This window comes from Rhodococcus sp. NPDC055112 (genome assembly GCF_053607505.1).
Window position 1 is genome coordinate 57,672 of the sequence record NZ_JBSGTR010000001.1, and the last position, 57,671, is coordinate 115,342.

The 57,671-nt window shown below is 66.9% G+C and carries 51 protein-coding genes, 1 pseudogene and 2 riboswitches (2 of these 54 cut by a window edge); of the genes and pseudogenes, 30 read left to right on the forward strand and 22 right to left on the reverse strand.

Translation table 11 applies throughout. The annotated features are described in order from the left end of the window. The 5 genes from ACWFRB_RS00250 to ACWFRB_RS00270 form a co-directional block, all read left to right on the forward strand. On the forward strand, window positions 1-731 hold the 3' portion of the coding sequence (locus tag ACWFRB_RS00250) for an ABC transporter substrate-binding protein (protein WP_452637961.1). 547 nt of this gene lie to the left of the window's left edge; only the last 731 of its 1,278 coding nucleotides appear in the window; its start codon lies off the left edge, out of view; its stop codon occupies window positions 729-731. A gap of 69 nt (window positions 732-800) precedes the next feature. After that, complete coding sequence (locus ACWFRB_RS00255; RefSeq protein ID WP_452637962.1) at window positions 801-1,886, forward strand: carbohydrate ABC transporter permease; 1,086 nt, start codon at window positions 801-803, stop codon at window positions 1,884-1,886. Window positions 1,887-2,005: 119 nt separating this feature from the next. Then, entirely contained in the window at window positions 2,006-2,806 is an 801-nt protein-coding gene (locus tag ACWFRB_RS00260) for a carbohydrate ABC transporter permease (protein ID WP_097210921.1), read from the forward strand. Window positions 2,807-2,816: 10 nt separating this feature from the next. Further along, entirely contained in the window at window positions 2,817-3,011 is a 195-nt protein-coding gene (locus ACWFRB_RS00265) for a hypothetical protein (RefSeq protein ID WP_452637963.1), read from the forward strand. An 86-nt stretch (window positions 3,012-3,097) separates the two neighbouring features. Next, entirely contained in the window at window positions 3,098-5,368 is a 2,271-nt protein-coding gene (locus ACWFRB_RS00270) for a transglycosylase domain-containing protein (RefSeq protein WP_452637964.1), read from the forward strand. Window positions 5,369-5,393: 25 nt separating this feature from the next. Here ACWFRB_RS00270 and ACWFRB_RS00275 read toward each other — a convergent pair whose 3' ends face one another. From ACWFRB_RS00275 to ACWFRB_RS00295, 5 genes are all read right to left on the reverse strand, one after another. Next, window positions 5,394-9,815: an nSTAND1 domain-containing NTPase gene (locus tag ACWFRB_RS00275; RefSeq protein WP_452637965.1), complete on the reverse strand. Its 4,422-nt coding sequence runs from the start codon at window positions 9,813-9,815 to the stop codon at window positions 5,394-5,396. Window positions 9,816-9,935: 120 nt separating this feature from the next. After that, window positions 9,936-11,030 (reverse strand): inositol-3-phosphate synthase, encoded by a 1,095-nt coding sequence (locus tag ACWFRB_RS00280; protein WP_077040003.1) that lies wholly within the window; start codon window positions 11,028-11,030, stop codon window positions 9,936-9,938. After that, window positions 11,023-11,583: a PadR family transcriptional regulator gene (locus tag ACWFRB_RS00285; RefSeq protein WP_027502104.1), complete on the reverse strand. Its 561-nt coding sequence runs from the start codon at window positions 11,581-11,583 to the stop codon at window positions 11,023-11,025. The genes ACWFRB_RS00280 and ACWFRB_RS00285 overlap by 8 nt, the downstream gene beginning before the upstream one ends. A gap of 128 nt (window positions 11,584-11,711) precedes the next feature. Further along, the gene (locus ACWFRB_RS00290; protein WP_452637966.1) at window positions 11,712-12,503 is read right to left on the reverse strand and encodes a DUF1707 SHOCT-like domain-containing protein; all 792 of its coding nucleotides are present in this window, start codon (window positions 12,501-12,503) and stop codon (window positions 11,712-11,714) included. A 24-nt stretch (window positions 12,504-12,527) separates the two neighbouring features. Next, window positions 12,528-13,400 (reverse strand): DUF1707 SHOCT-like domain-containing protein, encoded by an 873-nt coding sequence (locus ACWFRB_RS00295; RefSeq protein ID WP_452637967.1) that lies wholly within the window; start codon window positions 13,398-13,400, stop codon window positions 12,528-12,530. Window positions 13,401-13,601: 201 nt separating this feature from the next. On the opposite strand from ACWFRB_RS00295, the gene ACWFRB_RS00300 reads away from it, so the two are divergent. From ACWFRB_RS00300 to ACWFRB_RS00310, 3 genes are all read left to right on the forward strand, one after another. Then, window positions 13,602-14,030: a DUF5318 domain-containing protein gene (locus ACWFRB_RS00300; protein ID WP_452637968.1), complete on the forward strand. Its 429-nt coding sequence runs from the start codon at window positions 13,602-13,604 to the stop codon at window positions 14,028-14,030. A gap of 85 nt (window positions 14,031-14,115) precedes the next feature. Further along, window positions 14,116-16,716, forward strand: coding sequence for a transglycosylase domain-containing protein (locus tag ACWFRB_RS00305; protein ID WP_452638314.1), 2,601 nt, complete (start codon window positions 14,116-14,118; stop codon window positions 16,714-16,716). Between the two features lie 99 nt (window positions 16,717-16,815). Continuing rightward, window positions 16,816-18,381, forward strand: coding sequence for a glycosyltransferase family 87 protein (locus ACWFRB_RS00310; protein WP_452638315.1), 1,566 nt, complete (start codon window positions 16,816-16,818; stop codon window positions 18,379-18,381). Here ACWFRB_RS00310 and ACWFRB_RS00315 read toward each other — a convergent pair. Both ACWFRB_RS00315 and ACWFRB_RS00320 read right to left on the reverse strand, forming a co-directional pair. Continuing rightward, window positions 18,371-18,955 (reverse strand): GNAT family N-acetyltransferase, encoded by a 585-nt coding sequence (locus tag ACWFRB_RS00315; RefSeq protein ID WP_452637969.1) that lies wholly within the window; start codon window positions 18,953-18,955, stop codon window positions 18,371-18,373. The genes ACWFRB_RS00310 and ACWFRB_RS00315 overlap by 11 nt on opposite strands. Next, entirely contained in the window at window positions 18,952-20,334 is a 1,383-nt protein-coding gene (locus tag ACWFRB_RS00320; protein WP_452637970.1) for a hypothetical protein, read from the reverse strand. Before ACWFRB_RS00320 ends, ACWFRB_RS00315 begins: the two co-directional genes overlap by 4 nt. Window positions 20,335-20,532: 198 nt before the next feature. On the opposite strand from ACWFRB_RS00320, the gene rpsF reads away from it, so the two are divergent. The 7 genes from rpsF (at window position 20,533) to ACWFRB_RS00355 (ending at window position 26,383) form a co-directional block, all read left to right on the forward strand. Further along, window positions 20,533-20,820 carry a 30S ribosomal protein S6 gene (rpsF, locus tag ACWFRB_RS00325; protein WP_027502097.1) on the forward strand — a complete coding sequence of 96 codons (288 nt, stop codon included), beginning with the start codon at window positions 20,533-20,535 and terminating at the stop codon, window positions 20,818-20,820. 65 nt (window positions 20,821-20,885) lie between these two features. Continuing rightward, window positions 20,886-21,410 (forward strand): single-stranded DNA-binding protein, encoded by a 525-nt coding sequence (locus tag ACWFRB_RS00330; protein ID WP_452637972.1) that lies wholly within the window; start codon window positions 20,886-20,888, stop codon window positions 21,408-21,410. 64 nt (window positions 21,411-21,474) lie between these two features. After that, on the forward strand, window positions 21,475-21,717 hold the full coding sequence (gene rpsR, locus ACWFRB_RS00335) for a 30S ribosomal protein S18 (RefSeq protein WP_027502095.1): 243 nt from the start codon (window positions 21,475-21,477) through the stop codon (window positions 21,715-21,717). Window positions 21,718-21,730: 13 nt separating this feature from the next. After that, window positions 21,731-22,186 carry a 50S ribosomal protein L9 gene (gene rplI, locus ACWFRB_RS00340; RefSeq protein ID WP_452637974.1) on the forward strand — a complete coding sequence of 152 codons (456 nt, stop codon included), beginning with the start codon at window positions 21,731-21,733 and terminating at the stop codon, window positions 22,184-22,186. A gap of 540 nt (window positions 22,187-22,726) precedes the next feature. Then, window positions 22,727-24,115, forward strand: coding sequence for a replicative DNA helicase (gene dnaB / locus ACWFRB_RS00345; protein ID WP_452637976.1), 1,389 nt, complete (start codon window positions 22,727-22,729; stop codon window positions 24,113-24,115). A 693-nt stretch (window positions 24,116-24,808) separates the two neighbouring features. Next, window positions 24,809-25,138 (forward strand): hypothetical protein, encoded by a 330-nt coding sequence (locus ACWFRB_RS00350; protein ID WP_452637978.1) that lies wholly within the window; start codon window positions 24,809-24,811, stop codon window positions 25,136-25,138. A 507-nt stretch (window positions 25,139-25,645) separates the two neighbouring features. Further along, complete coding sequence (locus tag ACWFRB_RS00355) at window positions 25,646-26,383, forward strand: hypothetical protein (protein ID WP_452637980.1); 738 nt, start codon at window positions 25,646-25,648, stop codon at window positions 26,381-26,383. A gap of 65 nt (window positions 26,384-26,448) precedes the next feature. On the opposite strand, the gene npt is transcribed toward ACWFRB_RS00355, so the two are convergent. Together npt and ACWFRB_RS00365 are read right to left on the reverse strand one after the other, a co-directional pair. Continuing rightward, a complete protein-coding gene (npt, locus tag ACWFRB_RS00360; RefSeq protein WP_452637981.1) occupies window positions 26,449-27,114 on the reverse strand; it encodes a 4'-phosphopantetheinyl transferase Npt in 666 nt (221 codons plus the stop codon). Between the two features lie 255 nt (window positions 27,115-27,369). After that, complete coding sequence (locus ACWFRB_RS00365) at window positions 27,370-27,729, reverse strand: hypothetical protein (RefSeq protein WP_452637982.1); 360 nt, start codon at window positions 27,727-27,729, stop codon at window positions 27,370-27,372. A gap of 274 nt (window positions 27,730-28,003) precedes the next feature. Between ACWFRB_RS00365 and ACWFRB_RS00370 the strand changes: the two genes are divergently transcribed. Next, the gene (locus ACWFRB_RS00370; protein WP_452637984.1) at window positions 28,004-28,663 is read left to right on the forward strand and encodes an HAD family hydrolase; all 660 of its coding nucleotides are present in this window, start codon (window positions 28,004-28,006) and stop codon (window positions 28,661-28,663) included. Window positions 28,664-28,667: 4 nt separating this feature from the next. Here ACWFRB_RS00370 and lepB read toward each other — a convergent pair whose 3' ends face one another. Further along, window positions 28,668-29,456 carry a signal peptidase I gene (gene lepB / locus ACWFRB_RS00375; protein ID WP_452637986.1) on the reverse strand — a complete coding sequence of 263 codons (789 nt, stop codon included), beginning with the start codon at window positions 29,454-29,456 and terminating at the stop codon, window positions 28,668-28,670. A gap of 236 nt (window positions 29,457-29,692) precedes the next feature. On the opposite strand from lepB, the gene ACWFRB_RS00380 reads away from it, so the two are divergent. Then, window positions 29,693-30,076: a hypothetical protein gene (locus ACWFRB_RS00380; protein WP_452637988.1), complete on the forward strand. Its 384-nt coding sequence runs from the start codon at window positions 29,693-29,695 to the stop codon at window positions 30,074-30,076. A 674-nt stretch (window positions 30,077-30,750) separates the two neighbouring features. Here the strand turns inward: ACWFRB_RS00380 and ACWFRB_RS00385 are convergent. Further along, window positions 30,751-31,104 carry a hypothetical protein gene (locus ACWFRB_RS00385; protein WP_452637989.1) on the reverse strand — a complete coding sequence of 118 codons (354 nt, stop codon included), beginning with the start codon at window positions 31,102-31,104 and terminating at the stop codon, window positions 30,751-30,753. Between the two features lie 205 nt (window positions 31,105-31,309). Between ACWFRB_RS00385 and ACWFRB_RS00390 the strand changes: the two genes are divergently transcribed. Together ACWFRB_RS00390 and ACWFRB_RS00395 are read left to right on the forward strand one after the other, a co-directional pair. Then, complete coding sequence (locus ACWFRB_RS00390) at window positions 31,310-31,819, forward strand: hypothetical protein (RefSeq protein ID WP_452637991.1); 510 nt, start codon at window positions 31,310-31,312, stop codon at window positions 31,817-31,819. A gap of 704 nt (window positions 31,820-32,523) precedes the next feature. After that, window positions 32,524-34,002: a glyceraldehyde-3-phosphate dehydrogenase gene (locus ACWFRB_RS00395; protein ID WP_452637993.1), complete on the forward strand. Its 1,479-nt coding sequence runs from the start codon at window positions 32,524-32,526 to the stop codon at window positions 34,000-34,002. 345 nt (window positions 34,003-34,347) lie between these two features. Here the strand turns inward: ACWFRB_RS00395 and ACWFRB_RS00400 are convergent, their stop codons facing one another. Then, a complete protein-coding gene (locus ACWFRB_RS00400; protein ID WP_452637995.1) occupies window positions 34,348-35,076 on the reverse strand; it encodes an alpha/beta fold hydrolase in 729 nt (242 codons plus the stop codon). Window positions 35,077-35,176: 100 nt separating this feature from the next. On the opposite strand from ACWFRB_RS00400, the gene ACWFRB_RS00405 reads away from it, so the two are divergent. Further along, window positions 35,177-35,848: a helix-turn-helix transcriptional regulator gene (locus ACWFRB_RS00405; protein ID WP_452638317.1), complete on the forward strand. Its 672-nt coding sequence runs from the start codon at window positions 35,177-35,179 to the stop codon at window positions 35,846-35,848. 207 nt (window positions 35,849-36,055) lie between these two features. Here ACWFRB_RS00405 and ACWFRB_RS00410 read toward each other — a convergent pair whose 3' ends face one another. Continuing rightward, window positions 36,056-36,547, reverse strand: a complete 492-nt coding sequence (locus ACWFRB_RS00410) for a DUF6326 family protein (protein WP_452637997.1) — start codon at window positions 36,545-36,547, stop codon at window positions 36,056-36,058. A 162-nt stretch (window positions 36,548-36,709) separates the two neighbouring features. On the opposite strand from ACWFRB_RS00410, the gene ACWFRB_RS00415 reads away from it, so the two are divergent. Together ACWFRB_RS00415 and ACWFRB_RS00420 are read left to right on the forward strand one after the other, a co-directional pair. Then, on the forward strand, window positions 36,710-37,846 hold the full coding sequence (locus tag ACWFRB_RS00415; RefSeq protein ID WP_452637998.1) for a sensor histidine kinase: 1,137 nt from the start codon (window positions 36,710-36,712) through the stop codon (window positions 37,844-37,846). Continuing rightward, window positions 37,843-38,499 carry a response regulator gene (locus ACWFRB_RS00420; protein WP_452637999.1) on the forward strand — a complete coding sequence of 219 codons (657 nt, stop codon included), beginning with the start codon at window positions 37,843-37,845 and terminating at the stop codon, window positions 38,497-38,499. Before ACWFRB_RS00415 ends, ACWFRB_RS00420 begins: the two co-directional genes overlap by 4 nt. Here ACWFRB_RS00420 and ACWFRB_RS00425 read toward each other — a convergent pair. The 3 genes and pseudogenes from ACWFRB_RS00425 to ACWFRB_RS00435 form a co-directional block, all read right to left on the reverse strand. Continuing rightward, window positions 38,496-38,582 (reverse strand): annotated as a pseudogene (locus ACWFRB_RS00425) (integrase core domain-containing protein); the annotation flags it as partial. The gene ACWFRB_RS00420 and the pseudogene ACWFRB_RS00425 overlap by 4 nt on opposite strands. A 94-nt stretch (window positions 38,583-38,676) precedes the next feature. Next, a complete protein-coding gene (locus ACWFRB_RS00430; RefSeq protein WP_452638001.1) occupies window positions 38,677-39,084 on the reverse strand; it encodes a hypothetical protein in 408 nt (135 codons plus the stop codon). 100 nt (window positions 39,085-39,184) lie between these two features. Further along, window positions 39,185-39,493, reverse strand: coding sequence for a hypothetical protein (locus ACWFRB_RS00435; RefSeq protein WP_452638003.1), 309 nt, complete (start codon window positions 39,491-39,493; stop codon window positions 39,185-39,187). 100 nt (window positions 39,494-39,593) lie between these two features. Between ACWFRB_RS00435 and ACWFRB_RS00440 the strand changes: the two genes are divergently transcribed. Further along, a complete protein-coding gene (locus ACWFRB_RS00440) occupies window positions 39,594-39,875 on the forward strand; it encodes a hypothetical protein (protein ID WP_452638005.1) in 282 nt (93 codons plus the stop codon). A 338-nt stretch (window positions 39,876-40,213) separates the two neighbouring features. Here ACWFRB_RS00440 and ACWFRB_RS00445 read toward each other — a convergent pair whose 3' ends face one another. Then, entirely contained in the window at window positions 40,214-41,167 is a 954-nt protein-coding gene (locus ACWFRB_RS00445; RefSeq protein ID WP_452638007.1) for a DUF808 domain-containing protein, read from the reverse strand. 278 nt (window positions 41,168-41,445) lie between these two features. Between ACWFRB_RS00445 and ACWFRB_RS00450 the strand changes: the two genes are divergently transcribed. Further along, window positions 41,446-42,315: a hypothetical protein gene (locus ACWFRB_RS00450; protein ID WP_452638008.1), complete on the forward strand. Its 870-nt coding sequence runs from the start codon at window positions 41,446-41,448 to the stop codon at window positions 42,313-42,315. 395 nt (window positions 42,316-42,710) lie between these two features. Continuing rightward, entirely contained in the window at window positions 42,711-43,931 is a 1,221-nt protein-coding gene (locus ACWFRB_RS00455) for a hypothetical protein (protein ID WP_452638010.1), read from the forward strand. On the opposite strand, the gene helR is transcribed toward ACWFRB_RS00455, so the two are convergent. Then, on the reverse strand, window positions 43,866-46,145 hold the full coding sequence (gene helR, locus ACWFRB_RS00460; protein ID WP_452638012.1) for an RNA polymerase recycling motor ATPase HelR: 2,280 nt from the start codon (window positions 46,143-46,145) through the stop codon (window positions 43,866-43,868). The genes ACWFRB_RS00455 and helR overlap by 66 nt on opposite strands. A gap of 257 nt (window positions 46,146-46,402) precedes the next feature. Between helR and ACWFRB_RS00465 the strand changes: the two genes are divergently transcribed. Continuing rightward, complete coding sequence (locus tag ACWFRB_RS00465; protein WP_397512699.1) at window positions 46,403-46,537, forward strand: hypothetical protein; 135 nt, start codon at window positions 46,403-46,405, stop codon at window positions 46,535-46,537. Window positions 46,538-46,648: 111 nt separating this feature from the next. On the opposite strand, the gene ACWFRB_RS00470 is transcribed toward ACWFRB_RS00465, so the two are convergent. Then, a complete protein-coding gene (locus ACWFRB_RS00470) occupies window positions 46,649-47,302 on the reverse strand; it encodes a TIGR03086 family metal-binding protein (protein ID WP_452638014.1) in 654 nt (217 codons plus the stop codon). Window positions 47,303-47,390: 88 nt separating this feature from the next. Between ACWFRB_RS00470 and ACWFRB_RS00475 the strand changes: the two genes are divergently transcribed. Next, a complete protein-coding gene (locus tag ACWFRB_RS00475; protein ID WP_452638016.1) occupies window positions 47,391-48,359 on the forward strand; it encodes a helix-turn-helix transcriptional regulator in 969 nt (322 codons plus the stop codon). A gap of 10 nt (window positions 48,360-48,369) precedes the next feature. Here the strand turns inward: ACWFRB_RS00475 and ACWFRB_RS00480 are convergent, their stop codons facing one another. Next, complete coding sequence (locus ACWFRB_RS00480) at window positions 48,370-49,905, reverse strand: FAD-dependent monooxygenase (RefSeq protein ID WP_452638018.1); 1,536 nt, start codon at window positions 49,903-49,905, stop codon at window positions 48,370-48,372. Window positions 49,906-50,217: 312 nt separating this feature from the next. On the opposite strand from ACWFRB_RS00480, the gene ACWFRB_RS00485 reads away from it, so the two are divergent. Both ACWFRB_RS00485 and ACWFRB_RS00490 read left to right on the forward strand, forming a co-directional pair. After that, window positions 50,218-50,475 (forward strand): hypothetical protein, encoded by a 258-nt coding sequence (locus tag ACWFRB_RS00485; protein WP_452638020.1) that lies wholly within the window; start codon window positions 50,218-50,220, stop codon window positions 50,473-50,475. Between the two features lie 52 nt (window positions 50,476-50,527). Further along, window positions 50,528-51,148, forward strand: a complete 621-nt coding sequence (locus ACWFRB_RS00490) for a DUF4304 domain-containing protein (protein ID WP_452638021.1) — start codon at window positions 50,528-50,530, stop codon at window positions 51,146-51,148. Window positions 51,149-51,229: 81 nt separating this feature from the next. Here ACWFRB_RS00490 and ACWFRB_RS00495 read toward each other — a convergent pair whose 3' ends face one another. Both ACWFRB_RS00495 and ACWFRB_RS00500 read right to left on the reverse strand, forming a co-directional pair. Then, window positions 51,230-52,612 (reverse strand): MFS transporter, encoded by a 1,383-nt coding sequence (locus ACWFRB_RS00495; protein ID WP_452638022.1) that lies wholly within the window; start codon window positions 52,610-52,612, stop codon window positions 51,230-51,232. Between the two features lie 99 nt (window positions 52,613-52,711). Beyond that, a complete protein-coding gene (locus tag ACWFRB_RS00500; RefSeq protein ID WP_452638023.1) occupies window positions 52,712-53,596 on the reverse strand; it encodes a hypothetical protein in 885 nt (294 codons plus the stop codon). Between the two features lie 679 nt (window positions 53,597-54,275). Continuing rightward, window positions 54,276-54,449: riboswitch (M-box (ykoK) riboswitch) on the reverse strand. A 246-nt stretch (window positions 54,450-54,695) separates the two neighbouring features. Then, window positions 54,696-54,869: riboswitch (M-box (ykoK) riboswitch) on the forward strand. 430 nt (window positions 54,870-55,299) lie between these two features. Between ACWFRB_RS00500 and mgtA the strand changes: the two genes are divergently transcribed. After that, on the forward strand, window positions 55,300-57,671 hold the 5' portion of the coding sequence (gene mgtA, locus ACWFRB_RS00505) for a magnesium-translocating P-type ATPase (protein ID WP_452638024.1). 244 nt of this gene lie beyond the right edge of the window; the window shows 2,372 of its 2,616 coding nt (coding positions 1-2,372); it begins with the start codon at window positions 55,300-55,302; its stop codon lies beyond the right edge, outside the window.

The following is a 57,671-nucleotide window of genomic DNA, read 5'->3' on the forward strand; positions in this document are numbered from 1 at the left end:
GCGCCGCGGCCACCGCCAAGTCCGTGGACTGCCTGGTCACCCAGCTCAAGCAGTACGAGGGCCTGACCGTGAACACCACCCAGGCGATCAACTCCTGGGGCGGCTCGGTCGTCGGCCCCGACGGCCAGACCCCCGAGGTCGAGTCGCCCGAGGCCAAGGCCGGCCTGAAGTCGCTCGTCGACGCCTACGGGAAGGGCCAGATCGCCAAGCGCTCCACCGGCTTCACCGAGGAGGAGACCAACCTCGCGTTCGTCGGTGGCGAGTCCATGTACGCCTACAACTGGCCGTACATGTACTCGAACGCCGAGAAGGACAGCTCCAAGGTCAAGGGCAACGTCGCGGTCGCGCCGATCGTCGGCCCCGCAGGCCCCGGCGCGTCCACCCTTGGCGGCTACAACAACGGCATCAACGTGAACTCGAAGAGCAAGCAGACCGCTCGCGACTTCGTCGAGTTCGTGCAGAACCCGGAGAACCAGCAGTCCTTCGCGGACGCGTCGTTCCCGCCGGTGCTCGCGTCCGTGTACGACGACGCCGCGCTGATCGCCAAGTACCCGTACCTGCCCGCGCTCAAGGCCGCGCTGGAGAACGCCGTGCCGCGCCCGGTCACGCCGTTCTACAACGCCGTCACCAAGGCGATCCAGGACAACGCGTACGCCGCCATCACCGGTAAGAAGAGTGTCGACCAGGCGACCGCGGACATGTCCGCGGCCATCTCGGCCGCGTCCAAGTAAGTCAGTAAGGCCAGGACCCGGCTCGGGTCCTGGCAGTTCGAATCACGAAGAGAACCAGGTACACCAACGATGGCTGACTCTGCTGGGCCACGGCAGGCAGACGAGGCCCGCGCCGCGGCCGGAGTCCTCACCGACTCCGGCCGCGACGTCAGCGCCTCCGGGCGCGAGGTACCCGACAGCGGGTATCCGGGTCGCGACGACGTAGCACCCCCACCGCGCAAGCGAGACCTGCGGGCGGTGTGGCTGATCGCGCCGACGATGGTGATCCTGGCGATCGTCATCCTCTACCCGGTCCTGCGGGCCATCTGGCTCTCGTTCCAGGCCGACAAGGGCCTCGACCCGGTGACCGGCACGTTCACCAAGGGCGGCTTCGCCGGCTTCGATCACTACCTGATGTGGCTGACCCAGAACTGCGGTTCCGGGATGGGGTCCTGCCCGCCCGGCACCCTGGGCGCCGACTTCTGGCCGTCCGTCGGGATCACCTTCTTCTTCGCGGTCGTCACCGTCACGATCGAGGTCCTGCTGGGCCTGTGGATGGCGACGATCATGGGCCGCACCTTCTTCGGGCGTTCGCTGCTGCGGGCCGCGGTGCTGATCCCGTGGGCCATCCCGACGGCGGTCACCGCCAAGCTGTGGTTCTTCATCTTCGCGGAGAACGGCATCGCCAACAAGATCCTCGGGACCGACATCGCGTGGACGACGGATCCGTGGGCGTCCCGGTTCGCGGTGATCGTCGCCGACGTCTGGAAGACGACGCCGTTCATGGCGCTGCTCATCCTGGCCGGGCTGCAGATGATCCCGCAGGACGTCTACGAGGCCGCCAAGGTGGACGGAGCCAGCGCCTGGCAGCGGTTCACCCAGATCACGCTGCCGCTGGTCAAGCCCGCGCTGATGGTGGCGGTCCTGTTCCGTACCCTCGACGTGCTGCGCATGTACGACCTGCCCGCGATCCTCAACGGCGACAGCGGCGCCACCCCGACCACCACGATGTCGATCCTGGTGGTCGCGGACATCCGCAACGGCAACTTCAACAGCGCGTCCGCGCTGTCGACGCTGGTGTTCCTGATGATCTTCGCGGTGGCCTTCATCATGGTGAAGTTCCTCGGCGCCAACGCGGTGCGTACGCAGGACGAACAGCGCAAGGGAGACAAGTAGTGATGGCGGGACGGCACCGCAGCGACGAGCTGGCGAAGTCGCCCTTCGGTCGCAGCCATGAGCAGGCCGCGCCGACCGAGCGTCGTCGGCGCTCCCCGTGGCCGAGCGTGCGCACCTACATGGGCGCGGCCATCATCCTGATCTGGGGGCTTGCCCCGTTCTACTGGATGGTCATCACCGCGTTCCGGGACGTCGACCACACCTTCGACACCACCCCGTGGCCGACCTACGTCACGCTCGACAACTTCCGGGACGCGCTGGCCACCGACAAGGGCAACGACTTCCTCGGCGCCATCGTCAACAGCCTCATCATCGGCGCCGCGACCACCGCGGTGGCGATGATGCTCGGCATCTTCACCGCGTACGCGCTGGCGCGGATCGAGTTCCGCGGCAAGTACGTCGTGACCGGCATCATCCTGGCGGCGTCGATGTTCCCCGGCGTGGCGCTGGTGACGCCGCTGTTCCAGCTGTTCGGTGACATCGGCTGGATCGGCCACTACCAGGCGCTGATCGTCCCGAACATCTCGTTCGTGCTGCCGCTGACCATCTACACGCTGACCTCCTTCCTCGGCGACCTGCCGTGGGAGCTCGAGGAGGCGGCCCGGGTCGACGGCGCCTCGCGGGGACAGGCCTTCCGGAAGGTGATCCTGCCGCTGGCCGCGCCTGCCCTGTTCACCACCGCGATCCTCGCCTTCATCGCGACGTGGAACGAGTACATGCTGGCGAACATGCTCTCCACCCGCGCGACCGAGCCGGTGACGGTGGCGATCGCCCGGTTCGAGGGCCCGGACTCCTTCTCGCAGCCGTACACCGCGGTGATGGCGGCGGGCACGCTGGTGACGGTCCCGCTCGTGATCATGGTGCTGATCTTCCAGCGCCGGATCGTGTCGGGTCTGACCGCGGGCGGCGTCAAGTCGTGAGCCGTCGCTCGTGAAGAACCGGGCGCGGCGCCGACAGCAGGTCGAGATGCTGATCGGGATCCTCGGGTTCTTCACGGTCATGGCGTTCATCGCGGCGGTGGCCGGGATCGTGCGAGGCGAGGCCGGTATCACCGAATCGCTGGTGCTGGCGGGCTGTGCTGTGTTGCTGGGGTTGGCCGTCGCGGTGTGGCGAAGGGTGCGCTGATCCTCATCCTTCGCGGGTGAATCTGGTGACACGCCGACGGCGGGGCGGCGAACTTGTGGCGCGTCGTTGGCCACGCCTGTTTACGAATGTCAGGATGCAGGGAAGACTCGGTCTCCCAGACAGGAATCCTGCATGTGAGCTCGCCCACCAGCACTGCCCCGACGACGCCGCCGCCGCCCGAAGAGCCGGGTGGTGGCGACCCGCCGGGTGGTGAGCCCACTCCCCCGAAGCGGAGTAGGCGCGGCCTGTTCCTGTGGATCGCGGCCGGGCTCGTCACGCTGTTGCTGGTCGTGCCTGCCGCGGTGTTCGCGGTCGGCTACTGGCAGGCCGAGGTGCCGCGTCCCTCGGACATGCGCACCAACCAGGTGGCGACGATCTTCGCCACCGACGGTTCGACGATCACGAAAGTCGTGCCGCCGGAGGGCAACCGCACCGACGTCGAGCTGGCGCAGATCCCCGAGCACGTCCGGCAGGCGGTCCTGTCCGCCGAGGATCGGGACTTCTACACCAACCCCGGGTTCTCCCTTTCCGGCTTCGCCAGGGCCGCGCGCGACAACATCCTCGGCAAGGCCAGCGCGGGCGGCGGCTCGACGATCACCCAGCAGTACGTCAAGAACACCCTGGTCGGCGCGGACCGGAACGTCGTCCGCAAGATGCGTGAGCTGGTCATCTCCTCGAAGATGGCCAGGCAGTGGTCCAAGGACGACATCCTCGCCGCCTACCTGAACACCATCTACTTCGGTCGCGGCGCGTACGGCATCGCGGCCGCGTCGAAGGCCTACTTCAACAAGCCGGTCGAGGAGCTCACGGTCGAGGAGGGCGCCGTGCTCGCCTCTGTCATCCAGAGCCCATCCAGCCTCGACCCCGAGACCAACCGCGCCAGGCTCGAGTCCCGCTGGCGGTACGTGCTCGACGGCATGGTCAGCCAGGGCGAGCTGTCGAAGGAGGAGCGGTCCGCGGCGCTGTTCCCGGCGGTGGTGCCGTCGAGTCAGCTGGTGGATGCGAACGCGGCGCGCGGACCGGAGGGGCTGATCCGCGCACAGGTGCTCGCCGAGTTGGCCGCGGCCGGGATCAGCGAGCAGCAGCTGAACACCGAGGGGCTGCAGATCACCACGACCATCGACCCGAGGGCGCAGGACGCGGCGCTGGAGTCGGTGCGCGAGACGATGGCGGGCGAGCCCCAGGAGTTGCGCGCGGCGGTGGTGTCCATCGATCCGCGCAGCGGCGCGGTCCGCGCGTACTACGGCGGATCCGACGGGGCCGGTTTCGATTTCGCGCAGTCGCCGCTGCAGACCGGGTCCGCGTTCAAGGTGTTCGGGCTGGCCGCCCTGCTCAAGGAGGGCAAGGGCCTGCAGACGATGTTCAACAGCGCCCCGCTCACCGTCGGGCAGGTGGAGATCACGAACGTGGGCGGCGACGGCTGCGGGACCTGCACCATCGCGCAGGCGCTCAAGCAGTCGCTGAACACCAGCTTCTACCGGCTCACCCTGTCGATGGAGAACGGCTCGCAGAAGATCGCCGATGCCGCGCACGAGGCGGGCATCCCGAAGCAGATCCCCGGCGTCGAGGGCGAGAGCCTGACCCAGGACGGCGGACCGCCTGAGAACGGAATCGTGTTGGGGCAGTACCAGTCCCGTCCGATCGACATGGCGTCCGCGTACGCGACGCTGGCCGCGTCCGGAATCTACCATCAGCCCTACTTCGTGCAGCGGGTGGTGACGGCGGACGGCGCGGTGCTGCTGGATCGTCCTGCGCCGCAGGGAGAACGGCGGCTCGATGCCGCGGTAGCCGACAACGTCACCCAGGCGATGCTGCCGATCGCGGTCTACTCGAACGGGCACGCCCTGTACGGCGGCAGGCCGTCGGCCGCCAAGACCGGGACCGCGCAGTTCGGCGACACCGGAATGAACAAGGACGCGTGGATGGTCGGCTACACGCCGTCGCTGTCCACCGCGGTCTGGGTCGGCACCGAGCAGTCGCAGGCGATCGTGAACCAGTGGGGCGGATCGATTTACGGGTCGGGGCTGCCATCGGACATCTGGAAGGGCACGATGGACGGCGCGCTGGAGGGCACCGACTGGGAGACCTTCCCGTGGCCGCAACCCATCGGTGGCCAGTCGGGTGTGCCCGCGTATTCGGGGGGCGGCACCGGCGACGGTTCCCGCACCAACACGGGCGGCCCGGCACAGCAGGCACCATTGCCGCAGGCCCCGGTGGCCCCGCCTGTGCAGGAGGGTGCGCCCCCGGTCGAGGCCCCGGCCCCGCCGGTGTTCGTGCCGCCCGCCCCGCTCCCGCCGCCTCCCCCGCCGAGGAATGTGGAGATCCTGCCGGGCATCGTCATCCCGCTGCCGGGCTGACCGTGCCAGTAACCCGAACTTGGGGTCAGCCGGTTCCGTCCTCGGGGCCCGGAAGGTCGGGGCAGACCGTGACGTAGTCGATGTCAGGTGAGATCCATTCGTCCCACTCGACCTGGCTCATGTTGTGGGTGAGCTTGTCGCACAGGGTGTCCGGCAACTCTGCCGGATCGAGTGGGGGAACCGGCCACCGACGTACGGTGTGGTCGGTACCGCCCGAGACGATCGAGCGTCCGTCGGGGCTGAAGTCGACAGACAAGGCCTGGCCCGTGTGACCCCCCATCGACTCGCCGATGGATTCCCCGGTATCGGCGTTCCACAGCCGGACGCCGTAGGTTCCGGCGGAGACGAGGCGGCGGCTGTCCGGGCTGAACTCGACCGCGGCGTTCCAGCTCTGGGTCGTCGCTTCGCCCAGTAGTTCGCCGGTGCGAGCGTCCCAGCGGCGCAGAATGGTGTCGAACCCGTACGAGACGATCATGCGACCGTCGGGGCTGAACTCCGCGTACACCGAACCCTTGTGCCCGGTCATGGGTTCCCCGAGCGCTTCGCCGGTCTCTGCGTCCCATCTGCGGACGGTGCCGACATCGTCGCCGGAGGCGAGGGTCCGCCCGTCCGGGCTGAAATCCACCGATACCGGTGGAGCGTCGGGGTTCACCGTCATCGGTTCTCCGAGGGCATTTCCGGTTGCCGCATCCCAGCGACGCAGCGTGTTGTCGTAGCTCCCTGTGACGAACATGCGGTCGTCGGGGCTGAAGGCGATCAGATTCACCCTGCTCTTGTGTGTGCTCAGCTGCTCGCTGAGCTGCTGGCCGGTGCGGGCGTCCCAGCGGCGCACCGCGCCGTCCTCACCGCCGGTGACGATCCACCTGCCATTCCAGCTGACGTCCACGCTCGCGAGTCCCGGACTGGTGATCGGAGCGCCGAGGGGTTGCCCGGAAGCATCCCATCGACTGACGGTTCCGTCCCGACTGCCGATAACGAACAAGCCCCAATCACGGCTGTTGCCAAAGGCGATGGGGAAACCTTGTCCTGCCAAGAACCCGGCTGGCCTTCCCGTGTCAGCGCCCCACAGCCGCGCGCCATCCACGCTTGCCGAGGCAATACGGCTGCCGTCCTCGCTGAATCGAACGCTGTACACGCCCAGACTCTCACTGGAGTGCCCGGTCATCCCCACCGCTGTGGTTGCATCCCAGATCCGCATGGTCGTGTCCGCGCTGGCGGAGAGGATCCGACTGCCGTCGCTACTGAACGCGACGCTTGTCACGTTTCCCTTGTGGCCGACCAGGGGTGAGCCGGCGGGACGACCGGTCGCCACATCCCAGACACGGATGGTGCCAATCTGGTCTCCGGAGACGATCCGCTGACCGTCGGGGCTGAGGGCCACGCTGGTCACCGGGGCTTCGTGGCCGGCCATACGCGCGCCGATCGGCGCGCGGCGCTCCGTATCCCACACCTGCACGGTCCCGTCCGTGCTACCGGAGACGATTCGATCGCTGTCCGGGCTGAAGGCAAGGCTTTGGATCCGATCGCCCATACCCTCGCCGACCTGGTCGTATTCGGGGGTCGACAGATCCCACAGCCGAATGTTGTTGTCCATGTTGCCCGTCGCGACGTCGCGACTGCAGGTCGCCAGCCACCTTCCGTCGGGGCTGACTGCCAAACACAGGACCGTTCCACCGGCCAGGTTGCGGGCCGGCTCGCTGTCTGGTCGCCCCTTGTCGGCATCCCACCACTGGACGTCGCCGTCGTATGTGGCCGAGACGATTCGTCGGTCATCGATCATGAACGCCAGGTCAAGAACTGCGCTCGGGTCGCCGGTGTCGGGAGTGTTGAGGGGCTTCTGGGTATTCGTTTCCCAAAGCCGCACAACGCCGTCGCTTCCGCCCGCCGCGATGGTCCGGCCGTGGTGGCTGAACGCAACGCGGCTCAGGCCGCCGCGATCAGCCGTCATGGGCACACCCTCCGGTTGCCCCGTGCGGGCGTTCCACAGCCGTACCGTTCCGTCGCTGCCGCCGGACACGATGTGGTTGCCGTCCGGGCTGAAGGCCGCGCTTCCGACCAGATCCGGGGTGCCGATGATCTTGACCACATTGCGCAGGTCGTCCAGTGCGCCGAGCATGGCGTCGTCGTCGGCGGCGGCGGGAGAGATGTGCGGCGCGGTGAGCAACTGCTCGAGTCCGCGGTACTCGCCGCCAGGATGCGCACCGGCAAGCATCGACTGGCCTTCGTATTTCACGCGCGCCGCCAACACTTCGCGAGCGCGATCGCGCTCCCGGAAGTAGAAGACCACGGCGACCATCGCCACGACAAGCGTCACCGCCAGCACCGCCCGCAGCACCCACGCCCTCTTGCGCAGCGCCGCCGTGTGCGCCTGCGCCTGCTCCTTGGCCTCCGTCTCCGCCTCGGCGAGGGCCTCCGCCGCCTGCTGCTTGTCCTTGGCGGCCTGCAGTTCTGCCTCCCGGCGACGCTTCTCCTCCTCGGTCCGGGCGGTCTCCCCCTCCCGCGAGGCCAGCAGGAAACCCCGCGTCGGCTGCAGTCGATCGATGAAATCCGTTTTGGCCGAAAGGACCTCGGCGTCCTCCAGTCGCGTCCCCTGCAGGAGCCAGTCCTCGTCCCTGTCACGGCGCTCCCATTCGGTGGCTGCACCCTCGAGGCGATCCGCGGCCTTGAGGTCCTCGGCCTCGGACCGCAGCCACCCGGCCAGCTCGTCCCACTGGCGCAGCAGGCTCTCCAAGGCCACCTCGACCACCGTCTCGCCGCCGCGCTCGTCCTTGACCAGCAGGCGCTTGGCCACCAGTACGTCGATCAGTGGTCGGCTCTCGGCCGGGATGTCGGACCAGCGCGCGACGCGTCGCATCGGCTGGTCGCTGTCCGGGTTGATCGTCGCCAGCCAGGGGATGAAGGCCCGGCGCAGCCGTTCGAGCTGCCGCTGCCTTTCGCCGGGGTCGGCCGCGAGCGCCGAGTCGATCTCGGTCTGCACCACGCGCGACATCCCGCCCATGGCCGTGTACTCGTCCAGTGTCAGGTCGACGTCGCCGCCGTAGTCCCTGTACAGCCGCGAGAGGGTCAGCGACAGGAGCGGCAGCGTGTCCGCGCCCTGCCCGCATTCCTCCAGCAACCGGTCCACCAGCGCAGGCTCCACCCGAAGCTGGCGGCCGGTCTCGCCTGCGCGCCGGACGGGACCGACCACGACCTCCTTGAACTGGGTCGGCGGCATGGGCTTCAGTTCGCCGAACACCGCGCTCTTCAGGCCGGCCAGTTCCGGCGCCGTCTGCCACGCCTCGTAGAGGTCGGCGCGGATCGTCAGCACGACGAACATCGACACCCGGTCGCCGTTTGCGTCCCGCATCAGGCGCGCGAGCAGCGAAAGAAGTTGGCGGGCTTGCGCTCCCGCATCTACGCCGAACAGTTCCTCGGCTTGGTCAACCGGCAGGATCAACGCGGGGGCAGGCGCATCGGGGGGCAGGTCCAGGACGCGCGCTCGGGCGGCCTGCTGCGCTTCGAGCAGCCACTCACGGAGACGCTCGACGCCGTCGGGGCAGGCGGCCTTGATCTCCCCGAGTGTCGGCCGGGTGAGCCCCAGGCGCACGCGCATCGCGTGAATCGACTGGGCCAACCCGGAATCGCCGGTGAGCGCGTTGCGTTCGGGCCGAACGATGTCGAGCAGCAGGTAGTTCCGGTCGTCGCGCCGCAGCCGTGGCAGGAGTCCGGCCCGCAGGAACGAGGACTTGCCGACCCCGGACGGTCCGAGAATCACGAACAGCGACTCCACACCTGTGTTGCGTATGCCACGCAGGCGGTCGAGCCCGTCGAGGATCTGCGCGTCGCGCCCGAAATAGACGGCGGCGTCGACCTCCTCGAACGGTTCCCACCCCCGATAGGGCGCCCGGTTCGGGTCACCGGGTGGCGGCCACGGGAAGCGGTCGGCGCCGACTCCCGCCGCGCACAGCCCGGCGCGCAACCGTTCCAGGCCCTCGGTCAGGAACTCCACCGGCTCCGACCCGTCACCGAGCGATACCTCGGTCTTCGGTCCGTCGCCGAACAGGTCACAGCGCTGCCACTCCCGGGTGATCTCACCGCTCTCCATCGGCTCGAGCCGGACGACGAAGACCGGCTTGTTCAGGTCCTCCGCATGGCGGTACTCGAGCTTGCACTCGTGCGAGCTCTCCCAGGCCGGTGAGAGCAGGACGATGACCGCCTCGCACCGGTCCTTTGCCTTTCGGAGTGCGTCCTTCCACCGGATTCCCAGCGGGAGGCCGGTATCGACGTCGACGTCGAGGAAGATCTCGCGTGCCAGGCCGGGCTCCCGCTCCGCCAGCCATCGCTTGAGTGCGATCGCCTGGCGGCGGTCCCGGCTGGAGTATGTGATGAACACCCGCGACATGACCACTCCCATCGCAGGGTAGGCGGCGTCCAGGTTCAGAATGAACCGGCTCGCGGCCTCGGGCACGCGTAGTCGACTACCCGATTGCCGTAGCCCGGCGCAGCTGACTGTCGCCCGAAATGGCTGAAGGGCACGTCCGTTCGGATCAACCGAACAAACGTGCCCTTCGCCGCGTTTGGTGCGGGACTATGCCTCGATGATGAACGCCTCGAGCTCGGCGCGGGCCTTGTCGTCGGCCATCTGGACCGGCGGGCTCTTCATCAGGTACGCCGACGCCGGGTAGACCGGTCCGCCGATGCCGCGGTCGAGCGCGATCTTGGCGGCGCGGACGGCGTCGATGATGATGCCGGCCGAGTTCGGGGAGTCCCAGACCTCGAGCTTGTACTCCAGGTTCAGCGGGGCGTCGCCGAAGGCGCGGCCCTCGAGGCGGACGTACGCCCACTTACGGTCGTCGAGCCACTCCACGTAGTCCGAGGGGCCGATGTGGACGTTGCGGTCGTGCACCTTGCCTGCGAGTGCGCCGGTCAGGTTCGACGTCACGGCCTGGGTCTTGGAGACCTTCTTGGACTCCAGGCGCTCGCGCTCGAGCATGTTCTTGAAGTCCATGTTGCCGCCGACGTTGAGCTGGTACGTGCGGTCCAGCACGACACCGCGGTCCTCGAACAGCTTCGCCATCACGCGGTGGGTGATGGTGGCACCGACCTGGCTCTTGATGTCGTCGCCGACGATCGGGATGCCGGCGTCCTTGAACTTGGCGGCCCACTCCGGGTCGGAGGCGATGAACACGGGCAGGGCGTTGACGAACGCGGCGCCCGCGTCGATCGCGCACTGGGCGTAGAACTTGTCGGCATCCTCGGAGCCCACCGGGAGGTAGGACACGACGACGTCGACCTTGGCCGCCTTGAGCGCCGCGACAACGTCGACCGGCTCGAGATCGGAGACCTCGATGGTCTGGGCGTAGTACTTGCCGATGCCGTCGAGGGTCGGGCCCCGCTGCACGGTGACGTTGCTCGGCGGCACGTCGGCGATCTTGATGGTGTTGTTCTCGCTGGCGAGGATCGCCTCGGAGAGGTCGAAGCCGACCTTCTTGGCGTCCACGTCGAACGCGGCGACGAACTCGACGTCGCGGACGTGGTACTGACCGAACTTCACATGCATCAGGCCAGGCACGGTGGCCGTCTCGTCGGCGTCCTTGTAGTAGTGGACTCCCTGGACCAAGGACGAGGCACAGTTCCCCACGCCCACAATGGCCACGCGCACCGAGGTGCTGTTCTCACCCATGGTCGGGTTCTCCTTCTTTCTTGGGTACTGCTGTCGATGTTTGTTCGGCCACGATCAGCTCGTTGAGCCAGCGCACCTCGCGCTCGCTCGATTCGAGACCGAGCTGATGCAGCTGCCGGGTGTAGCGGTCGAGGGAACCGGTGGTCCGCCCGACGGCCTCACGGAGCCCCTCGCGGCGCTCCTCGACCTGACGTCGCCTGCCCTCGAGGATCCGCATCCGCGCCTCGGCGGGGGTGCGGCTGAAGAAGGCGAGGTGAACGCCGAAACCGTCGTCCGTGTAGTTCTGCGGACCGGTGTCGGCGACCAGTTCGGCGAACCGCTGCCTGCCGGCAGGGGTCAGCTCATATACGCGGCGGGCACGTCGCATGGAGGCGCCCGTCGGACCGGCGTCCTCGGCGATCAACCCGTCGGTCTGCATGCGGCGCAGTGTCGGGTAGAGCGAACCGTAGGAGAAGGCGCGGAACGCGCCCAACAGGCCGGTCAGCCGCTTGCGCAGCTCGTAGCCGTGCATGGGTGACTCGAGGAGCAGCCCGAGGATCGCGAGTTCGAGCATCACTGCACCTCCTGAGTCACCTATCGATTGATGCGACAGCAAACTATATCGCGCCGATATATAGGAGCCTACGACAAGGCACATTTGTGTGACAAGGTGTCACGCCTAGGTGTGGGCCGAGGGTCGGGCTATGCCGTCGCGGGGAAGATCGAGTAGACCTCCCCGTCGAACCCCGCGGTCAGGTGTCCCGACGTCCCCAATCGCCCGTCGGACAGGTACATCGACACCTCGGGGCCCTGGTCCCCGTTCTCGACGGACATGTGGATCGAATCCGGTGTGGCCACGCCAAGGGTCTGCGGGGCGCCGAGCAGCAGCCCGCCCACAGCCTGGATGTCCAGCCGGGCCAGATCGACCGGCACGGTCTTGGGATCCCGCCCGGTGCGGGAATCGGGCTCCTGGAGTCCGTCCCGGTAGTCGACGTCCTGGTACATGCCGGGTGCCCCGGGCTCGGCGCGCTGGATCAGTGCGTACTCGGGATAGATCGTCGCCTCGTCGACCACCGCGTCGCCATACCCGGCGCGCAGCTCGTCGATCATCTGGGCGAGTCCCGGCGCGGACAGCACGTTCTCGGGGCGGTCCGGAGCGTCTGCGTCGTTTCCGCCGCCGCCGATCGCGGAGAACACGACGGCGCCGAGCGCCACCACGGCAGCGACCGCGACGGCAGCGGCGACGCCCGGGATCCGGCGTCCGGAATCGGCAGGCTGGACGGGCAGCGACCCCTTCAGCTTGTCGGGGATCTGCAGGTCGGACACCAGCGCGTCGAGCTCGGAGAGGGTCCGGGCGGACATCGCAGCCTTGGTGCGGTCGCGGTGTTCGAAGTCGGAGAGCTGGCCGTCGTCGTGGGCGGAATCGAGGAGTCCGCACACGTCGACGCGGTCGGTGTCACGGGCGCGCATGCGCAGCGAGGATTTGCTCGGCACCAGCCGAGCATAGGAGTGCGCCGTCTATCCGTTGGGTGAGTCGGGATACATGCCGGCGATCTCCCCGTTGGGACGCAGGTACATGTGGCCGCTCGCGCCGGTCGCCTCGTTGTTCACGTGGACGGAGATCTGTGGGCCGTCGTCCTGGTCGACCTCGGTGCTGATGTGGCTGATCACCCCGCCCGGCACCCGCAGCGACTCCGCGGCGCCGCCGAGGTGGCCGGCCAGGGCGCGGAGGTCGATGCTCGCCAGGTCGAACGGCGGTTCGGCCCCGGAGTGGCTCGTCGCGGAGTCGGCCTCGAAGCCGCCGCGGAAGGAGTACGGCTGCTCCCGGCCGGGCTGGTCGGGGACCACCCGAGTCAGGCGGGCGTAGTCGCCGAAGAAGGTCGCCTCGTAGACGAGGGTGTCACCGAACTTGTCCCGATATCTGGTGATGAACTGCTCGATGCCGTTCGCGGTGCTGGTGTCGATCTGCGGGATGACCACCGGCGCGACGTCGGCGTACTTGTCGGGAGCAGGCGGCGCGGGTGGATTCGGCGCGAGCGGCGCGACCACCGGTGCGGCGGCTGCCGGCGCCGGGTCGGGGCCGTCCTTGTTCAGCGCGGTGAGTGTCACCGCGGCCACCACCGCGGCGACCGCGACGCCGACCAGCAGCACCAGGCGGCGCGGGGATGCCGGCCGGTCCGGCGCGGCGAGCGTATCGGTGAGGGCCTTCGGTAGTTGCAGGTCGGTGACCAGTGACTCCAGCTCGCCGAGGGTCCTTGCGGACATGGCCGCGGAGGTGCGCGACTTGTGCTCGTCGAAGTCGAGCTGTCCGTCGCCGTACCCGGCGTCGAGCAGCGTGCAGGTGTTCGAGCGGTCGATGTCACGCGCTCGGGTCGTGTTGCGGCTGGCCACGGTCGAAATGATAGGAGAAGCGGTGTGACGGGGTCCGGCAGCCGGGTAGTGGCGCGATCGACAGTGTCGATTCGCGATCCGGTGCGGGCGCGGCGCAGCCACTGGTCGGGTGGGGTGCGCCGCGGGTGTCGGCCCGGCGTGTCGCAGCTCGCGCCGCCGCCAACCCGACACCTCGCACGATTGCCCACGTACTCTGGTCACGTGCGATTGCAGCGGCAGGTGGTGGACTACGCGCTACAGCGGCGATCCCTGCTGGCCGAGGTCTACTCCGGCCGGACGGGTGTCGCCGAGGTGTGCGATGCCGGTCCCTACTTGCTGCGCGCGGCGAAGTTCCACGGCAGGGGCTCCGACGCGACCTGTCCGATCTGCAGGAAAGAACAGCTCACCCTCGTCTCGTGGGTGTTCGGCGACAGGCTGGGCCCGATCTCGGGTTCGGCGCGTACGTCGGAGGAGCTGGTTCGGCTGGCGACGACCCAGGAGGAGTTCTCCGTCCACGTCGTCGAGGTGTGCCGCACCTGCAGTTGGAACCACCTGGTGCAGTCGTATGTGCTCGGAGCGGTCCCCGCCCCGAAACGGGCGCGCCGCCCCTCGGGTGCGCGTGCGCCGAGTCGCCGCATTGCGAGTGAGTGAGCACCACCCCGCCGAACGATGTAACTGACACAGCCGTGTCTACGTGAGCACTGGAGATTCCTACGTGAGTTCCCCCTACGACAACATGCAGGGTGGTCGACCCGCCGGACAGCCGCGGCCGGGTGGCCCGCCACCGGGCGGCCGACCGCCGGGGTACTCACAGCCCAACGCTCAACCCGGATACCCGCAGGCCCGGCCCAACCAGGCGCCCGGGTACCCGCAGGGCATGCCGCCGCGCCCCAACCAGGCCCCCGGATACCCGCCGCCGAACCACGGTCAGCCCAACTACGCCGCTCGCGGCCAGGCGCCCCGTCCCGCGGCGCAGCGGCCCCCGGCACAACGACCCCCCGCACCCCGCACCGCGTCGGGTAGCGGCAACGGACCCGGCGGCCGTCCCCCGGCGGGCCCGCCGCCGAAGGCCAGGGGTGGCTCGTCCGGCGGTCAGCCGCCGAAGCCGCCGAAGAAGGGCGGCTCGAAGCGCTGGAAGATCATCCGCCGCACGGTGGCCGGCCTCGTCGCCATCGGACTCGTTGTGCCGCTGCTGACGTTCATGGTCGCCTACACGGGCGCCGACGTGCCCAAGCCCGGCGACATCAAGACGAACCAGGTCGCCACGATCTACAACAGCGACGGCACCTCCGTGATCAGCACGATCGTCCCGCCGGAGGGCAACCGCACCGACGTCACCATCGACCAGATCCCGCCGCACGTGCGCAACGCCGTGCTCTCGGCCGAGGATCGGGACTTCTACACCAACCCCGGGTTCTCCGTCTCCGGCTTCGCCCGGGCCGCGCGCGACAACGTCCTCGGCAGGGAAGACGCGGGCGGTGGCTCGACGATCACCCAGCAGTACGTGAAGAACGCGCTGGTCGGTGACGAGCGCGCCCTCACCCGCAAGATGCGTGAGCTGGTCATCTCCTCGAAGATGGCCAGGCAGTGGTCCAAGGACGACATCCTCGTCGCCTACCTGAACACCATCTACTTCGGTCGCGGCGCGTACGGCATCGCGGCCGCGTCAAAGGCCTACTTCAACAAGCCGGTCGGTGAGCTCACGGTGGAGGAGGGCGCCGTGCTCGCGGCGAGCATCCAGCTGCCGTCGCTGCTCGACCCCGAGACGAACCCGACCGGTGCCGCGACCCGGTGGGGCTACGTCCTCGACGGCATGGTCACCGCGAACACCCTCAGCGCGGCCGAGCGGGCGGGCGCCAAGTACCCGCACACGATCGCGCAGTCCGAGATCGACAATGGCGTCTCGGCGAAGGGTCCTGACGGCCTGATCCGTAGCCAGGTGATCAAGGAACTCGCCGCGAACGGCATCAACGAGCAGGTCCTCAACACCGAGGGACTGCAGATCACCACGACCATCGACCAGCAGGCCCAGCAGGCCGCCGTCGACGCGGTCAACAACAACATGGAGGGCGAGAAGCCCGAGCTGCGCACCGCGGTCGTCTCGGTCGACCCGAAGTCCGGCGGGGTGCGGGCCTACTACGGCGGCGCCGACGGCGCCGGCTTCGACTTCGCCCAGTCCGGCCTGCAGACCGGTTCGTCGTTCAAGGTGTTCGGTCTCGCGGCCGCGCTCGATCAGGGCATCCCGCTGTCGAAGATGTACGACAGTGGGCCGCTGACGATCGGCGGCACCACCATCACCAACGTCGAGGGCGAGTCCTGCGGCACCTGCACCATCGCCGAGGCGCTCAAGCGTTCGCTGAACACCAGCTTCTACCGACAGATGATGTCCATCGAGAACGGCCCGGAGAAGATCGCGGACATCGCCCACAAGGCCGGCATCCCCGAGGAGATCCCCACCATCAAGGGCACCACCCTGCAGGAGCCGAACGGTAAGTCCGAGTACGGAATCGTGTTGGGTCAGTATCAGTCCCGCGTGATCGACATGGCCTCCGCGTACGCGACCCTGGCCGCCTCCGGCGTCTACCGCGCGCCGCACTTCGTGCAGAAGGTCGTCACCGGCGACGGCACCGTGCTCCTCGATCGCGGGTCCGCGCCGGCAGGCGAGACCAGGCTCAAGCCCGCCGTCGCCGACAACGTCACCTCCGCCATGCAGCCGATCGCGGGTTACTCCCGCAATCACGGCCTGGCCGGCGGGCGTCCGTCCGCCGCGAAGACCGGCACCGCACAGCTCGGCGACACCGGCCAGAACAAGGACGCATGGATGGTCGGCTACACCCCGTCGCTGGCCACCGCCGTGTGGGTGGGCACCGAGCAGGGCCTGCCGCTGCAGAACAGCTACGGCGGACTGATGTACGGCTCGGGGCTCCCGTCCGACATCTGGAAGGCCACGATGGACGGCGCGCTGAAGGGCACCGACGTCGAGACCTTCCCGAAGCCCGAGGCGATCGCCGGTCAGGCGGGTGTGCCCGCGTACACCGCGCCGTATGTGCCGCCGAAGACCACGGCCGTCACGCCGAGCCCGACGCCTGCACCGGGGTTCACGCTGCCGCCAGTCATCATCACCCCGCGTCAGGTGGAGGTCCTGCCCGGCGTGACGATCCCGCTGCCGGGTCTGGCGCCGAAGCCGACCACACCGCCCGCGACGGTCGATCCGGGTCCGTCGCCGGGCCAGCCGACGGAGGAAGAGGTCGAGGCCGAGGAGGGGCTGAGCCCGGGAGCCAACGCGCAAGGAGCCGGGGGCAACCCGCAGGGAGCGCCGGTCCGGCCGAACCGATAGCCGATCGGTAACGTCACAGCGGTGGCCGAGCAACCTGACGACAGCACCGTGACGGTCGTTCCGCAGGCTCCACCACAGGAGCTCGCGGGCGGCGCGGTCATCGCCTCGCCCGGCCCGTTGGCGGACGACCGCCGGTCCGTGGCGGACCGGGACCTCCCCGGGCGCACCGATCCGACGGTGGCAGAGCTCAGCGGGGTCATCGGCGGACCGGTCGGGCGGCACGCGCTCGTCGGCCGGTCCCGGTTCCTCACCCCGCTGCGGGTGATCCTGCTGCTGGCGGTCGTCTTCCTCGCCCTCGGCTGGTCCACCAAGGCGGCGTGCCTCCAGCAGGCCCCGAACGGGCCCGACGGCGCGCTCGGCCTGGACTGGAGCGGCAGCCGCCAGTACACCGCGCTGTGCTATTCGGACACGGTGCCGCTGTACGGCGCGGAGCGGCTCGACGAGGGCGCCTTCCCGTACAAGAAGTCGTGGGAGGAGAAGGCAGGCGACGGGTCGACGCAGCAGCGGTACATGGAGTACCCGGTGCTCGCGGGGCTCTACCAATACGGCTCGATGAAGGTCGCCAAGGCCTGGGACGCGGTCTCCTGGCTGCCAGGGGCGCTGCAGGTGGTCCTCTACTTCAACGTGGTCGCGCTCGGGCTGTCGCTGGCGTGGCTGGTCACGGTCTGGGCGACGGTGCTGCTGGCAGGCAGGCGCGTCTGGGACGCCGCTCTGGTCGCGGTGTCCCCGTTGGTGGTCGTACACGCGTTCACCAACTTCGACCCGCTGGCGACGGCCTTCGCGGCGGGCGGCCTGCTCGGCTGGGCGCGCAAGCGGCCGGTGCTGGCCGGCGTGCTGCTCGGTCTCGGCGGCGCCACCAAGATGTACCCGCTGTTGCTGCTGGGTCCGCTGCTGGTGCTGTGCCTGCGGGCAGGCCGGATGCGGCCGTGGTGGAAGGCGGTGGCGGGCGCTGCCGCGGCCTGGCTGGTGGTGAATCTGCCCATCGCGCTGCTGTTCCCGGCCGGCTGGCGGGAGTTCTTCCGGCTCAACTCCGAGCGCGGCGCCGACCCGGACTCGATCTACAACGTGATCACCTCGTTCACCGGCTGGCGTGGTTTCGACGGTCCGCTGGCCACCGGTGAGACCCCGACGAATCTGAACACGGTGTCGTTCGTGCTGTTCGCCGCCGCCTGCGTCGGCATCGGGTACCTGGCGCTGACCGCCGCCCGCAGGCCCCGCGTCGCGCAGCTGTGCTTCCTGGTGATCGCGGCCTTCCTACTCACCAACAAGGTGTGGAGTCCGCAGTACTCGCTCTGGCTGGTACCGCTGGCGGTGCTCGCGCTGCCGCATCGTCGAATCCTGTTGGCGTGGATGACGATCGATGCCCTCGTCTGGGTGCCGCGGATGTACTACTACCTGGGCGTCGAGAACAAGGGTCTGCCGGAGCAGTGGTTCACGGCGACGGTGATCGTCCGGGATGTCGCGGTCGTCGCGCTGTGCGTGCTGGTGATCCGGCAGATCCGCCGCCCGGAGCTGGACCTGGTGCGCGAGGGCGGGGTGGACGACCCGGTCGGCGGTGTCCTCGACGGCGCCCCGGACCGGCCGCCGGGGTGGCTGCCGTCCTGGCTGCGCCCGCGGGAGCGGCGCGGCACGCAGGCGTGGTCCGCGGCGCCGGCTATTCGCTGATCCGCGCCTCGAGCTGGGCGCGGGCGAGCGGCCAGTCGTCGTCGATCATCGAGAAAAGCGCTGTGTTCCGCCAACTTCCGTCCTGGCGGCGGCGGTGTTTGCGGAGCAGCCCCTCGAACTCGGCGCCGAGCTTCGCGATCGCACCGCGCGAGTGCGCGTTGAGCTCGTCGGTGTGCCACTCGACCCGGACCGCGCCGAGGTCCTCGAAGGCCCGGCGCAACAGCAGCAGCTTGGCCTCCGGGTTGATCCGGCCGCCCTGGGCGGAGCGGGAGAGCCAGGTGTAGCCGATCGCGAGCGACTGGTGCATCGGGTCGATCTGGTAATACGAGGTGGTACCGACCACCACGCCGGTCGCGGTGTCGATCTGGACGTACGCCAGCCGCTGCGGGTCGTCGAGCGCATGGGAAATGTATTCGGTTGCGTCCGAGGCGCTCTCGATCAGGCGCCAGGTCCAGCGGAAGAGTGTCGGGTCGTCCGCTGCCCGGTACAGTTCCTCGGCATGCGCGAGGGTCAGCGGCTCGAGGCGGACGAACTCGCCGATGAGCGTGGGCTGTTCGAACCAGGGCCCGGTCACGACGCCGCCGTGAGGGCCGGATCCCGGCGACCGAGGCCGTGCCGTGGGCCCGCGTCGGCGCCCGCGGCCTCCCATCGCGGGCGGGCGCGGAGGAAGACGAAGAACAGCACCACCAGCAGCGCCGCGCGGCCCCAGACGCCGAACTGGACGACGAACTCCATCGCGGCTGCGTCCGAACCGGCCGCGAGCTCGTAGAAGTAGCGGAACACCCCGATCCCCATCGCCAGGTCGGCGAGCAGGTAGCCCCCGATCAGCGTCCACGGCACCCGCATGAGCACCAGGAAGGGGATCAGCCACAGCGTGTACTGCGGTGAATGCACCTTGTGCAACAGCATGAATCCGCACAGCATCGCCGCGCTCACCGCGATCCACGGGTAGCTGCCCTCGCGGCGATACCGGCCCCAGCCGAGCCAGAGCGCCAGCGCGAACGACGCGGCGATGAGCAGCGGTGAGGCCACGTCGACGAAGGACGCGTAGGGGCTGCCCGGACCCTCGACGCCGCCGAACAGCTCCCGCACCCCCCAGTACCAGATCGAGTTGGTGGTGATGTCGGCCTGGCGGTCGGACTGGAAGGTGAACGAGGCGAGCCAGCCGGGGTAGCCGGCGAGCGCGAACGGCAGGTTGATCGCGATCACCGTGCCCGCCGCCGCCGCGGCCACCATCAGCGCGCCCTTCGGGTCGAACCGGCCCCGCACCGAGGCGGGCAGCTCGGCGCCACCCGCGCCGCCGGTGAACACGAAGGCCATCAGCGGTAGCACGAAGGCGCCCGGGTAGATCTTCAGACACAGGCCGATCGCCAGCAGGATGGCGGCGCCGATCGCCCTGGTGCGCAGCGGGATCCGCTGGTAGTACACGACCACGAAAGTCGCCGCGGTTGCGGCCGCGACGACCGGCAGCTCCCAGTTGTGGAAGGCGTACAGGACCAGTGGCGGGGCGGCCGCCCACAGCAGCGCCGGCCAGCCCGCGAGCCGACCGAGCATCCACGCGGTGGCGAGCCCGAACGGCACCAGGATCAGCGCCGAGTTCAGCAGGAACTCGGCGTCGTTGTGTGCGCCGATCCCGCCGAGCCACATCAGCAGCCCGCTGAGCACGGGGTACTCGACGGTGCCGCCGGTGAGCAGTCCGTCCGGCGTGATGCCGCCCGTGAGGTAGGGGAAGACGTGGTTGTCGATGTCGCGGCCGAGCCAGAGGAACTGGATGTCGGAGTAGCAGAAGTTGCTGTCCTTGAGCCGGTCGAAGACAAGGCTGCGACCGTTCTCGGCGAACGGGGCGCCCGCGCACCTGGCCTTGTTCAGATAGCCGAGGGCGAGGGTGAGCCCGCACAGCAGCGTCACGGTGACCGCCACCGCCGGTGTCCCTGCCTGGGCGCGCGTCCGCATGTCTTCAGCCTAGGTGCTGCGCGGGCGGGCCGAGGCCCTTCCCTCCCCCGGCCGGACCCCGCGGTGGTCGCGGCGGCGGGCACGATTTCGCAGGTCAGGGGCCGCTCGTGTAACCTGCAAAGGTTGCTGACGCAACGACCCTCCTGTCACGGATAGTCCGTGGCCGTTTCACTAGTCCATAGGAGGTGATGAGGTCTTATGCGTCATTACGAATTGATGGTCATCCTTGACCCCAGCCTGGACGAGCGCACCGTCGCTCCGTCGCTGGATACGTTCCTCAATGTTGTTCGCCAGGACGGCGGCAGTGTCGACAAGGTCGATGTTTGGGGTAAGCGTCGTCTCGCCTACGAGATCGCCAAGCACAGCGAAGGCATCTACGCGGTGATCGACATCAACGCGACCCCTGCCACCGTGAACGAGCTGGATCGTCAGCTCGGCCTGAACGAGTCGGTGCTCCGCACCAAGGTTCTGCGCCACAACAAGTGATTTCTGTCTGCGCGTGGCCCTAGGCTCGGCGCAACAGGATTCCACACACTGCAGGAGGAACCCACATGGCAGGCGACACCGTGATCACCGTCATCGGAAACTTGACGGCTGATCCCGAGCTTCGATTCACCCCCGCGGGGGCCGCGGTTGCGAACTTCACCGTCGCATCGACGCCCCGCACCTTCGACCGTCAGTCCAATGAATGGAAAGACGGCGAGGCGCTCTTCATGCGCTGCAACATCTGGCGTGAGGCCGCAGAGAACGTTGCCGAGTCCCTGACTCGCGGTTCTCGGGTGATCGTGAGCGGACGGCTCAAGCAGCGGTCCTACGAGACTCGCGAGGGCGAGAAGCGCACTGTCATGGAACTCGAGGTCGACGAGATCGGCCCCTCGCTCAAGTACGCCACGGCCAAGGTCAACAAGGCCAACCGCGGTGGCGGCGGAGGCGGCGGAGGGTTCGGTTCCTCGGGCGGTTCGGGCGGCGGACGCCCGGCTGCCAACTCCGGCGGCGACGACCCGTGGGGCAGCGCCCCGCAGGCGTCCGGCTCGTTCGGTGGCTCCGGTGGTGGAAACGACGAACCCCCGTTCTGATCCCCGTTCTGGCGACAGCGCCGGGATCTGATGCGAACGAACATTGAAAGTACGGAGAAAGACAATGCCGAAGCCGCCGTTGCGCGACAAGGTGATGAAGAAGAAGGTCTGCTCCTTCTGTAAAGAGAAGAACACGCAGATCAACTACAAGGACACGACGCTGCTGCGTAAGTACGTCAGCGACCGCGGCAAGATCCGCGCGCGCCGTGTCACCGGCAACTGCGTCCAGCACCAGCGGGACGTGGCCGTTGCCGTGAAGAACTCGCGTGAGGTCGCACTGCTTCCTTACGTCTCGACGGCTCGCTAAGGAAAGGGAAGACATGAAGCTGATCCTCACTGCAGACGTGGACAACCTCGGTGTCCCCGGCGACACCGTCGAGGTCAAGGACGGTTACGGCCGTAACTACCTGCTGCCCCGCGGTCTCGCGATCGTCGCCACCCGTGGCGCCGAGAAGCAGGTCGAAGGCATCCGTCGTGCGCAGGAAGCCCGCGCCGTGCGCGGACTCGACCACGCCAAGGAGATCAAGGCCGCGATCGAGGGCCTCGAGAGCGTCTCGCTGACCGTCAAGACGGCCGGCGACTCGGGCAAGCTGTTCGGCTCGGTCACCGCAGCCGACGTTGCCGGCGCCATCAAGGCCGCCGGTGGCCCTGTCGTCGACAAGCGCAGCCTCGAGCTGCCGAAGGCGCACATCAAGGCGACCGGCAAGCACGCCGTGGTTGTGAACCTGCACCCCGACGTCGTTGCCAAGTTCCACCTGAACGTGGTCGCCGGCTAGTCCGACCCACGTTCGCCCTCGGGGCCCCGCGGACCATTGGTCTGTGGGGCCCCGAGTCGTTTGTGGATAACTTCCCTCCCGTTGTGACCGGTCCCCAAGACAAGCGTCCAGTTCGTGTGATCGATCACTGTGATGCAACTCATATTGCGAGGTCAGCGCGTTTCGGCAACACGCCCGGATGCCCAACCCATGGGACACGCCGAAAGTATTTTCATCCACAGGTGTGTGAATAAGAAAAGGTACGATCACCTGCGAAGATGGTTAGTGGTCACACAGTTATCCTCAGGTTGTCCCCAGGGCACTAACACTGGCCAACTGCGGATTCCACAATTCATCCACAGTTGTGTACACAGTCCGTGTTGAACGAGGCGCTCCGGATGCCTAACGTCGTGCGCGCGCGTCCTGCGGCGGCTGTGCCTGACCCCGATTCCTGGGGTCGGGATCAACCTGTCGGTCCGGGCGCGTATGTATTGCGTGTGGACGCACCGGACGGCGTGGCCGACCGGGCGTCGAGTTTTGCGGGGAGAGGACGGTTATCGCGTGGCGGTTGTCGACGATCGTGGTCACTCGGACTACTCGGAGCAGGCTGAGCCGCCCCGCGAGGATTTCGGGCGCCAGCCCCCGCAGGACATGGCGGCGGAGCAGTCGGTGCTCGGCGGCATGCTGCTGAGCAAGGACGCCATCGCGGACGTGCTCGAGCGGCTGCGGCCCGGCGACTTCTACCGGCCCGCCCACCAGAACGTCTACGACGCGATCCTGGACCTGTACGCCCGCGGCGAGCCCGCGGACCCGGTGACCGTGTCGGCGGAGCTGGAGCGTCGCGGCGACCTGCGCCGGGTGGGTGGGGCGCCGTACCTGGTGACGCTCACCCAGACGGTGCCGACCGCCGCGAACGCCGGCTACTACGCGGAGATCGTCGCCGAGAAGTCGATCCTGCGCCGCCTGGTCGAGGCAGGCACCCGGATCGTGCAGTACGGCTACGCCGGGTCCGAGGGCCAGGACGTGGCCGAGGTGGTCGACCGCGCGCAGGCCGAGGTCTACGACGTCACCGAGCGGCGCACCAACGACGACTTCGTGGCGCTCGAGGAGCTGCTGCAGCCCACCATGGACGAGATCGACTCGATCGCCAGCCGCGGCGGCCTCTCCCTCGGCGTGCCCACCGGGTTCACCGAGCTCGACGAGGTCACCAACGGCCTGCACCCCGGGCAGATGATCATCGTCGCGGCCCGTCCCGGTGTCGGTAAGTCGACGATCGGGATGGACTTCCTGCGGTCCTGCTCGATCAAACACGGCATGGCCAGCGTCATCTTCTCCCTCGAGATGGGAAAGACCGAGATCGTCATGCGCCTGCTGTCGGCGGAGGCGAAGATCAAGCTCGCCGACATGAAGTCCGGCAAGATGAACGACGAGGACTGGACCAAGCTGGCGCGCCGGATGAGCGAGATCAGCGAGGCGCCGCTGTTTATCGACGACTCCCCCAACCTGACCATGATGGAGATCCGGGCGAAGGCGCGCCGGCTCAAGCAGAAGCACGACATCAAGCTGATCGTGCTCGACTACCTCCAGCTGATGTCGTCCGGCAAGAAGGTCGAATCGCGTCAGCAGGAGGTCTCCGAGTTCTCTCGAAGCCTCAAGCTGCTGGCCAAGGAGCTCGAGGTCCCGGTGGTCGCGATCTGTCAGCTCAACCGTGGTCCCGAGCAGCGAACCGACAAGCGCCCCATGGTGTCCGACCTCCGCGAGTCCGGCTCGCTCGAGCAGGACGCCGACATGGTCATGCTGCTGCACCGGCCCGACGCCTTCGAGCGGGACGACCCGCGCGGCGGCGAGGCGGACATCATCCTCGGCAAGCACCGTGGTGGTCCGACCGCGACAATCACTGTGGCACACCAGCTTCACCTGTCGCGGTTCGTGGACATGGCGCGGGGCTAAGGCCCTTGCCGCGGACACCGAAACTTGAGACAAAAATCGGACATGTTGAGATGTTGAGACAAAAATCGGACATTTGACGGATTGTTGAGACGTGCGCAATGCGACAAGTCGTAGGCTCCGCTCGCCAACCCATGCGACCTCGCGCGGATCCGCATGCGTTGTAAACCCTGGCCGCAACTGGTGGAAGTTGTTCAACGCGCACCGGCGGGCCGCTCAACAGGTCGCAGCACGGCCCGCGGGTGTGGTCCGAGCTAACTGTCGTTGTGCATCCGGTGTGCCTGACGGAGGGCGTCGTCGAGCGAGCCCGCGATCGCGAGATCTGCCGATGGGACCGAGCAGAAATGGGTCCTGGATAGGGTGCCCTCGCAGGATCAGCGAGCAGGACGGGTAACCAGGACTGTTTGATGGCTGCGGGCCAGGGCAGGTGATCGACTCACTCACCGGAATCCTGCTCGGGTTTACTGTTCGTCAAACAGGACAGGCCAGGGGGTGCGCTGCGAACATGAGAAGTAGTCCCCGGCGGCACGGGTCGCCGGCCCGAACAACACCGGCACAATCGGCATCAGCACCTTCACGCTGCCAGCGCGGCCCAGCGCCAGACATCGCCGCTCGAGGCGACGACCGCTGACATCCAACCCAACCGCCAGCCCCACCACATCACCTGGCGACGATTCATGAAGCTATGGTTCGGCTATGGGTGGGATTCTCTACGAAGACATGACTGTGCGTCTTGACGACCGTGGCGTAACGATTCGGCACTTCTACTTTCCGTTCGTGAGCAGGTTTCTGCCCTACGAGAAGATCGAATCCGTGCACACCGCCGCACTTGCCGACATCGGAGGTCGGTGGAGGATCTGGGGCACAACTGATTTCAGTCACTGGTACAGCGTCGACCTACTGCGACCGAGGAAGCACACCGCGATCGTGTTGGAGATCTGGGGTTACGGGACGCCGGCCTTCACACCCAGAGACCCGGATACGGTTGCGTCGATCATCTCGGCAGCGCTCGCCAGAACACGGTAGCGACGTTCGCCGTTCTACTGCCGACTCCAACGGATGGGCGACCGGGGAGCGTCCGTCTCGGTGACCGATCGCCAGCCAGGACAGCTTCACTCCCAGGTGATGTCATCCCGACCTGTTTCTTCGCGGAGCCTGCGTAACAGATCCGCTCTAGCCTCTCGATGATATCGGGCGTGTGCATGGTCGTCCCAACCGTCGATTGGGTCGTACTGGTGGTCCCACGAGCGCTGCCATTCAATGAGGTCGCGAATCAGCTCTCTCGACAGTCTCAGCGGGTTGCGGTTCGGGCCGAGTCGAACGATGTGGCCCGGCGCGCGAGGGTCGGTTCCCCACACTGGAAAGGTCGCGCAGTACTCGACCATCAATCGGATGTTGGAAATCCTCGCCGACGACACGGTGCGAGCGTATCTAGTCCACGGCCGCACGCCCGATCTTCCGCCCTGTTTACAGGTGTCCTGTTTGACGGTCGTCAAACAGGACAGGTCTGGCGAGGGTGGTTGACTCGGAGACATGACCGGATGGAGACGCGTCAACTTCGCATACGTGGGGCCAGAACCGGAGGAGTGGACAGCGCATCTGAAATGGAGCGCGCGGGTCTTGCGGTTGGCCGGCGTGGAGGTCCCCGATAAAGAGTTGCTGGCAGACCTCGACCATGAGGATCGAGAACTGCTGACTCGGCGGCCGATCGGACGCCGAGTCCTACCGGACTTCCGACGCCATCCGGATCACCAGGAACCCGCCATCTTCTCGCCGGACCTGTTGATTCCGTTCAAAACCGAGAAGGGCATCGACCTTCGACTTGGCCGAGTCAATGTGTACGCCACGGGTGTCTCGTTCCAGTTGATCGCCCGTGTACCGGACCTACACCCCGACCAGGGCCTCCCTACCGGTTCCGGGTCGATGAACCTCGGTTCCAGAGTCAAGCCGGGCCAACCCCACCGAATTCGGCTGATCGTCACAGTCGGTCCGAAGAACGGCCAGTACGGCACCTACGGTGGTGCGATTCTCTCGAATTCCTCGAGCACACACGACTTTCCTGAGGACCGGGACGCGCCCTGGCTGGCGGGCGGGGGCGATCACTGTGGACGTGTCGGCAATGGAGAGATCGAGTTCGGCGCCACCTACTTCCTCAGCCCCGTACCAGGGAGAGGCAAGGTCATCTTCACCATCGCCTATCCGGAGTTCGGCATAGAGATAACCGACATTTGGCTTGATGCAGCCCAGTTCGCTCAGGAGCCGTCCCGCTGAGCGATCGTCAAACAGGACAGCACTGACAAGCGTTTGCGTACCGACCCATCCGCCCGAGCCCCGATTCAGGAGACCGAGATGGCGGTGACCACCAAGCCGTCTGAGATCAGCCATCGCCCATCGAACGCGTGCACCGGCGTCCCACCGTCCGTTTCACCGGGGACCAGGATCGTCGAGCGAAAAGTGCCGGATACCTCAGACCCATGCCCGGTTCGCTCGAACGTGATGTGCGCATCCTCAAATCCCAGCCAACGGCCGGTGAGAGGTTCCCATGCTTTGTAGGTGGCTTCCTTGGCGCAGAAGAGAAGTCGATCCCAGTGCACGTCCCCACGATCTGCGGTCGAGAGCCAATGGCGTTCAACCTCAAGGCTCACGGCGTCGAGTACACCGTCAGGAAGCGGACCATGGGGCTCGGCGTCGATACCGATGGATCGGACCTGCATCGAGTATGCGAGGACCGCGGCGCGATAGCCGTCGCAGTGCGTGAGACTGCCGACCACGCCCTTTGGCCACGCTGGCGCGCCCGAAGGGCCTCGCATGATCGGCGCGGGATCGAGCCCGAGCTTCCCCATCGCGAGGCGCGCACAATGACGTGCGGAGACGAATTCCCGTCTCCGCTTGTCGCTTGCGCGTGCTATCAGCGGCGCTTCCACCGGATGCGCCGACAAACCAGGTGGATCCTCGAACAGCTCTGCCGCGACCACCCCGTTCGGCAGAATCGCCTCAATCACTGTCCCCCCAAGAAAATGCTCACTGCCTTCATCATCCTGCGGAAGCGAAGTCAGATGACGTCGGATCGGTACCTCACGGGACCGGAGCATAGCCACCGAGCCAGAAACGTCCCACTAGGCGATCGCTGGACAGGACGGCTGACGGCATCCTGAGAGTGATAGTCGACCGTACTGGAGCCGGTGAGAGAATTCCGGCCGCGGTGCTCAGGGCGAACCGTGAAGTGCCGAACCGATTACGTTTGGGCACTTCACGTGTCAGGACGATCCCAGCGTCCCTGGGAGCAGGCCGGGCGGGGTGGGGACCGGATTGATGGTGTGCAAGTTCTGCGAGAACGGAACCCGCATCACCTGATGGGTCTGCCGCCACGGATCGAGTTGAAAGCAGTCGAGCGGAAGCGGGCCGGTTAAGGCCCCGGGGTAGGTGTAGCAGTAGATGTCGCTAGTGCCGAACGGGCTGAGCAGGTTCGAGTTGTTGTCCCAGGACCTGCTGGGCTCCCACGGCAGCTTGAACCACCTCGTGTTTAGCTCGTACCCGGGCGGCGGAACGTACGACTCCGCCGCACTCGCCTGTGGCGCCGCTACGCCCGCGCCGAGCGCTGCGAGTCCGACGGCCACTGCGCCAGCTCGGACGAGAAATGAGCGCTTCATTCAGATCTACCCCCTGTGAAAGAAACGGACAGTCTGCATATCCGCAGGGGCGGGCGCATCGTTACTGGCAGTGACTGTGAGGGGCGCTTGAACTCTCGGGTTCCCTTCTACCTGCTGTCCTGTTTGAGGATCGTCAAACAGGACGGTGATGAGGTCCGATTCCAGCGTGTCTTGCCCGAGCAGAGCCATCTACGGCGTCAGCCCGTCACGTGTGTCGAACACCTCGAGTTAGCCTCGTGTGGTGCCTCTCTTGTTGCTGGATCTGGACAACACACTGGTCAACAGGTCGGCAGCGTTCCGCCGCTGGAGTTCGAGCTTTGTTCGGACCATCGGGCAGCACGAACGCGAAGTCGAATGGCTGATGAGCGAGGACCAGGACGGATACGCACCACGAGATCGGTTGGCACAATCGATCATCCGGCGGTACGGGTTGCCGCGGACCGTTGAATCGATCGTCGAGACCCTGCTTATGGACCATGTGGCCGAGATTGCACCTGAACCCGGCGTTGTTGAGGCGCTGGGCCGCGCGATACGCACCGGTTGGACTCCCGTGGTGGTCACCAACGGAGTCACTAGACAACAGGAAGCGAAGCTTCGGACAACCGGCCTGAGCCGATATCTAGGTGGCTGTGTCATCTCCGAGGAAGTGGGAATCAAGAAGCCAGACCGGCGCATCTTTGAGCGAGCCGGGGAACTCGTGGGCATGCATCTCGGCGGGGGCTGGATGGTTGGCGACCATCCCGTGGCCGACATAGTTGGTGCGCATCAGGCTGGACTATCCACGGCGTGGGTCACACACGGGAGGCAGTGGCCGGTAGAAGGCTTCCAACCCACGCTATCGACGTCAACCTGCTCCGATGCAATAGGCGCGATCGTCGGAAGCCCTGTGCGCTCAACCTAACTTCTTACTGCTGAGGGTCGACCGCGCGGACGACGCCCCACCGCGGCGGTGGAAGGACAATGAGCCGCACCTTGCCGATGATGTTCGACACCGGGACGGCGCCGCCGTGGTCGTCGTCCATGTGGAATCTCGAGTCCTTCGAGTTGGCCCGGTTGTCGCCCATCACCCACACGCTGTCCTCCGGCACCACCACCGGGCCGAAGAACACCCCCTGGCACGGGATAGCATTGCCGGGCGACGTCCGGGTGTCGACGTACGGCTCGACCAAGGTCTTCCCGTCGACCTTCACCCCTTCGTCGCCGGGCCGGCACTGCACTGTCTGGCCGGCCACTGCCACAACACGTTTGACGAGATCATTCTCGTCCGGCGGCACCAGACCCACCGCCGAGCCCACATTCTCGATCCCACGCAGAACCGGGTTCTCCGACCGCCGCGACTGATAGTCCGTGTTCCACGACGGCGGACCCTCGAAGACCACGACGTCCCCCGGTTCCGGGTCGCCGAAGCGGTACGCGATCTTGTCCACCACGATCCGATCCCCCGTACACCCCGCGCAGCCGTGCAACGTCGGTTCCATCGACTCCGAGGGAATCAGATAGACCCGGCCCACGAACATCTGGAGCAGGAAGCTCAGAACGAGCGCGACCCCGACGAGAACCGGCAGCTCGCGCCAGATGGAACCGCGCTGCGACTGCGACGGCGTCGATTCCGTCACCTCGCGCGAATCGCTCTCAGCTCGGTCTCCCGCTTCCGAGTTGAAGGATGCAGGATCAGGCCCACCAAGTTCCGCCATCCGTCAAACCTATTCGAAGCGTCGTCACGACCTTTCCGTTTGGCCCGACGGGGCGTCCTGTTTGACGATCGATATCCCTAGTCGATCGAGGACCGTCATTCACGTAGTCCACGTGGCGTTTCGGCGCTGGATGCCTCGTCGTGGACGGGCTACGGTCCCGCTCGTCCATGACGGAACGAACTCTCGGTCCCGGCATGCATACCCGGTCTACGACAGCGAGCTGGCACGATCGGACCGTGGCCAACAACCAGGCGAGAACTGCCCACATCCCAGTTCAGGCACTTGTCTGGCTGGCCGTGGCCGTGCCGTTGCTGTGGATCGCGACCAGCTGGTTCTTCGGCCCACTGGACTACGCCGTCGGCAGCATCGACGAGGCCTTCGTTGCGTGCGGATCCCCGTTCACGCCGACGCCACCCGAGCAGCTGGCACTCACACCACCGGACCGATACGACATCCCGGTAACTGAACTCGCCCGACTGTGCGCGGAAGCGCGTGCCGGCACCTCCCGTATCGCATTGTTCACAGCCGCACTCGGTACTGGCGCCCTCGTCTGGGGCGTACGTTGCCTGGTGAGGTCCCGCCAAAGCGCGACCGAGGAAGAAGCCGGATCAACCAATTGAAGGGATCGACGCCGGGCAGTGATTATCTGGGCCCGTCGGTTCCATGGCCGGCCGGACAATGCCGGAGTGCCTGCCCCGTTTGTCGATCCCCCTGTGGCGCATCGTGTCCCGGGTCTCCGTCGTCTCGAATCCATCACAGTTCTACGGGGTGCATCAGCGAAGGTCGACGCCGAAACGCGCATCGAGGACATCGTCTAGATCGTGAACCCGCAGCCCACATGACCTTCATGCGACTGTTCGTCGCGATGACGGATCAGCCCGCAACAATCGGTAAGGGAAAGCTTACAAACCCCTTGTTTGTCTCAAGATGTAGGGCGACTTCTGTCTCATTTGCGTTGTTGCTGCAGTCGCGTCTCAGAATTCCGCGTCAGCGGCAGCCAGCCCAGCAGCTGTCGAGATGCAGCGAAGATTAGCGAAATGCGACGCTACTTTAGCGGGGCGATTGACTGACTTGATGGCATCTGACCTGCTGGTTCTAGGATTTGGTGGAACCCGCACCCTGCCGGCGAGGTCAGGGTGCGGGTTCTGTGGTGTAACGGGCCGTATCGGATTCAGGCGCGGGTGTAGAAGGAGACGTCGCCCACCCGGTCGTCCCCTGGGCGGATGATCTGCGTCGAGCAGAGCCTCGGCGAGACGGCCGGCATTGCGAGCGCGTCGAGCGGGCGTCTGTGCGGTCACGTCCACAGTTCGGTGTGCGCGTGCCAGGGGTACGCGTCCGGTGTGCCCGGGAATGGCGGCGTCATTAAATATTCGGCGCGAGCGTGCGGACTGATCACATCGAGTACATGTTCGGTGCAACGCCGTGCGGTGGTGCCTGTGGTGTCCGCGATGACCTCGCGGCAGCGACGGTCTGCGAGTTCGATGCCGGGATGTTCGTACGCCCATTGCACACGTAGATCGGGATCGTCTTCGGCTACGTCGAACTGGATCCGGGGCATGTCCGGGAAGCGTTGCGCCACCAGGTCGATGACGGTTTGTTCATCAGAGGGTCGGATGAGGACGGTCAGGAGGGCTTCACGATTGCGCACCAAGTGACCGTATCCGTGGACAATGCGCGGACGCATCGAGTTTTCCCGCGGTCACCTGGCGTCCGATGTCGGGCGAGGAGTACTGACGGATCCCTGCAGTGTCCGGACACGAACGCGTCGTGTTCCTGGTGTGGGACTGACGGTCGCCGCCTTCACTCCATCTGGCTCCAGAGCGTGGCTCCAGCAACCCGGCCATAATCGAGTCATGAGTGTCCCCGCGCCTGAATCCCCCTCGTTCGAGCATGTCGACTTCGAGGCACTCGATTCGTTCCGTTTCCCGGACGGCGGCGGGTACCCCCAGAGCTACCGCGAGTTTGTTCGCTCCTGCGGCTGGGCCCGCACGTTCGGCCTGTGGCTCATCTACCCGCCCGTGCAACCCGGTTTCGCAGACGGGCGGGCCCGTGCAGCGAACCTCACCGAGCACTTCCACACGGTCTTCCGCGACGGCGAAGAGGATGAATTCGACTGGATGATCGAGCCCGACGGTAGCTGGGACCTCGCCGAACGACTCGAAGTCTTCGGATGGAGCGAGAACGGCGACCTTCTCCTCTGGGACGTCGCAAGCCGCAATGCCGACAAGGAGTTTCCGGTGTGGGAATCGCGCGGCATGAACACCCTCCACCTGCTCGGCTCGAGCCTTGACGAGACGCTTCTCACGCTGCGCGAGCGCTCCGAGGCCCAGGCCATTGAGCCGCTGAGACCTGCCCGTCTCTGACCCACAGCGTGGCGTAGCAGATTCGCCACCTTTCGATCCGGCGGTACACCTACATTGACGGGCTTCGCCGACTCTCCCGAGATCCGTCAAAGTAGCGGGGCGCGTCCCGTCAATCTTCGTTGCATCTCGACACCAGCTGTTGTTGTGCCGGTATGGGTTCCGGATCTAGATGAAGTTTCCGGACCTATCAATTCCATACTTGAGATGAATCACTGCTGCCACCACCACCTCGTGTGTTGACGCACCTGGCTGCAGCGGCGGCCCATCGAAGCTGGTCGGACCTTAGGTGGCGTTACCCTTCTGCGACTGTCTCTCGGGTAGCTAGCGCCGTCGAGTAGCTGCGGCGGACACACGCGTTCCAATTGTGGCTTCGACGCAGCCTCGTTGGACGGGCGTGCTTCTGTGCGCCGCACCCCTCACAAGAAGAAGTCTCCTCCTGCTTCTACTGATGGATACGACGGCAGGTTGTCTGGGGCATCCGTCGCGTGAGGCGGCAGGTCCACGCCCGCGGGACGGTTCCGGCGACCGGCTTGTTGATCCGAGGGAGCGCTTCCATATGCTGAGTGTTGCGCACGTCGTAATCGGCGCCGGTCCGCGAACTGATCCACCGATCCAGAGGCTGACCGGCGAGTGACATGCGTCTCGTCCGGGCCGGCATCCACCCACCGGACGTGCCACACGAGCCGACAAGGCAGAGGAGCGCAGTGAGCACAGCGGAATTGGCACAGTGGAACTCCGAAGAGGCACTTGCGGAAGCGATGATCCCGATCATCGGCGGCCTGCACCGCAGGCATTCGGTGACCATTCTGCTGCACAGTCGCTCGCTGGTGAACAAGTCGGTCATCAAGATCCTGCGGACCCATCGCTTCGCCCGACAGATCCGTGGCGACGAGCTCTCCGTCGAGGAGACGTTCCCCTTCCTGGAGGCGCTGACCGACCTGGATCTGCGGCCGTCCAAGATCGACCTCGGCCTGTTGGTGACGGCCTACCGCGCCAACGGTGGCGGAGCGTCGATCCCCGAGTTCGTCGCGAAGAGCCTCGCCGACCTGGTCGGAGGTGCCCAGACGAGCCCCGCGCAGCCCCAGGACGTCGTCCTCTACGGATTCGGGCGTATCGGTCGCCTCGTGACGCGACTCCTCATCGAGAAGGCCGGTTCGGGCAACGGCCTGAACCTGCGTGCCGTGGTCGTTCGGAAGGGTGGCGAGGACGATCTGGTCAAGCGCGCGTCCCTGCTGCGGCGCGACTCCGTCCACGGTCAGTTCAACGGCACGATCAAGGTCGACGAGGAGAACAACACCCTCATCGCCAACGGCAACGTCATCAAGTTCATCTACAGCAACGATCCGACGACCGTCGACTACACCGAGTACGGCATCGACAATGCGATCCTGATCGACAACACCGGCATCTGGCGTGACCGCGACGCGCTGTCGCAGCACCTCCGTCCGGGTGTGGCGAAGGTGGTCCTGACCGCGCCCGGCAAGGGTGACGTCCCCAACATCGTGCACGGCGTCAATCACCGTGACATCGATCCGACCGAGAACATCGTGTCGTGCGCGTCCTGCACCACGAACGCCATCGTCCCGCCGCTGAAGACCATGGACGACGAGTTCGGCGTCGTGCGGGGCCACGTCGAGACTGTGCACTCGTTCACCAATGACCAGAACCTGCTGGACAACTTCCACAAGGCCGACCGCCGTGGCCGGTCGGCGCCGTTCAACCTCGTCCTCACCGAGACGGGTGCGGCCTCCGCGATCGCGAAGGCACTTCCCGACCTGAAGGCCAAGATCACCGGCAATTCGATTCGCGTGCCCACGCCGGACGTGTCCGTCGCGATCCTCAACCTTCAGCTCGGTCGCGAGGCCACCAAGGATGAAGTGCTGGAGCACCTTCGCCAGGAATCGCTCACCGGAACGTTGAGCCGGAACCTCGACTACACCGCGGCAACCGACGCCGTGTCGAGCGACTTCATCGGCTCGCGTGCGGCGTGCATCGTCGACGCGAACGCCGCGATCGTCGACGGCGACACCGCCATCCTGTACGTCTGGTACGACAACGAGTTCGGCTACTCATGCCAGGTAGTGCGTACCGTCCAGTACCTCTCGGGCGTGGAGTACCCGGTCTATCCCGCGACGGACGGCGCTGCCGTGGAGCCGGGCAGGTCGCCCGCCACTGCTCAGTGACCTTGCCCCTGCGAGGGGTCGTCTGCGGGGTGGATGCTGTTGCAGCAGACGTACGTTCGTCATCGAAACCCTCCTTGCGGTTCCGCGTCCCGTGAACCAGGCCGGCGGTGTGTATCTGGGATACGCCGTGATGACGCTCGGTGCGTGACCGTCGGGCCATGCGTCGATCAACTTCACGGCTAGTCGGTGCTCTCAGCAGACGACGTCGAAACGTCTGCTCCTTGAGTCCTCAGATGTCCGGCAGGCAGCGCACGGCCTTCGGTGACCGAGGTCGCGTCACGCTATTGATCTTGAGAATCAAGCAGGGGCCAGCCGGTACGACTGGCCCCTGGAGGTGCGCGAGGTTCAGTCGACTGACGAAGCTGCTGCTGCGAGGACCTGGGCAAGGTCGGCGGGACGGCTCCACATGGGCCAGTGGCCCGTCGGGAGATCTACGAGTTCAAGGTTCTCGAGGTTGGTAACCTCGGCGAACATGGGATGGCCGGCCTTGGCCAGTGCCATCAACTGCGTACTCGGGAGCGAGCAGCACACCAACGTGGTCGGAACCTTCAGGCGTGCATCGTTGTTGAGCTCCACGGATTGACGCAGCACGGGTCCAGGTACGGGGACAGCTCGAAGCCGGAAACGCTCGAGAACGTCGGCGCTCAGGCCTTCAATGCTGGCCTGCTCCTTGAGCGCCTCGAAGGGCGGCAGTGGAAACTCTTCTAGTTCATCTGGGGCGTCAGAGGCGAAAACAGTGCCGGGCGAGACCGGGCCACTATCGACCCAGATCACCCGGCGGACCAGCTCGGGGTGCCGGTCGAGCACAAGACTCACGGGAGCATTGGCTCCGCTATGCGCCACGATGACCACTGGCTCGGCTTCAGAAGCCGAGACCCGCTCGATCGCCGCTGCTTGATCATCGAGAGTCCTGGACGCTCGTTCGGAGTCCGTCTCGTCGAGGCCGGGCAGGGTCATCGGGATAGCCCGTCGGCCCATGGCGGTCAGGTGTTCGAGGACCTCGTCCCATGCCCAAGCTCCCAGCCAGTGGCCAGCGATCAAGACGGTGGTCGGGTCATTCGTGTTTGTCGTCATACCGCAATCCTCGCAAGCCACTTGGACAACGGTATGTCACTATTTCTGGCATCATTTTGGATTGGAGGGAAATTTGAGGCGAGCAGAGCGGCTTCACGCGTTGTCGGAGATGCTGCGACGAAGCGGCTCTCGTGGATGCACTGCGGAACAAATGGCGAGCGAGTTTGGTGTGTCAGTGCGCACAGTCAAGCGGGACCTTGATGCACTTGAGAACAGCGGCGCGCCGATCTGGTCGCGTCCGGGCCCTGGCGGCGGATACGGTCTGGCCGCTCGATCCAATCTCCCACCGATCAGCTTGACCCCGGCACAGGCGGTGGCGCTTCTCACGGCAATATCAGCTGCACCCGATGCCCCTTATGCGGACCTTGCCTCTGCCGGCGTTCAGAAGATCTTGGGTGTGCTTGATCCTCGGACTCGGAAGAAGGCTGACGAGCTCGCGCGTCGCGTCTGGGTCGATGTTGAACCGACTGCCACGCGGGCAGTCAGATCGGCCCTTGAGGAGGCAATGGCCGAGCAGCGTGTGGTGCGCATCCGCTACACCGCGGGTGACGGCAACAAGACCACCCGTGACGTCGAGCCGGTGATGTTCGCGTCCAGAAATGGTCGCTGGTATCTGATCGGCTGGTGTCGGCTACGGAATGAAATGCGATGGTTCCTCGTGACGCGCATCGAGCACGCCAGCATAACCAAGACTCAATGTGGCGACCACGGCATTCAGGAGGTTGGCACTCCCCCCGCGACGGCAAGGTCCGTGCAGAGCCGAGGTGAGTGAGGCGATCAATCAACGTCTCCGGTCAGTACAGCTAGATGTACCCGGTCAGGAGGTTGGTATCGGCTTGATGTGAAGGACCTCCGGTTGAATTGTGGCTTGTCAGAAGGCCCCATCCCGCCGGAGGTTCTCGTGGCCCACCGTCAGGAGGCCCGCACCGGGCAGCACCGAGGCAGATGGCTCCGAACAGGACGGGGACTGCTCTCGGGTTCACGCTTGCTGTTGGGCGCGAACGGTTTCACGGTCCGGGCTGGTCGCCATGGTCGCCGACGGTGCGGTGCGGGGCCAGGTCCAGGCGTACCGCACGATGAGGGCGAGAAGGATCAATTCCAGTACGATCCCGAGGCCGTAGAAGTACAGCCAGGACGCGCCCACCGCGTTGAATGCCGTGACGGGGACGTAGAGCGAGGCCACGATGAGGTTCGTGATGCGGTTCGCCCGCGCGGGCAGCGTCATCGACAGCACGACCATGAGGATCGGGCTGGCCATGAGGGTCAGCGCCGTGGTCGAAAAGGTCTGGGAGAGGTCAAATTTGAAGACCTTGCCGTCGAGGATGTCTTCGATGACGCCGGGCGTGAAGAAGTTGAGAATATCCACGTAGGCGTATAGGAACATGAAGCTTGTCCACGTTGCGGCGAGCTTGGCTCTCACCGGGATCGGCTGGTCTTCCAGTGTGGCGGTGGTGGGTTGACCTGTTCTCATCATGGGCTCCGTTGTTGTGGTGAGGATCGGTAGGTCTACGATCGCCGAGCCCGGCGGCGGGCGCCTCGGCCCGGAGGCTGGGGTTCGCCTGGCCGATGGCATGGTCTCTCTCTCGTACTTTCGGCGGGTACGCCGAGGCGCGCCGACCCCTAGGCTGGAGCCGTGGTCACCGTCCGGCGCTCTATCTGGCATGAGCCGCGGCCTGCTGACGCCCCACCCATCGGTCGGCTCGACTGGCTGCTGGTGGGCGTGTTCGCGGCCGCCGCCTTGGTCGAGGGCATCGCTCGGCCGGCCTTGGCCTCGCGACCCCTTGTGACGGTGCTCGCCCTGGCGCTGATGCCCGCCCTGCTCTGGCGGCGGGGTCGCCCCCTGATGGCCGCCCTGGTCGGGTGGGGCGTCGCCGGGCTGCTCTCGGTCCTCCAGCTCACTGCGCACGCCGACCTCGGCCTCTACTCCATGATGGCCGTCCTGATCCTGCTCTACTCCCTGGTGCGGTGGGGCTCGGGCCGAGAGATGGTCTTGGGGACGGCGTTCGTGACGGCCGTCGTCGCGCTGGGGATGTACGTCTCCTCCGCGGGCTGGGCCGACGTTTTCGGCGGGACCGTCCTCTTGCTGTTGTTCGTCGCCCTCGCGGCGGTGTTCCGCTACCGCGCGGATCTCTGGTATCGCCAACAGCGCGAGATCCGCAATCAGGAGCGGGTGGCGCTGGCTCGCGAGCTGCACGACACTGTGGCCCACCACGTCTCGGCCATCGCGGTGCAGGCGCAGGCCGGTGGCGTGGTTGCCGGCATCGAGCCTGAGAAGGCTGTCGAGATCCTGGCCGCGATCGAGTCTGAAGCGTCGCGAACCCTGGCGGAGATGAGATCCATGGTGCGGGTGCTGCGTGAGGAGGAAGCCGTCGCCTACTCACCGCAGCTGGGTGTCGCGGACCTGCCTGCGCTGGCGCGTGCCGACGCGACGCCCACCGTCGAGGTCTCGCTGGACGGTTCGTTGACCCGGCTGGCACGACCCGTGGATGCCGCGCTCTACCGGCTCGCGCAGGAGTCGCTGACCAACGCCGTACGGCACGCCAGGAGCGCGACCCGCGTCGGGATCGACGTACGCCGGGAGGGCGACGCCGTCAGGCTGCGGGTCAGCGACGATGGACGGACCGAGCCGGGGCCGGCCCCGGAGCCTGGGTTCGGCCTGCTGGGCATGGCCGAACGCGCCCAGCTCCTCGGCGGATCGCTCTCCGCGGGGCCGGGGCCCGAGGGTGGCTGGGTGGTCGAGGCCGTGATGCCGGTGGAGGCGCTTGCATGAGCATCCGTGTTGTCGTAGCCGACGACCAGGACTTGGTCCGGACCGGGCTGGTGATGATTCTCGGCGCGCAACCCGACCTCGAGGTCGTGGGGGAGGCAGCAGACGGGCTCGCAGCGCTCGACCTGGCGACCCGGCTGCGTCCCGATGTCCTCCTCATCGACATCCGGATGCCCGGGCTCGACGGCGTCGAGGTGACGCGGCGCCTGGCCGGGCCAGACGTGGCGGACCCGATGGCGGTCGTCGTGATCACCACCTTCGACCTCGATGAGTACGTCCTCGGCGCCCTCCGCGCCGGCGCCCGTGGCTTCCTGCTCAAAGACGCCGGGCCGGAGCTCCTCGTGCAGGCTATCCACGCGGCGGCCAACGGGGACGCGCTGATCGCCCCCAACGTCACCCGCCGGCTGCTGGCGACCTTCGCCGACCAGGCGCCGGTGGTACCGGTCCAGCCCATCGACCCGCTCACCGAGCGCGAGAAGGAGGTGCTCGCGCTGGTGGCACGGGGCCGGACCAACGCCGAGATCGCCACCGAGCTCTTCGTCGGCCTGAGCACGGTCAAGACCCACGTCGCATCGTTGATGGCCAAGCTCGGCGCCCGCAACCGCGTCGAGATCGCGATGTGGGCTTACGGCACCAGGCGCGTGAGAGTCGATTAGTGGGTACAGATTTCAGCGTAGGCCCGTGGGGTTCGGTAGCCGAGCGATGAGTGCGGCCGGTCGTCGTTGTACTCCTCCTTCCAGGCGCCTGAGTCCGGCGGTCAGTAGGACCGGATGTGCCGCTGTACTTTGACCGATCGCGGGCGTGTCGGCCGTACTCGTCGATGGGTACGTCGCTTAGCGCTCGACCGGTTCGAGGGCCGCCTCGACCTGCCCGGGCGGCAGCAGTAGCTCGGCGACGGCCTTGCGGTCATCGTCGTCCCTTTCCAGTTCCCAGAGGTCAGTGAGGAGCTTGCGGACAGCGGCCGCGAAGTCGGGGTAGGTTTCGAGCGGCTTGTCCGGGTACTCAGCACTCCACCAGTGCACGGTGCCGTCGGTCGCCGCGAGCACCGCGTTGGTGCCCGAGCTCCACAACGGCACGAGTTCGGGGTGCCGCTCGACGATCGACCATGCTGGCGCCCAAACAGAGTCGGCCCGGTTCTGCAGAACCGGGTGCACGGTCTCGCCCCCCTCGAGGGCGATGCGCACGACCACCTCCGGCAGTCCCAGCGAGCGGATACGGGCAGCGTGCTCCTCCGGCGTCATGCCCTCTTCCTATCGCAGCGAGCTGGGGCCACCAGTCAATTCAGCGGCGCGTGCCCTGACTGATCCACGGGCATTGATGGCTTCGGTTCTTGGCACTCAGTCAGCCCCGAACTGCACCGGAAGCGGCGCAATCTCCATCCATTGATGAAGATCTCGAAGCGGCGGTTTGAAGAGATGAAGAACAGTAGTGTTCTTTGTTGTTGTCGAAGAACACCGGGTACCAGCCCGCCGGATCCCGGTAGCTCTCACCGGGGACAACCGCAGCGGTGTGCGGTGTGATCACCAGGACGTCGCTCGGCGTCGAAATATCACTAGCGCAGAGGATCGACTTGAAGCGTTCAATCATCGTTGCATTGGCCGGCGCAACAACCATCGCCTTCGGCACCGTGGCTTCGGCATCGGCGGCCACGTCCCCCGATGGCATGCTGTCCCTGGATGCGTCCCCGCCTCCCGGTGGATACGTGGTGGGTGTGAGGGCGGGCGTCAGTGTGGAAGGGTTCGGCGGCTCGATGTTCCCCGTCCCCCAGTCGCGGGTGACCCTCAGCGACAACGGAACCTGCTTCAACTCCTTCCACCCGGGCCAGGCTCCCTCCGGACCCAGCTACTGGGCGTGGACGCCGACGACGGCCGGTACCCACACGATCAGTGTCACCCAGTACGGCAGGACGGTGTCGGAGTCCGTCACGGTCAATCCGGCGCCTGACGGCGCTCCGGTGCCGGCTCCGGAGACCCCGGGGTGCGGGGGCGGCGGTAGCCTCGACGCCTTCAACTTCGGAAGCGTCGGATTCTGACCGCCCGGGCCGCGAACCGGGTTGGCACGTGAGCACAAGCAGCATGGCTGCCCGCCGGATTGGCCGGGGTACAGCGGCGGTTTGATGGCGTGGTTCCCGGCAGTTGCGGCTCGTGAGTCCCGCCCGCACCCGGCCTGGGCGTGAGCGTCAGGCCGGTGCGGGGTTCTGGACGTGTTGGCGGCACTCCTCATCCTGCGGACGGCGGCCGGGCACCCGGGGACTCCTCCCGCAGCCGCCGTCGCAACTTCGCGTCGTCGAACACCCCACCCCCCCAAAAGATCGCACAACGCTGACCTGTGAGCTGCGTGGAACAACGGATCACGCCGGCTTCGGACCGGTCAGTGCGCTGCGTTCTCCTTCTTCCGCTTCGGAATCAGGTGCACGATCAGGACGACGATCGCGCCGACGACCAGTCCGACAAGCGCGGACGCCACGGTCCCACCTGTCCAGGACAGAACGCCACCGAAGCCGCCGTGCACGAGCTCACCGAACCAGTGCTCGAGGTCATGCAGGCGATCGGCCGGCCAGTGGAAGCCCGCCTCGCCGACGTTGACGATGAGAATGTGGCCGCCGACCCACAGCATCGCGGCGATCCCGACCACGGTGAGCACCGCCATCACCTTCGGCATAGCGGCCACGAGGCCGCGGCCGATCCGCTGACTGAACGACGACTTGCGCTGGGCCAGCGCGAGGCCCACATCGTCCATCTTCACGATCAGGGCGACCACGCCGTACACGAGGATGGTGATGAGGATTGCGACGACGATGAGCACCATCAGCCGGGTGAAGAACGGTTCGTCCTCGACCGACGACAGCGAGATCACCATGATCTCGGCGGACAGGATCAGGTCGGTGCGGATCGCGCCGCTGATCATCGTCTTCTCGTGCTCGGGCCCGCCCAGCGCCTCGGCCGCGCCCTTGTCCTCGTGGTGACCGCCGGTCAGTGCCTCGTAGACCTTCTCTGCTCCCTCGTAGCACAGGAACATGCCGCCGGCGATCAGCAGGTACGGCAGGGCTTGTGGCAGGAACTGGCTCAGGATCATTGCCACCGGCAGGATGATCAGGAGCTTGTTGCGGATGGACCCGATCGCGATCTTGCGGATGATGGGCAGTTCGCGTTTGGGAGAGAAGCCGTGCACGTAGCGGGGAGTGACGGCGGTGTCGTCGACCACCACACCAGCCGCCTTGATGCTGGCCTTGCCGGCCGCCGCACCGATGTCGTCGATGGACGCCGCGGCCACCTTCGCGATCGCAGCGACGTCGTCCAGCAGGGCGACGAGACCACCAGCCACGGGAACCTCCCAGTTCGGATGTACAGAGCCGGTCGAACGACACACGGTCGCGCGTCGACACAGAACGGTACCGAACCGGTGGTCACTGCTGCCCGGCTGACCGCGGACGGGTGGCCGGGGCGGGATGTCCTAAGGGGCCAAGGGGGTGGGGCTGGCCCCACCCCCAAGCGTGCGGTGAACCCCAGTGACCGGGCGGTCGTTGGTGCGGAATGGTGATCGGGTGACGACAGCCTCGCGACCCACCCGCGCGAACATTCGATCGAGCTGAAGGAGCTTCCATGCACCGGCACGCTGCCCCGCCGCGACCCGCGGAGGTCTCCGGTCGCGCCCTCGCCCTGCTCGTCGCCCTCGCCGCGGCGCTCGTCGCCGCCTTCGTGGTCGCCCCGCGCACGCTGGCGGCGATCGGGCCTGGCGAGGATTTCCCCGACCAGCGGAGCCTCCTCGACGCAGTCCGCGAGGCGTTCGTTGCGTATTGGAGTACCGGCGACCGCGACTTCTCCCCGGGCTTGGAGGGGGTTGTCGACTACTGGGTCCGATACCACGTTGCCAAGGGTGTGATCGCTGGGCTCCTGCTGGTCGCACTCGTTGCGCTCGGCGTTCTTCTCTGGAAGGGGTTCGCGATGGCAGGCGGCACCGGGGCGGTCAGGCGTGCCGCGCTCGCGGCGGCCGGCGTTCTGGTCACTACGGCTGCTCTGTTCTCGTTGGCGGTGGTGATGGCCAACATCCAGGGAGCCGTGGCGCCCTTCTCCTCGCTGATGTCGATGCTGCCGGTCGGCGAAACCGACGGAGGGCTCGCCGACACTCTCGGTCAAGTCAGGCAGCAACTGGCCGACTCCCCGAGTGCAGGCGGTGACCGGACCGCGCCCGTCCTCGATGTGATGATCAGCGACTTTTCTCGATATCACGCGGCGATGGCCGTGATCGCCGCGATCGTGGCCGCCGTTCTCATCGGGCTGAGCGTGGTGATGTGGAAGTGGCGTGCGAGCACGGAGTCTTCTGCCAGGGGTACGAGGCGCATGCTGAGGCCGGTCGCTGTTCTCTCCGCGGCGGTGTCGCTGGGCGTGATCGTTGTCGGCGTTGCGAACACGACCACCGCGGCGGACCCGGAGCCGGCACTTCTGGCGTTTTTCGATGGCGGGTTCGTCTGAGCGCCAGCCAGATACCGGGTCAGTAGATCCCGTCCGAGCGCAGGCGTCAGATCGTGCCCGCTCGGCGGACTCTCCAGATCCCGCACGGGTATTCGACCAAACGCGCATCCTTCGTCGAATCAGGTGTGGGCCTGGTCATCCGATACCGTTTCTCTTGGTACGTATGGAGGGTCGCGTCGTTCTCGCGAGCGCCCGAGCGGGATCTGTCTGTGTGGGGGTGGGTAGCAATGCAAGCCGGTCAGATCCGCAGTCATGCACCTGAGGCCATACGCCCTGTACCGAACGGACATTCGCGACATCGAGCGGTCCGGTCGGCGGGATCTGTTCTCGGAGACGGTCGTTACCGTCTACTCCGGCGCTGCGGTGTCACCGCCGATTTCGAGTTCTGGCATGCGATGGATCGGGTCCTGGATCGCGAGGTCGCGCTGACCATCATCGATGGTGTCAGTACGCAACTCGGCCGCTCGTCCGTCAACGAGGTCTTTGCGCGGACGGTGGTGCTGGGTCAGGTCAGGACTGCCGCTGTCGCTTCCGTTCTCGACATGGTCGACGGGCCTTCGTTCAGCGCGGTGGTCGCTGAGTGGATACCCAGTGTGTCAGTGGATGAGGCGTCCACCGGCTCGACCTCGGTCCTGGGTGTGGCCCGCGCGGTCGTCGAGCTAGCCGACGCCATGCGGAGGTTCCACGAGTCGGGGGTGGTACTCGCGATCGGAGACGACGGGCGGGTGCGAGTGAGTCTGGATGGCACCGCGTACGTCGCGTTTCCGGGGACGCCCGCGTCCAGCGAGCGCGGCGGCGACGTTCGAGGCTTCTGCCGTGTGGTCAAGACGTTGGCGGCAGGAGTCCAGGGTTCCGACGCCCTCGGGCTCATGACGAGGCGGGACGGCCAGGGGGTGACCGCGGTCGCCATAACCGACACGCTGCAGGGGATCGTCGATCAGCCGCCCCCACCGGAAGCTCCGGCTCCCGCCCCGATCCCCGATGGAGAGCCTGCGACGCAGTGGGACCCGAGGCGGCCGGGCGCTCTGGCTGCGCTGACCGGTATCGGAGTGGTCGCCGTCGTGCTGCTCGGCGCGATCGGATGGCTCATCGGGACGTCCATTGCCGATCCGCCCACGTTCGAGGCCGTTGCCTCCGCTGAAGAGCCCTCCGGAAACGACGCGCCGCCACCGCCGCCTCCACTGATCCCCGTCGCCCCGGGTGGAGCGGCCGTGTACTCGCCCCAGCAGTACCCGGACAACGCGCTCGCGAGCGGCCTGGCGGTCGACGGGAAGCTGGAGACGGCCTGGTCGACGGACACCTACATGCAGCAGTTCCCGCAATTCAAGAACGGTGTCGGGCTGACGGTGGCGCTACCCCCGGACACCGCGCTGAGGGGGGTGTGGATCGCATCGCCCACCGCGGGAGCCCGCGTCGAGATACGAACCCTCCCCCCGGTCGGCGGAGCCCTCGAAGAGACCGCGGTGCTGGGCGCAGCGACCCTGCAATCGGGTGTGACGCCCATTGCCCTCGCCGCTTCGACGCCGTACTCCGGGTTGACCGTCTGGATCTCAGCTCAGGCCGGAAATGAGGGAAGCTTCCGGACCGAGCTGTCGGAGATCGGGTTCCTGAGCTGAGGGCCGGGTTGTCCCGGAGTCATCGAGTCCGGCAAGGGCCTGCGGCAATGGGCCTGTGTGCAGGACGCCGAGACGTTGGGTGGCCCTGGTGAGGGCGACGTAGAGCTCGGCCGCGCCGCGCGGGCCGTCGGCGAGGATCCGTTCCGGCTCCACGACCAGGACGGCGTCGAACTCCAGGCCCTTCGTGTCCGACGCCGCCACCGTGCCCGGGATGTCCGCCGGCCCGATCACGACGCTGGTGCCTACGCGCCCGGCCTCGTCTCGAACGAATTCTTCGATGGCAGAGTCTATTTCGTCTGTGGAGACCCGACTGGACCACGGCAGGGCACCGCAGGAACGGACGGATTCCGGGGCCTCGACTCCGGGTGCGAACTCCGCGAGCAGAGAGGCGGCGACGGTCATGATCTCCGCCGGGGTGCGGTAGTTCACCGACAGCGACCGGTAGACCCAGCGGCCGGGCACGTACGGCTCGAACATCGTGTCCCACGAGGTCGCGCCTGCCGCCGACCGGCGTTGAGCGAGATCGCCCACCACCGTGAAGGATCGGTCCGGGCAGCGCCGCATCAGCACCCGCCAGTCCATCTCGGACAGCTCCTGGGCCTCGTCGACCACGACGTGCCGGTACGTCCAGTCCCGGTCCGCCGCAGCGCGTTCGGCGAGCTCCCTGGTGTCTCGCTGGACGAATCGATCGGCCAGGTCCTCGGCATAGAGCAAATCCGTCGCGAACAGATGGTCGTCGTCGTCCATGTGGTCCGCACGACCGACCATGAGGTCGAGCACGCCGGCAGCGTACGCCGCCTCGGCCTCGGCCTCGGCCTTCCGTTCCCGCGCTGCGGACTGCTCGGCCGACGGGTCAGGGCCGAGCAGATCGACCAGCTCGTCGAGCAGCGGCACGTCCGACACCGTCCAGGCATCGCCGTCGGCGCGCAGCAGTGCCTGGGCGGCGCCCGCCGCGCGCAGTCGTTCGGGTGACGTGTACAGCTGTGCCAGTAGTATTTCCGGCGTCAGGATCGGCCAGAGTTCGTCGAGCGCGGCGGCGAACGCGTCGTTGTCGGAGAGCTCGGCGACCAGGTCGGCCCGCAACTCCTCCCACGCCTGCTCGTCCTTCCGGGTCAGCCAGCCCCGGCCGATCCGAGCTATCGCCCGCTCGGTGAGCACGTAGGTCACGATCTCGCGAAACACCGCGCGGGCCTCGTTGTGTGGCATCCCGCTGGCGCGAGCCTCCTCCCTGGCCCACTCCGCGGTCGCGGCGTCGATCCGCACCGTGACGTCCGAGAGATCGATCGGCACCGGATCCGCCGGCAGTCGCTGCCGGTCGGCGATCGCGGCGGCGAGGACGTCCAGGATCTTCAGCGAACCCTTGAGCCGCGCGGATTTCGGGGTGTCCTCGGCGGTGACGCGCAGACCGGGCACGAGATCGCCCGTGGTCATGAACACCACGTCGGACTCGCCCAGCGACGGCAGCACGCGGCCGATGTGGTTCAGGAATGCCGGGTTGGGTCCGACCACGAGCACGCCGTGGCGTTCCATCCGCTCCCGCTGGGTGTAGAGCAGGTACGCGACGCGGTGCAGCGCCACGACGGTCTTCCCGGTGCCAGGGCCGCCCTCGATCACCAGCACCCCGGGGTGGTCGAGCCGGATGATCCGGTCCTGTTCGGCCTGGATCGTCGCCACGATGTCGCGCATCCCCTCACCGCGCGGCGCGTTGACCGCCGCGAGCAGGGCGGAGTCTCCTCGGTCATCCTCGGTGGCACCATCAGGGCGGCCGAGCACCTCGTCGGTGAAATCGACGACCTGACGCCCGCCGCCGTGGAACTGACGACGCCGCCGCATGCCCTCCGGGCTGGCGGCGGTGGCGACGTAGAACGGACGCGAGGCGGGTGCCCGCCAATCGAGCAGCAGCGGTTCGAACTCGTTCTCCTCGTCGAAGATGCCGATCCGGCCGATGTACGCCTGCTCGCCCGACAGGGTGTCCAATCGGCCGAAGCACAGACCGTTGTCGGCCACCTCCAGCCGATTCACCTCCCGGGCCAGCGCACGCACCTCGGCGTCCCGGTCCACGAGTGTCCCGCCGTTCTCGGCGTCGATCGGGCTCCGGAGCGCCGCGCCGTACCGACCCTTCACCCGCGCGCGCTCGGCGTCGAGCCGCGCGTAGAGCCCGGCCACGTGGCTCCGTTCGGACCGCAACTCGTCCTCGTATCCCTGAGTTGACATGTGCCCCCCATTTCCGCAGGTTCTGGCTTCGGCCAGCGATTCTGCGGCATCACCCGGGTCTTGCCGCAAGCCCCCCGGTGCGCTATACATTGAAAGTGGAAAGGGGTACGGAATCCTTTCCATTCTTCGTCCGGACGGACAAATCCCTCGAGAAGCGGCGTCGCAGTGTGCGCCCGGCGCCGGCAATTTCGTGTTGTAACGGAACGCCCGTCGCTGCCGACAGTTCTGATGTATTGCAACAACAGGGAGGGAAGCACATGGGTTCGGCCACTGACGCTTTGGAATGGATCCGCGAGGGGTACCTGGCCGGTGATCCACTGCGATCTGCGCTCTTCAACGGCGTGTTCTGGATCACGATGCCGCTGCAACTGCTGCTGGGACACTCCTTCTAGCCCGCGGCCAACACCAGATCTAAAGCCGCCCCTCCCCTTTGCGGGAGGGGCGGCATTTTTGACGCGGCGCACTCGGCAGCCGAGTTCGGAACGCGCCGGCACCACCCCGGGTCAGGCGCGCGGGTCACGCCCGAGGTACCGAAGCAGCTCGGCGACCGTGGTATCGCCCGACTCGTCCTCGAGCACCGCGGCGTACGCGCCCCACTGACGCAGCGGCTCAACGATCTCCGCCTCGATGCCGCTGCCGGGCGCCGGATGCGCGGTGCGTGCCGCTGTGAGCAGGTGGCGGGCGAGTTCATCGGTGAGCGGCGACGGCTGGCCGGTCGCGATCGCGATGTCCCAGGCATGCACGGCGGCGTCCAGCGCGGCCATGACCGCGGCGACCGGGGTCGCGAACGCGCCGTGCGGCAGCGGGGTCGGAACGGAATCGGTGTCGTCGGCGACGGTCGACCACGCGGCGGCGGTCTGCTCGATCGCCTCGCGCACCAGTGTCGCTGCCGAGCCGTCGATGGCACCGGAGGGGTCGAAGGGGTTGTAGGCGGGTCCGACCCCGACGCCGAGGGCCTGGGCGAAGGCGAGCTGGTCACCTGCGGCGTGCTGGATCACCTGTGTGACATTCCATTCCGAGCACGGGGTCGGCAACTGCCACTGCTGGTCGCCGATTCCTGCGACGACGCCTTCCAGCGCCGAGTAGGAGGTCGCGAGCACGTCGCGCCACACGGGGCGCAGGGTCGCGGTGGCGTCGGCGGCGGTGGTGAGGTTCATGTCGGACCTTTCGTCGTGCTTCCTTGGTGTGAAATGAGCCTATGGGGCCATTAGGCTGGATTCGTTCCTAATTATTTCGGAGGTGAATGTGGCGGCCACCACAACGCGCGTCCTGCGCCTGCTCTCACTGCTGCAGGACCGCGCGCACACCGGCAGGGAGCTGGCCGAACGGCTCGACATCACCGACCGCACACTGCGCAACGACATCCAGCGACTGCGCGAACTCGGCTACCCGGTTCACGCCGAACGCGGCGCCATCGGCGGCTACCGGCTCGGCCGCGGCTCGACGATGCCGCCGCTCCTGCTCGATGACGACGAGGCGGTGGCGGTCGCCGTCGCGATCGACCTCGCCGCGGACGGCTCCACCGGCATCGCGGACATCACCGAAAGCGTCGCGCGAGCCCTGGCAAAGCTGGAACAGATCCTGCCGAAGCGGCTGCAGCGTCAGGTGACAGCACTGCGGAACGCCACCGCCCTCGGGCCGGCGACCACCGGTTCGCGAGAGCCGGACGCACCGGTGCCAGCCGCGGTGCTCACCGCCCTCGCCGGCGCGATCCGCGACACGACCGCGGTGTCCATCGAGATCGAGAGCGACACCGTGGACGTCGAGCCGTACCGGCTGATCAACTGGCAGCGGCGTTGGTATCTGGTCGCCTACGACATCGGGATCCATTCCTGGCGAGCGATTCCTGTCGCACAGGTGCGCCGGGCGACCGCGGGCAGCCGCCGGTTCGGGCCCCGCGCGCTGCCCGACGAGGACCTGATCGCCTTCGTCATGCGCCACATCGCGAGCACCGGCTGGAAGGTGCACGCCCGCGTCACCGTGCTCGCGCCCGCCGAAACGGTGATCGCCCGCATCAATCCCGCCGTCGGCGTGGTGGAGGCGGTCGACGCGGACACCTGCGTCCTGCTGACCGGCGCGGACGCCCTGGAGACCATCGCCATCTACCTCAGCATGCTGATGATGGACTTCCGCGTCGACGGCCCACCGGAACTGGTCGCGCATCTGCGCACGCTGGCCAGGCGGTACTCCGCCTCGGTGGAATCGGCACCGTAGCGAAACTGGCTCAGCGACCCTGGCTGGGATCGCCGAACCAGGAGGAGAGCGCTTCCCGCAGCGCGGGCGCGGCGGCATCGGTGGGTTCGTCCACGGTGGCCGCCCAGGCGATGTGAGCGTCCGGGCGGATCAGCAGGGCGTCGGCCGATCGATCGTCGGTCTTGGCGGTGTGGATGTCGATGCGGTGCTCCCAGTCCCGCGCGACCTCGCGGAGATCGGCGCGGTCGGCGAGGTCGAGGAGGATGGGCCGACCGGGGTGCATGAGTTCCGCGACACTGGTCATGCCCTGGTCGGTGTGCAGGGCGAGGTTCGGCGCGAAGGTGCCGGCCAAGGCGTGGTGGTCGTAGCCCGGCATCGGGTAGCGAATGTCGGTGTGGCCGACGAGGGATCCCATGCGGCGCAATGCCGGCTCGTCGGCGACCAGTTCCTGGAAGAGCTGCCGAAGCGCGTCGGCGGCCGCGTCGTGTCCGCGCCGCAGCGCCACCTGGGCCCGGGTCTGTAGCCGCGCACGCCCACCGGCGTAGTGGCGCTCGTCGTGATAGGTGTCCAGAAGTCCGGCCGGTGCCCAGCCGTGGATGTCGGCCCCCAGTTTCCAGGCGAGGTTGACGGTGTCGAGCATGCCGACGTTCAGCGCGGTGCCGGTGGCGGGGAACAGATGCGCCGCGTCGCCGGCAAGCAGGATCCGCCCGGCGCGGTACTGCTCGGCCTGCCGATCCTTGAACGTGTAGCGCGACAGACGAATCGGCTCCCCCAACGGCAGATCCGCGCCGAGCACCCGTCGGGCACTGTCGCCGAGCTCGGCCAGGGTCAGCGGCTCGTCATCGGCGTACTCGGTGGATTCACCTTCGGTGGTCTGCAGCGACAGAACTCCGGAGCCGGCCGCGAACGCGAACACGCCGTGATCGGTTCGGGTGAACCCGGCCTGGATCCTGCCCAACCCGGGGACGTCGATATCGCCGTTGGCGAGCACGGTCACCGAATCGTGCAGGGCCACCTGAGCGAGCCTGTTGACCTCCGGATAGGTGGTGCCGGGGAACGGGATACCGGCCAGGTCCCGGATCCGGCTGCGTCCGCCGTCGCAGCCGACCAGGTATCGGGCGGTCACCCGGAACGGCCCGTCCGGCCCGCGCACGTCCGCGGTCACCACGGCGTCGTCCTGATTCACGCCGACCACCTCGTGGCCGCGGCGAATGTTCGCACCGAGGTCGCGGGCGTGCTCGTCGAGCAGTCGCTCGATCTCCATCTGTGGGATCGGCAGCGCCCGCATCGGCGGATCCGCCATGTCCGTGAAGTCCAAATGCATACCGCCGAAAGGGAACCGGGGAGCAATGTTGGGGTCGCTACTGGCCGCTTCGAACCGTTCCAGCAGACCTCGGTAGCGCAGCAGGTCCAGGATCCGCCCGCCGATGCCGCTGGCCTTCGGAACGTCTTGAATCTGCGGCTGTCGCTCCAATACCAGAGTTCGCACTCCGGCCAAACGCAGCTCACCGGCCAGCATCAGGCCGGCCGGGCCAGCGCCCACGATGATCACGTCGGTGTCCGTCACTGGCATTTTCGTTGACTCCCGTTTCCTCGGTTCTGACTCAGGCCAGCGATTCTGCGGTACTACCCCGGTCTTGCGGCAAGCCCCCCGGTGCGCTATATCTTGAAAAGGGAAAAGCCATGAGTGATTCTCTCTTCCTCGTCGGGGCAGAATAGGCCGGTGTTTCGTTGTGCTCGGCCAAGGCGTTCCGGTGATGCGCGCTCACCCTATGAACCACGAGACCTGTTGCGCGCCTACGAGCGTCATGCCACACGTGAGGTTCGGCCGGGCTCCGGCGAACTCCTGATCGTGATCCCACTCGGTGCCGACGACCCCTTGGAGATCACCGTCGTCGATCCCACGGCGGACTGGATCGAGTCGAGAATCCGGGGGCTCTGCGCCTCGCTGGCCGAGATAGACCGCAGCGCCCAGCGTGTTCTGCGCGGCGAGTTCCGCATCGGCTGGATCGAACTCGACTCGGCACACCACGGCCTCATCGACTACTGGGCCACCGGGGTGAACAGCGAGTATCCCATTGACATCTCGTGGACCGGAGATGCGTGGGAGGAATCGTCTGCCGAAGCGCTGACCTGACAGCGGGCGGAGCGGCTCCTGCAGTCGGAGCCGGGTCTGCGAGCATGGTCGGATGGAGCATCCGTCGGCTGAGCACGCATTCGTCACCCTTCTCGGCGAGAGTGCTGTACCGCTCCTGAAGGAGCAAGGATTCCGGAAGCGAAAGCTGACCTTCACTCGGGAGCGGGATGGTCTGGTCGACGTCATCAACCTGCAACGGTCGGCGGGGAACAGCCACGACTTGATTCGGTTCTACGTCAACTGCGGTGTCTACTCGGCGGAGTTCGACCGGGCCATCGGACGGACACCCCAGCAGCGCCCGGCCGAGGTCGACTGCCAGTACCGCCGCCGGATCGAGAGCATCGCGACCGGAATCGGACCGCACGTGACCGTGCATGCCGACACCGATGTTCCCGCGGCCGCGAGCCGGCTACGCGTGGCACTCACCAGTGCGCTCGAGGTGATGGGTCAACTTCGTGGCCCTGACGATATCGCTCATTCCGTCGGGTCGGACATCGACTTCGACATCCTCCGCTACCGACTCGCCACGGGCGATGTGTCCGGCGCGCGGGAGCAGTACGTCAGAGCGCGGTCCCGGTTCTGCACGGAGGACCGCTGGCCGCGCCTCGAGGAGCAGTTCCGGAAAGCGGCCGAACCCTATGACGTAGCCATCCTCGATCGCGAACAAGGGTAGAGAGCGGTCGTGGCCCGGCCCGGATCGAACGATACTGGGCCGGAACGGGATTCGCGGGCTCGCCGATGGGCCCGGAGCTGGTCATGCGACCAGCGAACGCTCCCGCGCATCCTGGGCGGGCCAGCGCCGGTGCTCGGCGTCGATGACGAACACGTGGGTGTGCCGGTAGAGCCGTTCGCCCACGCGGTCGGCGTCGACCAGCCGGGCGGCGTCGATGGTCCCGGCCTCGTGCAGGTGCGTGATCTCCGCCGGGTCGTGACGCGGCCACATCCACACGGCCGCAGTGATCCCGATGACGGCGATCACGGTCAGCGTCATCCAGGTGATGGTGAGACCGGCGGTGGTCAGCCACCCCGCGATCGGGTAGGTGAGCAGCCAGGCCAGGTGCGACAGCGAGAACTGGGCGGCGAAGAGCGCGGGCCGGTCGGCGGGTTGCGACGAGCGCCTCAGAACCTGGCCGGTCGGGGTGAGCACCGCCGCGGTACCCGCGCCGACCACGGCCCACACCGCGATCGCTGCACCCCAGCGCCAGTCGCCGGCATCGGCGGCCGACAGGGCGACGGCTGCTCCGAGTCCGCCGATCAGGGTGGCGGCACCGGCCAGCATCACGGGTCGGGCGCCGAGCCGGTCGAGGAACCGCGGCAGGGACAACGCGATGAGCATCGTGCCGAACCCATTGGCGGCCAAAAGCATTGCTACTCCCGACTGGGTGCCGCCGAGCGTGTCACGGACGTAGTTGACGGTGTTGACCATGATCACCGAACCCGCGGCGGCGACCACCAGGTTCAGGCCGAGTAGACCGCGTAGCCGTGGCGTGGCGGCGAAGATCCGCATGCCCACCGCGATCCGTTCCCGGAACGTGTCCGCGGTGGCGGACCGGGCCTCCGGGATGCGGGTCGCGATCACCAGGACTGCTGATACCACGAATCCGATTGCGGTGCCGACGAACAGCCAGTGGAAGTTGATGAGGGTCAGGACCGCCGCGGCCAGCATCGGGCTCAGCAGGGTCTCCATCGTGGCGGCGAGCTGCGCGGCCGACAGCGCTCGGGTGTATTCGCGCTCGTCCGGCAGGATGTCGGGGATGATCGCCTGGTAGGTGGGCGTGTACGCGGCCGAGGCGGTTTGCAGCACCGCGATCAGCACGTAGATCTGCCAGATCTGGTCGATGAACGGCAGTGCCAGCACCAGGGCGGCGCGAATCAGGTTGAGCCCGACCAGGAAGAGCCGGCGAGGGAAGCGGTGGGCATAGGCGGCGACGATCGGCGCGACCGTGACGTACACGAGCATCTTGAGGGTCAGCGTGGTCCCCAGCACGGCGGCCGCGTCCGCACCGGCGAGCTCATAGGCGAGCAGTCCCAGTGCGACGGTGGTCAAGCCGGTACCGAAGAGGGCCGACACCTGGGCGGTGAACAGTCGCAGGTAGTCGCGGTTGGTGAACAGAGATGTGATCAACGGCTTTCGCATCGCGAACACTTTCTTCGAGTACGTGAAATGGGCAGGGGTGGGTCACGGGTTCGTCGACAACCGCAGGTGCACATGGGTCCTCCTTCGGGGATCGTGCTCTCAGTGTTGGTGGGCGGTGGCCGCGAGGGTGAACGCCGCGGTGCGGACGGTGTCTCCGTGCTTGAAGTCGAGGAATAGTCGGTACGTCCCGGGGCCGGGTACCGCGGTGTGGAAGGTGACGTCGGGTCCGGGAGCCGTGACGCCGTCGCCGGGTTCGCCGTTCGGGTGAACGTGGATGTAGGCCAGGTCGCCGGCTCGGAGCACCACCAGGTGGCCAAAGGCGGCCAGATAGGGCTGCAGATCGGTGACCGGACGGCCGTCCTTGCGCACGGTGAGCGTCAGCAGTTCGCCGTCTCCGGGAGCGAGATCTCCGTCGAGGATCACCTCGTAGCCGTCGACGACCGCGGTGCGCGTCTCGCTCGGCGTCGGTCGCGGATCGTAGGCGCCAGGGACGGCGAGATCCGCGCCAAGGGTGATCGTTCGCCCGAGCAGTGTGGGCGCGATGTCGGTGAACACGCGGTAGGACCCCGCCTCCGGCAGGTTCAGTCGAACCGACCACGTGCCGTCGGCCGCAAGTTCGGGGTGCACGTGCCAGAACCCGGTCAGCTCGCGCTGCACCACGATCAGATGCAGGTCCCGGTCGTGGATCGGGGTGTAGTCGGTGACCGGTCGGCCGTCCGGGCCGAGGATGCGGAACCGGAAGTCGACGTCGCCCCTGCCGACGATGGTCTCGGCGAGGTCGAGTGTGTATCCGTCCTGCGTGATCTGGAGACCTCCCGGCGCGCCCGCACCGTGGGCGTGATGGTCGGCCGGAGTGTGGTGTGCGTGGGCGGTGTGGTCGGGCTCACCGTGGCCGGCGTGCGCCGCGGCCGCCGGATGCCCGTGGTGGTGGGCGGTGTGATCGGCGTGCGCAGCCCGGCGGTCTCCATGCGTGTCGGTGCTCATGTCTCGGCCTCTCGTCGTTGGTGTTCTCGTCGACCAAGCTAGTACCCCCGGGGGGTATGTGCAAGGCAGCGAAACGTGGGGCGGGTCACATTGTGTTTCGGCTCCGCCCCGCGAGGGGGCGGAGCCGAACAACGAGCAACATCGGAGGGCTGGGGCCCCGCCTGGTGTCACCAGCGCCGAGCCCCGCTCGAGTGGGGATGGCCTCCCATCGAGGCGGTGATCACTGCCACCGGTGTTTGTGAGGCATACAGGTTGGCGCGTTCCTGTGGGGTCAGGTTGCGTCGCCCCCACAGCCGGTTGGCCGCGCGTCGGAATGCAGGGAGCATCGCGGACTGGCGCGCCGTCGAAAAAGGTTGCGTGATAACAAAAGCCATGGTCTTCTCCTGTCGGAGGGAAACCGGTCCCATGGCAAGGTGAAGCGTGCCTGCCTGATTGGCGCCACGCCGGAGCTCGATCGAGTCAACGGAAGTGCTGTCGACGACGAGGCCGGGTGGGCTACTGCAACGTCAGGCCGCAGAATGCTGACGCCGTGCCGGGGCCGGTTCGGAACGAAATGAAAGTCCTAGACGGATACGGACTATCGCTGGTACTCACTGCGTTCCTCACCTCCTCGCAGACAGGACGCACGCGGGCGTCGATTCGCACACGGGGAGGGCGCCGGGACGGCAATTGTCCCGGTCGGGCACCCCTCTCGTCAGAGCTTCGGCACTGCACGACGTGTCCCGATACGATCGAGAAGCCACTTTGGATAGACCCTTAATCCGGGAATACCTGTCCTAACCTTGGGCGTCTGTCGACGTCGTCAGATCAGTGGCCTGTGTTCATGCAGGAGCCTCGCCTAGCGAGGTGCTTACGCCGACCATGGTGCCGACACCCGCGATATATGTCAACCCGCAGGGGCGATGGCACACCAAGATCATTCCGACTTCCGAAAAGATTGCTGCGAAGCATATTTCGCCGCTGAAGAGACTGAATATGCAGTTGCACAACATTTTAGGAGTATCTTGGTTGCCGTCGGCGTGCGCTGGTGCACGGCGGAGATCGGCGATCCGTGGCATGCAGGTTGACATCAGCCGCCCCGCAATGATTGCCTGTCGGCGCAGCACCTCGTTAGGTGAGGCGTCTGCACGAACACAGGCCACTGATCTCACGACGTCGAGAGACGCCCAAGGTCAGGACAGGTCTCCCCGGCTTAAGGGGTGACCCAAAGTGGCTTCCCGCAGTGGTGTGGGACACGTCGTGCAGTGCCAAAACTCGTACGTGGGGGTGTCGAATTCGGCAGGGCGACTCGTTCGTGTCGGTATTCACAAGCGGCCGCATCGCGACCTCGATCCTGCCCTTCTGTGCTGTGGACACACCATCGCGGAGCTTCGTCCCCACTGGACGTGCCCGTATCCGAACCCGGGAGGTGACCACCGTGGACGAACCGCCGAGTCGATATCCGGCCTCGCCCGGATTCCTCACCGCCGGTGTCCATCGCGCCCGCTAGTCGCGGACATCGCCGGACCTCCACGCGCGGCCTCTCGCCGCGATCATTCTCGCGACAGTCGTAGTCGCAGAGCTTATTTCGTCGTGCCCGAACGCTAGCGAGTTCGTGCGCGACCGAGAGATCTGTCATGTCAGAAACCAGTGTCTTCTCACCCCCGAGGAGCCCGGGCAAGACTGCCAATCGAAACAGTCAAGCGGTACTCCCCGACCGTCAGATGGCGGCGCTCGCCGGGATCATCCGCCTGCGCTATCCGGGCGTGTACGCCGAACTGCACACCACTCCAAAGGGATTGAGATCGGACCAGATCGACCCGCTACGCCGCAGGCATGGCAGCAACGAGGTCCGCCACGACCGGCCGGCGCCGGCAATAGTGCAGTTCCTGGCCACCTTCAAGAATCCGTTCATCCTGATCCTGCTGTTCATCGGCGTGATCATGTACATCACCGAGGTCTATCTGGCCGACCCCGAAGAGGGTCCCGACTACATGGGGATCAGCACGGTCGGCGTGATGGTCCTGATCAGTGTGTCGTTGCGGTTCTGGCAGGAGTACCGGTCGGGGCGGGCCTCTGAGGCGCTCAAGGCGATGGTGAGCACCACGGTCTCCACCACCCGCCAGATTGGCGACACGGTGGTGACCGCCGAGATCCCCATCGAGCAGTTGGTGCCAGGGGACATCGTCCAGCTCGCGGCCGGCGACATGATTCCCGCGGACATGCGAGTCGTGCGCGCCAAGGACCTGCAGGTCAACCAGGCGATGCTCACCGGCGAGTCGATGTCCGCAGAGAAGACGGGCGATCCGGTTGCCCGCCTCGAGCCCGATCGGATCCTCGAGGCGGGGAACCTCGCGTTCATGGGCACCTCGGTGGTGTCCGGCTCGGGGACCGCGGTCGTGGTCCATACCGGGGACGACACCTACTTCGGCGCGATGACCGAGGGGCTGGGCACTGGCCGCCCCGAGACCAGCTTCGACATCGGGGTGAAGAAGGTCAGTTTCCTGTTGATCCGCTTCATGGTCGTCATGGTGCCTGCGGTCTTCATCATCAACGGACTCACCAAGGACTGGAGCCAGGCGCTGCTGTTCGGTGTCGCGACCGCGGTCGGGTTGACGCCGGAGATGCTTCCGCTGATCGTCACCGCCAATCTTGCCAAGGGTGCGTTGTACATGTCCCGGCACAAGGTGATCATCAAGCAGCTCAATGCTATTCAGAACTTTGGTGCGATGGACGTGCTGTGCACGGACAAGACGGGAACTCTCACCGAGGACCGAATCGTGCTGGAGGAGCACCTGGACACGGCCGGCAGGCTCAGTGTCGACACGCTGCGTCTGGCCACCATGAACTCGGTGTTCCAGACCGGGCTGCGCAACCTCCTCGACGGCGCCGTCATCGAGGCCGCGGGCCCCGACCTGGTCGAGAGGATCCGCCGCGAGCACGGCCTGGTCGACGAGATCCCGTTCGACTTCGCCCGCCGACGGATGTCCGTGATCGTCAACGACGGCGCCGACGACCTGATCATCACCAAGGGTGCAGTAGAAGAGGTGCTCGCCGTGTGCACCTCGGTCGAGGTGAACGGCGCAACCCACGAGCTGACGCCGGGCCTGCGCTCGGCCCTCGACCGCCTCGTCGCCGAGCAGAACGGGCTCGGCAAGCGGGTCCTGGCACTCGCCACTCGACGCATGCCCACCGCCTCGGCCGGTGAGAGGGGCGAGTACTCGACTGCGGACGAGTCCGAGATGACGGTCGTCGGCTTCCTGACGTTCCTCGACCCGCCGAAGGAATCGGCCGCCGCAGCGATCGAAGCGCTTCGAGCCCACGGGACCGCGGTCAAGGTGATCACCGGCGACAACGAGCTGGTCGCCGAAACCGTCTGCGGGAAGGTCGGTCTGGACGTCGGGACCATCATCACCGGTGCGGAGATCGACCGCTTGGACGATGACGACCTCGACGCGATCGTCGGAGAGACCACGATCTTCGCGAAGACCAACCCGCTCCAGAAGGCCCGGATCGTGGACGCGCTCAAGCGGAACGGGCACACCGTCGGATTCCTCGGTGACGGGGTCAACGACGCACCGGCCCTGCGGACGGCGGACGTCGGGATCTCGGTGGACACCGCCGCCGACATCGCCCGCGAGTCGGCCGACATCATCCTGCTCGAGAAGGACCTCGGTGTCCTCGAGCGCGGTGTGGTCGAGGGGCGCCGCACCTTCGGCAACATCCTCAAGTACATCAAGATGACCGCGAGCTCGAACTTCGGCAACATGTTCTCGGTCCTCGTCGCGAGCGCACTGCTTCCGTTCATCCCGATGATCCCGGCCGTGCTGCTGGTGCAGAACCTCGTCTACGACATGGCGATGCTGACGATCCCGTGGGACAAGGTGGACCGCGAGTTCGTCGAGAAGCCGCGCAAGTGGGAGACCCGCAGCCTCACCCGGTTCATGGTCTTCATCGGACCCATCAGCTCGATCTTCGACATCACCACGTTCGCACTGATGTGGTTCGTCTTCGCCGCGAACACCCCCGAGCAGGCCGCGCTGTTCCAGTCCGGTTGGTTCATCGAATCCATCATCTCGCAGACGCTGATCGTGCA

Excerpts from the sequence above, each read along its gene's own strand:
- ACWFRB_RS00465 (WP_397512699.1), top strand. The coding sequence starts at position 46,403 with ATGGGTTCGGCCACTGACGCTTTGGAATGGATCCGCGAGGGGTACCTG.
- ACWFRB_RS00350 (WP_452637978.1), top strand. The coding sequence starts at position 24,809 with ATGGGTGGGATTCTCTACGAAGACATGACTGTGCGTCTTGACGACCGT.
- ACWFRB_RS00330 (WP_452637972.1), top strand. The coding sequence starts at position 20,886 with ATGGCAGGCGACACCGTGATCACCGTCATCGGAAACTTGACGGCTGAT.
- ACWFRB_RS00495 (WP_452638022.1), bottom strand. The coding sequence starts at position 52,612 with ATGCGAAAGCCGTTGATCACATCTCTGTTCACCAACCGCGACTACCTG.
- ACWFRB_RS00260 (WP_097210921.1), top strand. The coding sequence starts at position 2,006 with ATGGGCGCGGCCATCATCCTGATCTGGGGGCTTGCCCCGTTCTACTGG.
- ACWFRB_RS00410 (WP_452637997.1), bottom strand. The coding sequence starts at position 36,547 with ATGAGAACAGGTCAACCCACCACCGCCACACTGGAAGACCAGCCGATC.
- ACWFRB_RS00420 (WP_452637999.1), top strand. The coding sequence starts at position 37,843 with ATGAGCATCCGTGTTGTCGTAGCCGACGACCAGGACTTGGTCCGGACC.
- ACWFRB_RS00285 (WP_027502104.1), bottom strand. The coding sequence starts at position 11,583 with ATGCTCGAACTCGCGATCCTCGGGCTGCTCCTCGAGTCACCCATGCAC.
- ACWFRB_RS00280 (WP_077040003.1), bottom strand. The coding sequence starts at position 11,030 with ATGGGTGAGAACAGCACCTCGGTGCGCGTGGCCATTGTGGGCGTGGGG.
- rplI (WP_452637974.1), top strand. The coding sequence starts at position 21,731 with ATGAAGCTGATCCTCACTGCAGACGTGGACAACCTCGGTGTCCCCGGC.
- ACWFRB_RS00490 (WP_452638021.1), top strand. The coding sequence starts at position 50,528 with ATGGAGCATCCGTCGGCTGAGCACGCATTCGTCACCCTTCTCGGCGAG.
- helR (WP_452638012.1), bottom strand. The coding sequence starts at position 46,145 with ATGTCAACTCAGGGATACGAGGACGAGTTGCGGTCCGAACGGAGCCAC.
- ACWFRB_RS00455 (WP_452638010.1), top strand. The coding sequence starts at position 42,711 with ATGGATCGGGTCCTGGATCGCGAGGTCGCGCTGACCATCATCGATGGT.
- ACWFRB_RS00270 (WP_452637964.1), top strand. The coding sequence starts at position 3,098 with ATGTCAGGATGCAGGGAAGACTCGGTCTCCCAGACAGGAATCCTGCAT.
- ACWFRB_RS00440 (WP_452638005.1), top strand. The coding sequence starts at position 39,594 with ATGTTCCCCGTCCCCCAGTCGCGGGTGACCCTCAGCGACAACGGAACC.
- ACWFRB_RS00390 (WP_452637991.1), top strand. The coding sequence starts at position 31,310 with ATGAGTGTCCCCGCGCCTGAATCCCCCTCGTTCGAGCATGTCGACTTC.
- ACWFRB_RS00355 (WP_452637980.1), top strand. The coding sequence starts at position 25,646 with ATGACCGGATGGAGACGCGTCAACTTCGCATACGTGGGGCCAGAACCG.
- ACWFRB_RS00320 (WP_452637970.1), bottom strand. The coding sequence starts at position 20,334 with ATGCGGACGCGCGCCCAGGCAGGGACACCGGCGGTGGCGGTCACCGTG.
- lepB (WP_452637986.1), bottom strand. The coding sequence starts at position 29,456 with ATGGCGGAACTTGGTGGGCCTGATCCTGCATCCTTCAACTCGGAAGCG.
- ACWFRB_RS00500 (WP_452638023.1), bottom strand. The coding sequence starts at position 53,596 with ATGAGCACCGACACGCATGGAGACCGCCGGGCTGCGCACGCCGATCAC.
- rpsF (WP_027502097.1), top strand. The coding sequence starts at position 20,533 with ATGCGTCATTACGAATTGATGGTCATCCTTGACCCCAGCCTGGACGAG.
- ACWFRB_RS00400 (WP_452637995.1), bottom strand. The coding sequence starts at position 35,076 with ATGACGACAAACACGAATGACCCGACCACCGTCTTGATCGCTGGCCAC.
- ACWFRB_RS00470 (WP_452638014.1), bottom strand. The coding sequence starts at position 47,302 with ATGAACCTCACCACCGCCGCCGACGCCACCGCGACCCTGCGCCCCGTG.
- ACWFRB_RS00305 (WP_452638314.1), top strand. The coding sequence starts at position 14,116 with ATGCAGGGTGGTCGACCCGCCGGACAGCCGCGGCCGGGTGGCCCGCCA.
- ACWFRB_RS00430 (WP_452638001.1), bottom strand. The coding sequence starts at position 39,084 with ATGACGCCGGAGGAGCACGCTGCCCGTATCCGCTCGCTGGGACTGCCG.
- ACWFRB_RS00450 (WP_452638008.1), top strand. The coding sequence starts at position 41,446 with ATGCACCGGCACGCTGCCCCGCCGCGACCCGCGGAGGTCTCCGGTCGC.
- rpsR (WP_027502095.1), top strand. The coding sequence starts at position 21,475 with ATGCCGAAGCCGCCGTTGCGCGACAAGGTGATGAAGAAGAAGGTCTGC.
- ACWFRB_RS00255 (WP_452637962.1), top strand. The coding sequence starts at position 801 with ATGGCTGACTCTGCTGGGCCACGGCAGGCAGACGAGGCCCGCGCCGCG.